The sequence below is a fragment of the Ruegeria sp. CDSB086 genome (genome assembly GCF_059611065.1).
Map to the genome: position 1 here is coordinate 57,444 of NZ_JBXWOV010000005.1, position 57,671 is coordinate 115,114.

At 55.4% G+C, this 57,671-nt stretch carries 44 protein-coding genes and 2 pseudogenes (1 of these 46 only partly in view); 27 read left to right on the plus strand and 19 right to left on the minus strand.

The features are described 5' to 3' along the window. Window positions 1-20 carry the final stretch of a DHA2 family efflux MFS transporter permease subunit gene (locus AC2FIO_RS11505; protein WP_496697718.1) on the plus strand. 1,504 nt of this gene lie to the left of the window's left edge, so only the last 20 of its 1,524 coding nucleotides appear in the window; the start codon falls outside the window, past its left edge; it ends in the stop codon at window positions 18-20. On the opposite strand, the gene AC2FIO_RS11510 is transcribed toward AC2FIO_RS11505, so the two are convergent. Together AC2FIO_RS11510 and AC2FIO_RS11515 are read right to left on the minus strand one after the other, a co-directional pair. Continuing rightward, window positions 17-379: a fluoride efflux transporter FluC gene (locus AC2FIO_RS11510; RefSeq protein ID WP_282169458.1), complete on the minus strand. Its 363-nt coding sequence runs from the start codon at window positions 377-379 to the stop codon at window positions 17-19. The two genes, AC2FIO_RS11505 and AC2FIO_RS11510, sit on opposite strands and share 4 nt — an antisense overlap. Then, the gene (locus AC2FIO_RS11515) at window positions 376-783 is read right to left on the minus strand and encodes a fluoride efflux transporter FluC (RefSeq protein WP_261307899.1); all 408 of its coding nucleotides are present in this window, start codon (window positions 781-783) and stop codon (window positions 376-378) included. The genes AC2FIO_RS11510 and AC2FIO_RS11515 overlap by 4 nt, the downstream gene beginning before the upstream one ends. Before the next feature lie 216 nt (window positions 784-999). On the opposite strand from AC2FIO_RS11515, the gene AC2FIO_RS11520 reads away from it, so the two are divergent. The 3 genes from AC2FIO_RS11520 to AC2FIO_RS11530 all read left to right on the plus strand — a co-directional run bounded on the left by AC2FIO_RS11520 (window position 1,000) and on the right by AC2FIO_RS11530 (window position 5,106). After that, on the plus strand, window positions 1,000-2,580 hold the full coding sequence (locus AC2FIO_RS11520; RefSeq protein ID WP_496697721.1) for an FMN-binding glutamate synthase family protein: 1,581 nt from the start codon (window positions 1,000-1,002) through the stop codon (window positions 2,578-2,580). 61 nt (window positions 2,581-2,641) lie between these two features. Beyond that, entirely contained in the window at window positions 2,642-3,181 is a 540-nt protein-coding gene (locus AC2FIO_RS11525; protein ID WP_282169460.1) for an RNA polymerase sigma factor, read from the plus strand. Continuing rightward, the gene (locus tag AC2FIO_RS11530) at window positions 3,178-5,106 is read left to right on the plus strand and encodes a vWA domain-containing protein (RefSeq protein WP_496697723.1); all 1,929 of its coding nucleotides are present in this window, start codon (window positions 3,178-3,180) and stop codon (window positions 5,104-5,106) included. The genes AC2FIO_RS11525 and AC2FIO_RS11530 overlap by 4 nt, the downstream gene beginning before the upstream one ends. 43 nt (window positions 5,107-5,149) lie before the next feature. On the opposite strand, the gene AC2FIO_RS11535 is transcribed toward AC2FIO_RS11530, so the two are convergent. From AC2FIO_RS11535 to AC2FIO_RS11550, 4 genes are read right to left on the minus strand one after another with little or no spacing between them, the layout of a single operon-like run. Next, the gene (locus AC2FIO_RS11535) at window positions 5,150-5,800 is read right to left on the minus strand and encodes an ABC-type transport auxiliary lipoprotein family protein (RefSeq protein ID WP_109310978.1); all 651 of its coding nucleotides are present in this window, start codon (window positions 5,798-5,800) and stop codon (window positions 5,150-5,152) included. After that, window positions 5,797-7,113: an MlaD family protein gene (locus AC2FIO_RS11540; protein ID WP_496697725.1), complete on the minus strand. Its 1,317-nt coding sequence runs from the start codon at window positions 7,111-7,113 to the stop codon at window positions 5,797-5,799. The genes AC2FIO_RS11535 and AC2FIO_RS11540 overlap by 4 nt, the downstream gene beginning before the upstream one ends. Window positions 7,114-7,118: 5 nt before the next feature. Then, window positions 7,119-7,934, minus strand: coding sequence for an ABC transporter ATP-binding protein (locus AC2FIO_RS11545; RefSeq protein WP_282119471.1), 816 nt, complete (start codon window positions 7,932-7,934; stop codon window positions 7,119-7,121). 1 nt (window position 7,935) lies between these two features. Continuing rightward, window positions 7,936-9,060: an MlaE family lipid ABC transporter permease subunit gene (locus AC2FIO_RS11550; RefSeq protein ID WP_496697728.1), complete on the minus strand. Its 1,125-nt coding sequence runs from the start codon at window positions 9,058-9,060 to the stop codon at window positions 7,936-7,938. Window positions 9,061-9,356: 296 nt separating this feature from the next. On the opposite strand from AC2FIO_RS11550, the gene AC2FIO_RS11555 reads away from it, so the two are divergent. The 3 genes from AC2FIO_RS11555 (at window position 9,357) to AC2FIO_RS11565 (ending at window position 13,583) form a co-directional block, all read left to right on the plus strand. Next, complete coding sequence (locus AC2FIO_RS11555) at window positions 9,357-10,889, plus strand: sulfatase-like hydrolase/transferase (RefSeq protein ID WP_496697730.1); 1,533 nt, start codon at window positions 9,357-9,359, stop codon at window positions 10,887-10,889. Between the two features lie 130 nt (window positions 10,890-11,019). Continuing rightward, the gene (locus AC2FIO_RS11560; protein ID WP_496697732.1) at window positions 11,020-12,885 is read left to right on the plus strand and encodes a PAS-domain containing protein; all 1,866 of its coding nucleotides are present in this window, start codon (window positions 11,020-11,022) and stop codon (window positions 12,883-12,885) included. Next, the gene (locus tag AC2FIO_RS11565) at window positions 12,885-13,583 is read left to right on the plus strand and encodes a response regulator transcription factor (protein WP_058274613.1); all 699 of its coding nucleotides are present in this window, start codon (window positions 12,885-12,887) and stop codon (window positions 13,581-13,583) included. Before AC2FIO_RS11560 ends, AC2FIO_RS11565 begins: the two co-directional genes overlap by 1 nt. A gap of 71 nt (window positions 13,584-13,654) precedes the next feature. On the opposite strand, the gene AC2FIO_RS11570 is transcribed toward AC2FIO_RS11565, so the two are convergent. The 5 genes from AC2FIO_RS11570 to AC2FIO_RS11590 are packed head-to-tail and all read right to left on the minus strand — an operon-like array spanning window position 13,655 to window position 23,217. Further along, on the minus strand, window positions 13,655-14,965 hold the full coding sequence (locus AC2FIO_RS11570; protein WP_496697734.1) for an HlyD family type I secretion periplasmic adaptor subunit: 1,311 nt from the start codon (window positions 14,963-14,965) through the stop codon (window positions 13,655-13,657). Next, a complete protein-coding gene (locus tag AC2FIO_RS11575) occupies window positions 14,949-17,096 on the minus strand; it encodes a type I secretion system permease/ATPase (RefSeq protein ID WP_496697736.1) in 2,148 nt (715 codons plus the stop codon). Before AC2FIO_RS11575 ends, AC2FIO_RS11570 begins: the two co-directional genes overlap by 17 nt. After that, window positions 17,084-18,439, minus strand: coding sequence for a TolC family protein (locus AC2FIO_RS11580; protein ID WP_496697738.1), 1,356 nt, complete (start codon window positions 18,437-18,439; stop codon window positions 17,084-17,086). Before AC2FIO_RS11580 ends, AC2FIO_RS11575 begins: the two co-directional genes overlap by 13 nt. A gap of 2 nt (window positions 18,440-18,441) precedes the next feature. Next, a complete protein-coding gene (locus AC2FIO_RS11585) occupies window positions 18,442-19,248 on the minus strand; it encodes a SapC family protein (RefSeq protein ID WP_496697740.1) in 807 nt (268 codons plus the stop codon). Between the two features lie 60 nt (window positions 19,249-19,308). Further along, entirely contained in the window at window positions 19,309-23,217 is a 3,909-nt protein-coding gene (locus tag AC2FIO_RS11590) for an Ig-like domain-containing protein (RefSeq protein ID WP_496697741.1), read from the minus strand. A 135-nt stretch (window positions 23,218-23,352) separates the two neighbouring features. On the opposite strand from AC2FIO_RS11590, the gene AC2FIO_RS11595 reads away from it, so the two are divergent. Then, complete coding sequence (locus tag AC2FIO_RS11595) at window positions 23,353-25,401, plus strand: dockerin type I domain-containing protein (protein WP_496697743.1); 2,049 nt, start codon at window positions 23,353-23,355, stop codon at window positions 25,399-25,401. Window positions 25,402-25,414: 13 nt separating this feature from the next. Here AC2FIO_RS11595 and AC2FIO_RS11600 read toward each other — a convergent pair whose 3' ends face one another. From AC2FIO_RS11600 to AC2FIO_RS11610, 3 genes are all read right to left on the minus strand, one after another. Beyond that, window positions 25,415-26,728, minus strand: a complete 1,314-nt coding sequence (locus AC2FIO_RS11600) for an HlyD family type I secretion periplasmic adaptor subunit (RefSeq protein ID WP_282169471.1) — start codon at window positions 26,726-26,728, stop codon at window positions 25,415-25,417. Next, window positions 26,728-28,425 carry a type I secretion system permease/ATPase gene (locus AC2FIO_RS11605; RefSeq protein ID WP_282169472.1) on the minus strand — a complete coding sequence of 566 codons (1,698 nt, stop codon included), beginning with the start codon at window positions 28,423-28,425 and terminating at the stop codon, window positions 26,728-26,730. Before AC2FIO_RS11605 ends, AC2FIO_RS11600 begins: the two co-directional genes overlap by 1 nt. 682 nt (window positions 28,426-29,107) lie before the next feature. Further along, complete coding sequence (locus AC2FIO_RS11610) at window positions 29,108-30,367, minus strand: aminotransferase class V-fold PLP-dependent enzyme (protein WP_496697745.1); 1,260 nt, start codon at window positions 30,365-30,367, stop codon at window positions 29,108-29,110. A 557-nt stretch (window positions 30,368-30,924) separates the two neighbouring features. Between AC2FIO_RS11610 and AC2FIO_RS11615 the strand changes: the two genes are divergently transcribed. The 14 genes and pseudogenes from AC2FIO_RS11615 (at window position 30,925) to AC2FIO_RS11680 (ending at window position 45,422) form a co-directional block, all read left to right on the plus strand. Then, entirely contained in the window at window positions 30,925-32,664 is a 1,740-nt protein-coding gene (locus tag AC2FIO_RS11615; RefSeq protein WP_496697747.1) for an ABC transporter substrate-binding protein, read from the plus strand. Window positions 32,665-32,746: 82 nt separating this feature from the next. Next, window positions 32,747-33,796, plus strand: coding sequence for an ABC transporter ATP-binding protein (locus tag AC2FIO_RS11620; RefSeq protein ID WP_496697749.1), 1,050 nt, complete (start codon window positions 32,747-32,749; stop codon window positions 33,794-33,796). Between the two features lies 1 nt (window position 33,797). Further along, entirely contained in the window at window positions 33,798-34,874 is a 1,077-nt protein-coding gene (locus tag AC2FIO_RS11625; protein ID WP_496697751.1) for an ABC transporter ATP-binding protein, read from the plus strand. Then, window positions 34,871-35,734: a carbohydrate ABC transporter permease gene (locus AC2FIO_RS11630; protein WP_282119456.1), complete on the plus strand. Its 864-nt coding sequence runs from the start codon at window positions 34,871-34,873 to the stop codon at window positions 35,732-35,734. Before AC2FIO_RS11625 ends, AC2FIO_RS11630 begins: the two co-directional genes overlap by 4 nt. Further along, window positions 35,731-36,528, plus strand: a complete 798-nt coding sequence (locus tag AC2FIO_RS11635) for a carbohydrate ABC transporter permease (protein ID WP_170415418.1) — start codon at window positions 35,731-35,733, stop codon at window positions 36,526-36,528. The genes AC2FIO_RS11630 and AC2FIO_RS11635 overlap by 4 nt, the downstream gene beginning before the upstream one ends. A gap of 8 nt (window positions 36,529-36,536) precedes the next feature. Next, a complete protein-coding gene (locus AC2FIO_RS11640; protein WP_058274638.1) occupies window positions 36,537-36,941 on the plus strand; it encodes a DUF2160 domain-containing protein in 405 nt (134 codons plus the stop codon). A 66-nt stretch (window positions 36,942-37,007) separates the two neighbouring features. Beyond that, the gene (locus AC2FIO_RS11645) at window positions 37,008-37,403 is read left to right on the plus strand and encodes a BlaI/MecI/CopY family transcriptional regulator (RefSeq protein WP_113790821.1); all 396 of its coding nucleotides are present in this window, start codon (window positions 37,008-37,010) and stop codon (window positions 37,401-37,403) included. Beyond that, window positions 37,390-38,487, plus strand: a complete 1,098-nt coding sequence (locus AC2FIO_RS11650) for a M56 family metallopeptidase (RefSeq protein ID WP_496697754.1) — start codon at window positions 37,390-37,392, stop codon at window positions 38,485-38,487. Before AC2FIO_RS11645 ends, AC2FIO_RS11650 begins: the two co-directional genes overlap by 14 nt. Before the next feature lie 441 nt (window positions 38,488-38,928). Next, window positions 38,929-39,318, plus strand: coding sequence for an adenosylmethionine decarboxylase (speD, locus tag AC2FIO_RS11655; RefSeq protein WP_496697756.1), 390 nt, complete (start codon window positions 38,929-38,931; stop codon window positions 39,316-39,318). 7 nt (window positions 39,319-39,325) lie between these two features. Continuing rightward, window positions 39,326-40,618, plus strand: a complete 1,293-nt coding sequence (locus AC2FIO_RS11660) for a GNAT family N-acetyltransferase (protein ID WP_496697758.1) — start codon at window positions 39,326-39,328, stop codon at window positions 40,616-40,618. A gap of 30 nt (window positions 40,619-40,648) precedes the next feature. Then, on the plus strand, window positions 40,649-41,029 hold the full coding sequence (locus AC2FIO_RS11665) for a hypothetical protein (protein WP_496697760.1): 381 nt from the start codon (window positions 40,649-40,651) through the stop codon (window positions 41,027-41,029). A gap of 282 nt (window positions 41,030-41,311) precedes the next feature. Further along, window positions 41,312-42,862, plus strand: coding sequence for a polyamine aminopropyltransferase (locus AC2FIO_RS11670; RefSeq protein WP_496697762.1), 1,551 nt, complete (start codon window positions 41,312-41,314; stop codon window positions 42,860-42,862). Window positions 42,863-42,930: 68 nt separating this feature from the next. Then, a pseudogene (locus AC2FIO_RS11675) lies at window positions 42,931-43,136 on the plus strand (transposase); the annotation flags it as partial. 231 nt (window positions 43,137-43,367) lie between these two features. Beyond that, entirely contained in the window at window positions 43,368-45,422 is a 2,055-nt protein-coding gene (locus AC2FIO_RS11680) for an adenylate/guanylate cyclase domain-containing protein (RefSeq protein ID WP_496697764.1), read from the plus strand. A 188-nt stretch (window positions 45,423-45,610) separates the two neighbouring features. Here AC2FIO_RS11680 and AC2FIO_RS11685 read toward each other — a convergent pair. Then, window positions 45,611-46,445 (minus strand): annotated as a pseudogene (locus AC2FIO_RS11685) (transposase family protein); the annotation flags it as partial. A 237-nt stretch (window positions 46,446-46,682) separates the two neighbouring features. Here AC2FIO_RS11685 and AC2FIO_RS11690 point away from each other — a divergent pair. The 4 genes from AC2FIO_RS11690 to AC2FIO_RS11705 all read left to right on the plus strand — a co-directional run bounded on the left by AC2FIO_RS11690 (window position 46,683) and on the right by AC2FIO_RS11705 (window position 51,250). Continuing rightward, entirely contained in the window at window positions 46,683-47,888 is a 1,206-nt protein-coding gene (locus tag AC2FIO_RS11690) for a YcaO-like family protein (RefSeq protein ID WP_496697766.1), read from the plus strand. Next, window positions 47,885-49,243: a TfuA-like protein gene (locus AC2FIO_RS11695; protein ID WP_496697768.1), complete on the plus strand. Its 1,359-nt coding sequence runs from the start codon at window positions 47,885-47,887 to the stop codon at window positions 49,241-49,243. The genes AC2FIO_RS11690 and AC2FIO_RS11695 overlap by 4 nt, the downstream gene beginning before the upstream one ends. Then, entirely contained in the window at window positions 49,230-50,525 is a 1,296-nt protein-coding gene (locus AC2FIO_RS11700; protein WP_496697769.1) for a gluzincin family metallopeptidase, read from the plus strand. Before AC2FIO_RS11695 ends, AC2FIO_RS11700 begins: the two co-directional genes overlap by 14 nt. 149 nt (window positions 50,526-50,674) lie before the next feature. Further along, window positions 50,675-51,250: a pentapeptide repeat-containing protein gene (locus AC2FIO_RS11705; protein ID WP_186437474.1), complete on the plus strand. Its 576-nt coding sequence runs from the start codon at window positions 50,675-50,677 to the stop codon at window positions 51,248-51,250. Window positions 51,251-51,305: 55 nt separating this feature from the next. Here AC2FIO_RS11705 and AC2FIO_RS11710 read toward each other — a convergent pair whose 3' ends face one another. Next, window positions 51,306-53,075, minus strand: coding sequence for a tetratricopeptide repeat protein (locus AC2FIO_RS11710; RefSeq protein ID WP_282119444.1), 1,770 nt, complete (start codon window positions 53,073-53,075; stop codon window positions 51,306-51,308). A 94-nt stretch (window positions 53,076-53,169) separates the two neighbouring features. Continuing rightward, complete coding sequence (locus AC2FIO_RS11715; protein WP_496697772.1) at window positions 53,170-53,811, minus strand: GNAT family N-acetyltransferase; 642 nt, start codon at window positions 53,809-53,811, stop codon at window positions 53,170-53,172. Window positions 53,812-54,050: 239 nt separating this feature from the next. Between AC2FIO_RS11715 and AC2FIO_RS11720 the strand changes: the two genes are divergently transcribed. Next, window positions 54,051-54,893: a fumarylacetoacetate hydrolase family protein gene (locus tag AC2FIO_RS11720; RefSeq protein ID WP_496697773.1), complete on the plus strand. Its 843-nt coding sequence runs from the start codon at window positions 54,051-54,053 to the stop codon at window positions 54,891-54,893. 55 nt (window positions 54,894-54,948) lie between these two features. On the opposite strand, the gene phnY is transcribed toward AC2FIO_RS11720, so the two are convergent. Both phnY and AC2FIO_RS11730 read right to left on the minus strand, forming a co-directional pair. Beyond that, entirely contained in the window at window positions 54,949-56,409 is a 1,461-nt protein-coding gene (phnY, locus tag AC2FIO_RS11725) for a phosphonoacetaldehyde dehydrogenase (protein ID WP_496697775.1), read from the minus strand. A gap of 174 nt (window positions 56,410-56,583) precedes the next feature. Next, on the minus strand, window positions 56,584-57,603 hold the full coding sequence (locus AC2FIO_RS11730) for a GlxA family transcriptional regulator (RefSeq protein ID WP_058274895.1): 1,020 nt from the start codon (window positions 57,601-57,603) through the stop codon (window positions 56,584-56,586). Between the last annotated feature and the right edge of the window lie 68 nt (window positions 57,604-57,671).

Sequence of the window (57,671 nt, forward strand, 5' to 3'; positions counted from 1 at the left end):
CGTCAGTGCCTGCACATTAACGCATCAGGAAAAAGCCAAATGCCAGCGCCGCCCAGCAAAGACCCAGGCTGAGCAATATATTGCCCGCCGCCAGCGCCACGGTCCGTTCGCGTCTAAGTTCCAGCGACTGATAGGCAAAGCTGGAAAACGTCGTGAAGCCGCCGCAAAAACCAAAGACCAGGCGTTTTTGTTCTTCGCCCATCTCTATTGATCCGCCAAGATAGCCGATCCACAACCCCAGCAGCAGACTACCCAGAACGTTTACAATCAGGGTCGAAAACGGCAGGTCATGAACAATTCGCAGAGCGATCCAGTGGCGCAAAACAGCCCCTAAACCACCGCCTAACCCGAACATCGCGTGCAGGAACAATTCGCTCATTCAGTCGCCCTCGGCGGATGAAAGCGCCTTCCGATAGCCTCACCCAAAATGGCGGCTGCCAGTCCCGCCGCGATTTCCAACGCGGCGGCCGAAGCCGCAACCCAGATGTTAGACAATGCCAACCGCTCCAATTCGGAAACAAAAGAGGAAAAGGTCGACAGGCCACCACAAAAGCCGACAGCGCCAAGATGCAGCACATGGGCATGGACGCGGTTTCGCACCGAATACAGCCATCCCAGTATGAAGCAGGCCACGATATTGATGCCAAAGGTCTGCGTCAGAAATCCGGCATGCGGTATGCTCACCGAGAACAACTCGCGCAGCAGCGACCCAACTGCGCCACCAATGAACACGGCTCCGAACATCAATGCCGTGGTCCGAACATGCGTTCGTTTTTGTGTCACAGCCTGCTGTCCTGCCCCTATCCCGTTTCCTCGGGCATAATAGCTGATGTTGCCCGGATCAACCGTGACCACTGTCCGCGCCGCATTTCACATCTTCGCCCGATTGCGTGAAGGCGGGCACAATCGCTTGCAATCTAACAGCGATTTGCCCCACGTTTGGCGAACACCTCGCCTGCTGCAGCAGGCTGGCAAGCACGCGACCCTGGGAGAGCACGAATGATTGTACGCAGACTCTATTACTTCATTGCATATGTGTGTCTGCCGCTGACCCTGTTGTGGGGTTTTTTCTGGCCGCCCGCCCATTGGTTGCTGGTGGTGCTCATTCCATATGCCGTGATCGGCCTTTACGACATGCTGACGACCAAACACAACGTGCTGAACAACTATCCGGTCCTGGGGCATTTCCGGTATATGCTGGAGTTCGTCAGCCCGGAAATCCGGCAGTATTTTGTGGAAACCAACGAAAGCGGCCGCCCTTTCAATAGGATCGTACGATCACTTGTCTACTCGCGGGCCAAAGGACAGGTGGATACGCAGGCCTTTGGTACGCAATACGACGTCCTGTCAGTCGGATATCATCGTGCTAACCACTCGCTTGCGCCCAAGCATGTGGATGAAAGCGAAGAACGGATCATGCTGGGTGGCCCGCAATGCACGCAGCCATACAGTGCGTCGCGGCTGAACGTCTCCGCCATGAGCTTTGGGGCGCTCAGCGCCAATGCGATCCGGGCACTGAACGGCGGCGCCAAGGACGGCGGATTTGCGCATAACACGGGTGAGGGCGGCCTGTCCCCGCACCATCTGGCCGAGGGTGGCGACATCATTTGGCAGATCGGAACAGGCTATTTCGGCTGCCGCACGCCCGAGGGTGGTTTTGACAAGGACCTGTTTGCCGAAAAGGCAAAAAAGGACGTTGTCAAAGCGATTGAAATCAAGCTGTCGCAGGGGGCCAAACCCTCGCATGGCGGGGTGCTGCCTGCCGCAAAAGTGGATCAGGAAATTGCCGAAATTCGCGGCGTGCCCGAACATCAGGACGTGATATCTCCGCCCACTCACTCTGCTTTTGAAGGTCCAACCGGTCTGATGCATTTTGTGCAGCATCTGCGGGAAATGTCTGGCGGCAAACCAATCGGGTTCAAGCTGTGTATTGGTAGACCGTCCGAGTTTATGGCGATTTGCAAGGCGATGCTGGAAACAGAAATCCTGCCGGACTTCATCACAATTGACGGTGCCGAAGGCGGTACCGGTGCTGCCCCGGTCGAATTCACCAACCGGTTGGGCATGCCGCTGAACGAGGCGCTGATTTTCGTCAACAACTGCCTGCGTGGTGTGGGTTTACGCGACAAGATCCGGATCATCTGCTCAGGCAAGGTAGCCACCGGCTACGACATGGTCGAGAAATTCGCGCTGGGGGCCGACATGTGCAACGCGGCACGCGCGATGATGTTTGCCGTGGGGTGTATTCAGGCGTTGCATTGCAACACCAACCGCTGCCCGTCCGGCGTTGCCACTCAGGACCCGATACGGGGCAGGGCGGTCAATGTTCCCCAAAAACGCCAGCGCGTACACCGCTTTCACGATGCGACCTTGGAAAGCTTCCGCGAACTTTTGGGCGCTATGGGCAAAGACAAGGTGTCCGAGCTTCACCCGGTAGATATCCGCCGCCGTACGGCAGACGAGCGGGAACGGTCTTATGCCGAACTCTATACCCTTATCGACGAGGGCGTTTTGCTGACAGACACAATACCGTCCGACTACGCGGCCGATTGGAAACTTGCCTCGGCGGATCGCTTTTAATTTTTTTGGAGATATCGCCAAGGATTGACGTTTTCGATCCGTCATACTCAGTGTGATGCGTATGAAAACATCGGATGAGGACTTGGCCAGGGCCGCCGCGGACGGGGACGCTGAGGCGTTTGCGACCCTGTTGCAGCGCCATTACGACCGGGTCTTTCGTCTGGCTTTTCGTCTGACTGGACGGGCAGATCAGGCCGAGGATCTGACACAGGATGTCTGTGCAGCGCTGCCCACCAAAATCGCGGGCTTCCGGGCGCAGGCCAAGTTCACGACCTGGCTCTACCGCGTGGTTGTCAACGCGGCCGAGGACGCCCGGCGTCGCCAGGCAAGCCACAGCCGCGCCGCCGCAGGGTGGGGTGATGTGGAGCAATTGCGCCGGGCAGAGGCGACCGAGACGGCCCAAGCAATGGATTGGTTGCAGCGCGCCATGCGGTCTCTGCCACCCGATTTGCAAGATACTCTGGCCCTGACATTAGAGGATGAAATGACACACGCCGAAGCTGCAGCAGTTCTGGGCGTGTCCGAAGGCACCGTGTCCTGGCGCATGTCCGACATTCGCAAACGTCTGCGCGCCCTGCGACAAGAGGAATTGGCACCATGACCGATGATCTTGATGACTTCAAAGCCTTGATGGATGCTGCGACGCCGGCACCAGATGCCGAACGGCGGGCGCAAAACTTAAAACGGGCTCAGAAAAATTTTGCACACAGCCAAGGATCGCATGCTGCGGTGCGTCCGACTGTTAAGCGAGGCCCAATGGCCCGCATGACAGAAGGAGCGAAATCCATGTTGAATGCTTTGTCCCATCGCGGCGCCCTGACCGCGACAACCGCCGTTGCCGCCGTTGCGCTGATTATGTTCTTGCCGCAATCCCGCGACTTCGTTGTGCAGCCCTTATCGCGCAGCGAAAGCCCTGCGCCCGCACCCGAAGCAGATTCTGCCGCACTGGAAGAACCCGTCGTTGAGGCCCCGGTCGTAGGTGAAGAGTATGCCGCGCCCGTGCGATCCAAAGCGGCCGCCCCTCAGCAAGGCGTTTCGGGCTTGGTTGCTGAAAACACTGCGCGACTTGGCATCACTTCGGGCGATGCCGCTCATATGATGGTTGAACCAGAGGTGGGAATTCTGCCCTTCCCGGATACCGAGGCGTTTTCAAACGCTGAAGCCAATCCTCTGAAAGTCACCAGTGAAGAGCCTGTTTCCACCTTTTCAATTGACGTTGATACGGCCTCCTATTCGATCGTCCGGTCCTCTCTTATGCGCGGTCAGCTTCCACCCAAGGATGCCGTCCGTGTCGAAGAGATGGTAAATTATTTTCCTTACTCGTATCCCGCACCAGAAGGGGACGCGCCGTTCCGGCCGACGATCACAGTAACACCGACGCCTTGGAATGAGGGTACTCAGCTTGTGCATGTCGGTATCCAAGGGGCATTGCCGCAGATTGAGGACCGACCGCCGCTTAATCTGGTCTTTCTGATCGATACGTCGGGATCGATGCATGATGCCAACAAACTACCTCTGTTAAAACAATCGTTCCGTTTAATGCTGTCAGAGTTGCGAGATGAGGACGAGGTCTCGATCGTGACCTATGCCGGAAGCGCGGGGCAGGTTCTGGAACCCACCGCGGCCGTGGAACGTGACAAAATCCTCGGCGCGCTCGACCAGTTGGAGGCAGGCGGTTCGACCGCAGGTCAGGCCGGGTTGCAACAGGCATATCAGGTAGCCGAAAGCATGAGCGCCGACGGTGAGGTCACGCGCGTTATCTTGGCAACGGATGGCGACTTCAATGTTGGCTTGTCTGATCCTGATGCGCTGAAAGACTTCATAGCAAATAAACGTGACAGCGGTACGTTCCTGAGTGTTTTGGGTTTTGGCCGGGGTAATTTGGACGATGCCACGATGCAGGCACTTGCCCAGAACGGAAACGGACAGGCCGCGTATATCGACACGCTGAGCGAGGCGCAAAAAGTCCTGGTCGACCAGTTGACGGGCGCATTGTTCCCAATCGCAAACGACGTCAAAATCCAGGTTGAGTTCAACCCGTCACAAATCGCCGAATATCGCCTTATCGGATACGAGACGCGCGCGTTGCGTCGGGAAGATTTCACCAATGACAAAGTGGACGCCGGCGATATCGGCGCAGGCCACTCGGTTACGGCGATTTACGAGGTCACGCCTGTTGGTTCAGACGCGATCCTGAACGATCCGTTGCGTTATAATGCCCAAGTGGTACGTGACGGTTCGGATGAGATCGGGTTTTTCAAACTGCGTTATAAAACGCCGGGGTCCGACCAGAGCCGGTTGATCGAACAGCCCATTGCGGCGACGCAGGACGAGGTTTCAGACGATGTCCGCTTTTCCTATGCCATCGCCGGGTTCGGGCAGTTATTGGGCGGTGCAGAATATCTGGGGAACTGGTCCTACGACGATGCGATCGGATTGGCAAACGCAGCCCGCGGTGAAGATCCCTTTGGGTACAGGGCCGAAGCTGCCACGCTCATGCGGCTTGCGCAAACGTTGTCACGGTAACAGCGGGCAATGGGGCGCTGCGTTGGGCAGCGCCCGTGTCCCGTCAATACGATCTTTGGTTGTTGGCCGCATGTGTGTTGATCCGGCGCACGCTCCACTCTACGGCGTCGCGCATGGTCCTGCCCAAAGCATCGTCAAAGGCTTTCACAAGGTCAGGCGTCGCATCGCTGGCAGAGGCAACAACTTCCCGAAATGAACTAGACGCGATGATCTTGTCTTCGAATTCATCAATGATCTTAATGTTCATGCGCACTTCGACGCGGATGGTTTTTGTCCCCTCAACATCGCTGACGACGAACCCCTGAAATTCGCGTAGGTCCGGAACGATGACATAATCGGCCCGCAGGCCCACGGTTGAGCGACCAACAGCGGCCACCTTGCCACTGTTTTCATAGCTTTCGACCAACAGCGCCTGTACGATAAGCGGTGCACGGTCGACCCATCTGGCGCGCGGTAGGTATTGCACCTGCAATGGGGTCGGCTGAATAGCGATCTGATCGGTATTGACCGCCGCCGTTGCTGTCGGTTCCTGTACAACGATTTGTTTTTGGACGCGCGGCAACGAAGACGAAAAGGTGCTTTTCGGCGTCAAAAGATACAGGTCGTTTGGCTTGGATGCCTGCCTCAGCGTGCCCAACCCGGTGCACGCGCCCAGCGACCCCAACGCCAGAACCAAAAGAAACAGCCTGATCATTGGCGAAACTCCGAAGCTTGGGTTCCCAGTAAGAAGCGTGCCGGGTCACGTTCGACCTTGTCCACCAGCCGATCCAGGCTGATTACCAATCGTTGCGACTCTTCTACGAAACGTGTGAATTGCGGCAGGCCGACGCGGAGGAAGTCGGACAATTGCCGTCGGTTGTCCTGAACGATGCCGTCGATGGTGCCCAGCAATTCGGACGCCGATCGCGATGCATTGAGGATATCGGCCGAAATTTCGTCCAACTTGCTTGTGACATTAGACACTGTTGAGGCGACCTGATTGGCCGCATTGCGGATATCGTCCATGACTGCGCCGACGTCTTTGTTGATGACCTCATTGGCCGAGTCAAAAGCGCGTTCCGCAGAAGCCAATGTGGTGTTTGCTGTATCCATCGCTGCCGTGATCGACCCCAGTGTTTTGTTTGCATTCACAAAGGTCTCGGTCGCGGTCGCCAAGGCAACGCTGCCTTCGTCGGACAGGCCGGTCAGGCGTTCTGCCAATGTTGAGGCCCGATCGATAAATGGTTTCACGTCGTCCTGTATTATGCGATCGGCGGTTTCGATTGTAGTCTTGGTGCTGTTCAGTGTTTCTGTCGCGGACTCGGATGCAGTTTTTACGCTTTTGAGTGTGTCTGTCCCTGTCGTCAGAGTGGTTTCGGCTGTGTCGGCCAATTTATCAAGCCGCGTTGTAAAGTTGCCCAGTTGCTTGGCTGCGCCGCCAAGGTCGGTGGACAAACTTTCGAAATCTGTCAGCGTTTTGTCCAACCGGCCGGATGCAGAAGCCAGATTGTCCAAAATTTTGCTGACGGATTGGCGGTTCTTGTCGTCAACGACCGAATTCAGACTCTCTAGCAGGGTAACCGCCTCATCCAAAACTTTCGGGGCACCTTCGAACAAGGATTGAATCGCGCTGCGCTTGCTTTTGATTACGCTGTTTTCCGGCAAGGGTTTGTCGCCGCTTTTGCCACCCGTCAGCTCAACATAACTGACGCCAGTTACGCCCAGAGATTGTAGCTGCGCGATGGTATCTTCAGTAACGGGTATGTCGGCATCTACTTCAAGCTTAACGCGCACCTTTGACGGATCGTCCTCGTCCAGGTTCAACGAAATCACCTGACCAACGGGCAAGCCGTTGAAGCTTACGCCGCCAGCGGAGGAGAGGCCCGATACGTTTTCGAACAGAACGTCGTAATATGCGTATTGGCGCGACACCTCGAATTTCGCGAGCCATAGGAAAAACCCAAAGGCACCAAGGATGCCCGCGATTGTGAACGCGCCAATCAGGATATAGTTTGCCCGGGTTTCCATAGCCTTTACCTGTCCTGCCCCTTCTCTTGCGCCGCGCGGGCCCGGGGGCCGGTGAAATACTCTTGAACCCAAGGATGGTCGACTTTGGTCATTTCTTCAATCGGACCTTCAACCAGAACCCGTTTTTCTGCGAGCACTGCGACCCTATCGCAAATGGCATAAAGACTATCGAGGTCATGTGTGACCATAAAGACGGTCAAGCCTAAAGCATGCTGCAATTCACCGATCAACTCGTCATACGCAGCCGCGCCGATTGGGTCGAGACCGGCGGTTGGCTCGTCCAGAAATACGATCTCGGGGTCCAAAGCCAAGGCACGGGCAAGGGCGGCGCGTTTGCGCATCCCACCGGACAATTCAGAGGGTAACTTGCCGCAACTTAGTTGCGGCAATCCGACAAGGCTGATCTTCAGGTTACCAAGCGCGCACATCAGGTTTTCGCTCAGCCCTGTATGTTCGCGCAGTGGGGCCATCACGTTCTGCAAGACCGTCAGCGAGGAAAACAATGCTCCATCCTGAAAGGCAACGCCCCAGCGACGCTCAATCCGGCGGCGTTCCTGTTCCGGGCCATTCAATACGTCGACACCCAGCACCTCAATGCTGCCCGCCGCGGGTCTGTTCAGGCCCACAATCGTGCGCAGCAGAACCGATTTGCCAGTTCCCGATCCGCCGACGATCCCCAGAACTTCACCACGCCACACATCCAGATTCAGGTTCTGATGTACAACTTGAGGTCCGAACTGGTTTGTAAGATTGCGAACGCGGATCACCGCTTCGCGCTGAGCGCCGGTATTAGATGTCTGTTCCAGCGTCGTGCCGTCCATCTCAGACCTCCATCACCGAAAAGAAGATCGAGAACAAAGCATCCAAAGCGATCACCAGAAAGATGGATTGCACAACCGAAGCCGTGGTTCGTTGCCCGACGGATTGGGCAGACCCCTTGACCTGCATTGCCTGCCAGCAAGCAATAACGCCGATGACCAAGGCGAAGAAGGGGGCCTTGATCATGCCGATGGCGAATTGCCAAATACCTGTGTTTTCTTTCAGGCGCGTGACGAACATGCCAGGGCTGACCCCAAGGTCGATCCAACTCATCAATCCGCCGCCGATCAGGGCGGCAAGGTCGGCGATGAAGCCAAGGATCGGCAGCATGATCAACAGGGCAACAACACGTGGGATCACCAACACCTCGATTGGGTCCAAACCCAATGTGCGCATTGCGTCGATCTCTTCCTGAACCTTCATCGAGCCAATCGAGGCGGTAAAAGCCGAGCCTGAACGCCCAGCAACGATGATCGCTGTCAGCAAAATGCCGAGCTCACGCAAAACTGAGATCGAAATCAGTTCGACCACGAAAATCTCGGCGCCGAACTGCTTTAGCTGGGTCGCGCCCTGAAAGGCCAGTACGACGCCGATCAGGAACCCCATAAGGGCAACGATCGGGATGGCCTTGAGGCCGGTCTCTTCCATTTGCGAGACCAAGGCCGCTTTGCGCAGACGGCGCGGCATTAGAATTGTACGGACAAGACGATGCAGCGTCAGACCCAGGAAGCCCAGCAGGGATAGCATGCCTTTTCCGGCCTGGGCGGTGCGTTCCCCGACACTTGCGACCCAGTCGGTAAAACTGCGCTTTTCAGTTGCCACACCGGGGTCGTCGGGAATGTTTTCCGCCACGGTTTCCAAAAGCGCGGAATGGGCGGGCTTTAACCCTTCATAATGAACGTTTGCGCCACTTGCCTTTGCGCGCCGCGCAACATCGGCAATCAGCCATGCGCCACCGGTATCCAGTGCCCCGACCTTCGAAAGATCGACAGTTAGTTCGTTACCGTCTGCTCGAAACCCTTCAAACGCCTTTTCGACCATGTCCAGGGATTGAGTCACCAGATCACCCGAAACCCGCAGGTAAACGCCGTTGGCGTCACGGTCCGACTGTATCACTGGCTGCGTCATGAGCGTATGTGATGGCAAAGGACATTGACCTGCAACGGATTTTTGCGAACTACGTTGTATTTCTTACCGCTCAATAGCGTCTAAGTGACATCTCCAGACACCAAAGTCATGGTTGTGGTTGGTTTTGCGCTCAACTGGGCCGACCGGTGCAAGATCATTTCAAATTAATCTGTTGCTTCTGTTGCAAGGGCGCGCGGGGCGAAAATCCGATGGGTTGTGACTCAGGTGTTGCGGGGTTCTGCGAACCAAGACAGAGTTCGCTCTGGCGCCACTGACGTGGAATCAGGGAGAGCGAAATGCGGCACGCTAAGAATGTTTTGTTCATCATCATAGATCAATTGCGCGCCGACTGTCTGAACGGCGCTTTAGCGGCCCATGTCGATCTGCCAAACCTGCGTGCATTCATGGACGAGGCGGTGACGTTTGACCGGCATTTTTCGGTGACCAACCCCTGTGGCCCTTCGCGTGTGTCAATCCTGACCGGGCAATATGCAATGAACCACCGGTCGGTTCGCAATGGAACCCCGTTGCGGCACGACACCCCTAACATCGCGACCGAAATGCGCAAAGCCGGCTATCTGCCCATGCTGTTTGGATACACGGATACATCCGCCGACCCTAGGGTGCATGATCACAACGATCCGATCCTGAAATCCTATGAACACCCAATGGCTGGGTTTCATGAGGTCCTCGAAATGCGGTTGGAGGAATCCTATCCTTGGCGCGGACACCTGATGCAAAAGGGCTATGCGTTCGAAGACTACTGGGACGTTCACAAGCCGGTCGCGCCGGATGGGGGTGATCCCCGATTGAATGACCCTGCGATGTATCGGGCGGAAGACAGTGATACTGCGTTCCTGACGGACGTGTTCTTGAACAGTATGGCGCCTTATGTTGGCAAAGACTGGTTTGCCCATCTGACCTATATTCGACCACACCCGCCATTGGTCGCCCCGGCACCCTACAACGATATGTATGACCCAGCGACCCTGCCTCGGCCCGAAGGGTTCTCCAATTCGTTGGATGAGCGGGCGATGCACCCGTTTATTGGCCCGACAATTGACAATACGTCTGCCGGTGATTTTGTTCTGGGCTTTGACGGGGTTGAGCCGACGCTTGAAAACACCCAATCGCTACGCGCCGTTTACTTGGGCCTTGCGACCGAGGTTGACCATCACATCGGGCGTGTCGTCCAGTTCCTGAAGGATAGCGGCCAATACGACAACACGATGGTTGTCATCACTGCGGACCACGGAGAGATGCTGGGCGACCGACACAGCTGGGGCAAGATGGCGGTCTTTGACGCCGCCTATAAAACGCCATTGATGATTAGGGACCCCAACAATCAATCGCATGCCGGGTCGGTGATCTCGGTACCGACGGAATCCATCGACATAACGCCGACGATATTGGATTGGATCGGCCAGCCGATCCCAAATTCCATGGACGGTCGATCGTTGCTGCCGCTGATGCAAGGGCAAATCCCCGAAGATTGGCGCAGCTATTCCTTCAGCGAGTTGGATTTTGCCGAACCAGAGCAACCTACGATCTGGCAGCAGGTTTTGGGGACGGGCAATAGCGATTCATGTCTGGGCATCCTGAGGGATGAGCGATTCACTCTGGTCGAATTCGCCGCAGACCTTCCGCCCATTCTGTTTGATCGGCAGGATGGTGGAGAATTGCGGAACAAAGCAAATGATCCCGAATGTATGTCGGTCTTGATGCGCCTATCCAGACAAATGTTGCGCCATCGGATGCAAAATATGGATCATACGCTGTCCCTGGATTCCATTACGGCGGATGGTCCCAAGACCAAATCCAGGTATTGAACGCAAAATATATGCGACCAGTTTTTCCAACCTGTCGCGCTGTTGCCCTCTACACCTGTAACAGATCCGGTGTTACGCATGTGTCGCGGGGAGGATGGGTTTGGAAATATCCGAGCAACAGATAAAATCTATGACGACAGCTGGTCTGAACCTGATCGGCCAGGCCCTGTCGATCTATGACAGTCAGCTTCGGCTGGTGGTCAGCAATCGACCGTTTCAAACAATGTTCGATCTGCCGGACCATCTTGTCCAGCCCGGCGCGTTGTTCAGTGATACGATCCGGCACCTCGCATCCAGTGGCGAGTATGGATATGTCGATGACGTCGAAGAGGCCGTCGATCTGCGTGTCAATCAGGCTTTGACATTCGAATCTCATTACATCGAACGTATTCGTGCCAACGGTCAGGTTATCTCGGTCGAAGGGGCCCCACTACCCAAAGGCGGGTGGGTGGCGGTCTATACCGACATTACAAATACAAAACAGGCCGAAGCCCTGCTGCGTGCCCGATCCGAGGAACTATCTGGCCAGTTGCTCGACCGGGCTGAAGAATTGTCAGCAACGAACAGAAAACTGGCGGCGACAAATTCGGCGCTGGAAGAAGCCAAGCGCCAGTTGACCGAAATTGAAGCGCGCACCCGTATGACGACCGAAATGATGCCGGCCCATATTGCGCATCTAGATGCCGATGGCCGCTATGATTACTCCAACCGGCGGCTCAACTCGGTCATGCCCGGTCGCCCTTCCGAGATTTTGGGTATGCATATTTCGCAGGCGTTGGGCAATGCTGCCTTTACTCGCGTCGAGACGCATTTACAAAAGGCCTACGCTGGCGAGACCTCTGTTTTTGAGTTTACCGAAGACCAGGATTCCAGACGGATTCGCGTATCCTTCACGCCTGATGGCGAGGGTGGCGTTTACATCATGTCCGTCGACATCACCGAAGAGACACAGGCGCGCGTCGCGCTGCAGCAAACCCGTCGCCGCGCGATGGCTGCACAGATGACAAGCGGGTTGGCGCATGATTTCTCGAACCTATTGACCATTATTCTGGGCATGCAGTCTCAACTGGAAAAAATGGATTTGTCGGAAGAGGCTTTGGAACTGATCGACGCGACCAAGCAGACAGCACGCAGGGGCGGACAATTGCTGAATCGCATTGCGGATATGACTGGTAACCGGACACCTCAGCCAAAAGCGACAGACATGCGCGGGCTGCTGGAAGATCTGCGCATTCTGGCCTCTCCATCTTTGCCGCGCGGGGTCGGCCTGTCGTTGGTGAATACATTGCCTGACAAAGCTCTTATGCTGGATCCCGGAATGGTTCAGGACGCCTTGCTGAACCTGGTTTTGAATGCGCGCGACGCTTGTGGTGAAACCGGTCAGATTACAATCAGCGCCCACACAATCGGTGAGATATGGACGGAAATAGCAGTGTCGGATACGGGCCCCGGGTTTTCGAAAGATGCGTTGGATAAGGCGCTGAACCCATTTTTCACAACCAAAGGCGACAAAGGGTCAGGCCTTGGTTTGCCGATGGTCTACGACACCGTCAAGTTGGCCGGGGGCGACCTGAGTCTGCGCAACACTCCGTCAGGTGCGTCGGTTATTTTGCGATTGCCGTACCGTGCGGCCCCGCCGGTACAGGAGGGGTTGGTTCTGTTGGTCGAAGACAGCAACGATCTGCGCAGTCAGTTCCGCGATATGTTGGTCGACATCGGGTTTGCAGTGATTGAGGCGACGTCTTGTGACGAAGCCATCGCTCTGGCAAAAGATGTCAAAGACATTGCTTTGGTACTGTCCGATATTCGCCTTGAAGGGCAGGAGACGGGTTTGGATCTTTTGGCAAAACTGGAGCCCGCCTTGCCCCGTATCCTTATGACATCCTTGCCTTATTCCGATCCGTTGTATCGCGAGGCGCTGAAACGTGCGCCGGTGCTGCGGAAACCCTTTACCCGGGCGCAACTGTCCGCCCTGATCCGTGACGAGGCTGCCTGATGACTCAACCGCTGGTGACCATCGTCGATGATGAGCCCGAGATCCGGCGCATTCTGACCGACGCGCTTGAAGAAGCAGGTTTTCGCACCCAGAGCTTTGCGCGCGCGCGGGAATTCGAAGCGTCGCTCAAACGGGTCACGCCGGACGTATGTCTGGTTGACTTGTCATTGCCGGATACGGACGGGTTAGCACTGGTCCATAGGTTGGCGCTGGAGCAGGGGGCTTCGGTCATTATCATATCCGGTCGTGCTCAGGTTCAGGATCGTGTCACCGGTTTGGAGCTGGGGGCGGATGACTATATTACCAAGCCATTCGACCCTGCCGAAGTTGTGGCGCGCATTCGGGCGCGGTTGCGGTCTCCCAAGGCGCAGACCACACAGTCTGACGTGGCGCGTTTCAACGGTTGGACGGCTTATTTTGATCGCTACATCCTAGAAGACGGATCCGGCGCCGAGACCCCGTTCAGTCATGCAGAGGGAGAAGTTCTGAGGCTGTTTCTGGAAAGTCCCAAGCGATTGATCAGCCGCACTCAGATGCAAGATGCCCTGGGTGGCGCTGCCGGCGACAGTTTCGATCGTGCGATGGATGTCAGAATTTCCAGGTTGCGGACCAAACTGGGCGAAGACCCCAAAAACCCTCGCCTGATCAAGACTATCTATGGTGCCGGATATATATTTTTGGGTGATGTTGAATGGTAAGCAATGGTCTAAACGACGTCCTGCCGCGTTAATACTTGGGGCACCAGTTTGTCGTTTGACGCTGCACTTTTTTATTCGCGCAGAGCGCGATCCTTAATCTTGATTACGGGTTGCAAAAGGTAGTCCATAACCGTTTTCTTGCCTGATAAGATATCCACTTCGGCGATCATCCCGGGGATGATCTCGACGGCAACGCCGCTTGCGTCCAGAATAGCGTGACGTGTCTGGATTTCGATGACGAATACCTCTTCATCATTACGTTCCGGCCTTGTCACCGTGTTCGCGCCTATGCGGGTGATCTCACCATCCAGCGCGCCGTAACGCGCAAAGTCATAGGCCGTAATTTTTACCTTAACAGGCTGGCCTGCGTGCAAAAACGCGATATTTTCTGGGCGAACATAGGCCTCGACCAGAAGCCTGTCGTCTAGTGGAACAATCTCGATCAGCTCTTCGCCGCTGCGTGCCAAACCGCCAATCGTTGTCCGGTGAATGCGATTTACGATCCCCCGCACCGGTGATCTGATCTGAGCGCGATCCGCGCGGTCTTGCAAGGCCGGCAAGGACGGCCGAAGTGCTGCGAGTTCGGCTGTTGAGACTGCAAGGTCGGTCAGAGCTGCGCTCTGGAACCTGCTATGTGCCGCTTGAATACGATCGTCGATTTCTTCCAATCCGGTTTTCAACCTTTTGGTCACTGCAACTGCACGGACCTTGCGACCCTCCCATTCGGCGGAACTGCGGCGCAGCGACAAAAGCGTTGTCGCAGGTTCCATCCGTTTTTCCACCAAGGGGGTTATGATGGCGCGTTCTTCGGCCAGAATCCCAAGCGTTTCTTCGGCTGTTACCTGGTCTACCAATCCTTCCTCATACTCGCGGTGTCGCTGCTCACGCTGCCGCTCCAGAATGGCGATTTCAGCAGCCAGTTCCGCTTGACGGCCCTGATACAAAGCAGTTTCCGATCTTACGACTTCTGGCGCACCTTCAATTAGCTCTTCTGAGAAGGTAAGCTGGGTGCCGTCAATCTCTGCCTTCAATCGTTGGGCACGAGCCATTAATCCATACGCGCGCTGTTGTTCCTGGCTCAACTGACTGTCGATTTGCGTTGTGTCGAACTCCATCAACAGTGTTCCCTTGTCGACAACCAACCCTTCCGCGACGTGCAAGGATTGCAATACTCCGGGTTCTGTTGCCTCGATTAGTTGAACGTCTGCCGACGGCACAATCCGCCCGTCCACGCGAGTCACGTCGTCCAGTTCCGTCATATAGGCCCAAAGCCCGGCGGAGACGAGACAGGCAAGGATAACAAGCAACAGGAGAGACCCCCCCAACGGAGATTTTCCCCGCATTTCTCTTGCCATCATGGCAAGGTCAGGATGCCGCGACATTCAGATGCCTCCCTGTTGAGCGCGCGCGCTGGGTCAGCATGCTTTTTGGACCGTCTGCGCCGACCCGGCCGCGTTCGATAACAATGACCCTGTCGACCAGATCAAGCAGGCTGCTCCGATGTGTGACGATAACCATTGTGGCGTCATTGGTTTCTTGCTTCAGACGCTTGATAACTTCGGCTTCGGTCTTCACGTCCATTGCACTGGTAGGTTCATCCAACAGCAACACTGGTGGGCGTCCAATCAACGCGCGGGCAAGCGCGATGGCTTGACGCTGGCCGCCCGATATTCCTTCGCCACGTTCTGCCAGTTGTTGGTCATAGCCGTTGGGGCAATGCGCGATAAAATCTTCAACCCCGGCCACCTGGCCCGCTCTGATCAAATCTTGATCCCTGGCCCGGATCGCACCGCTGGCAATGTTTTCGCGAATTGAGCCGGAAAAAAGCCAAACGTCCTGCAAAACCGAACCGACATTGCGACGTAGGTCGCCAGGGTCAATCTGACGGATATCGACCCCATCCAGCAATACCGAACCGGTTCTCGGCTCGAATAAACCGAGCATCAAACGCGCGATTGTGCTTTTCCCAGATCCGATCGCGCCCAGAATGGCAACTTTTTCACCCGGTTCTATGTCGAATGAGACACCTGAAAGGGCATCATCGGCTTGTTCGGGATAGGCAAAATGCACATCTTTGAAAGAAATGCGGCCTTTAACATGTGGTCGACTAATCCAGTTGCGCCCTTCGGGCCGCTCATTTTCCGCCTGCATCAAAGCGTTCAGATTTCGATACGCGCTGCGCGCCTGGTTCACACGTGTGAGTGTCTGGGCAAGCTGCCCCAATGGCGCCAGCGCGCGTCCAGTCAGCATTACAGACGCGATTAACGCACCCATACTTGCCTGCCCTTCAGTGATCAGGAACACGCCGAAGAAAACAATCAGGACCTGCGCCGCCTGTTGCGTGAAGCCCGTCAGATTCAATGCGAATTGGGTTACTGTCCGGCTGCGGATTCCATGCGAGGACTGCCTCTCGATAGCATCTTCCCATCGCGCCCGCATTTGTTTTGCCGCTGCGGTTGTTTTGATGGTTTCAAGACCGGAAACCGTCTCGACCAGTACGGATTGTTTTGACTGACCGTCCGCAAAGCTTTTTTCGGCCAAACGCGATAATATTGGTTGTACTACCAGGCCCGCAATCAAAACAATCGGAACGGCAAGGGCAGGTATCAGCGCCAGGGGTCCACCAACGAGGTGAATGACCAATATAAAGAGGGCGATGAAGGGCAGATCCACGAGGGCGACCAGAGTTGCCGATGTAAAAAACTCGCGCAGAGTTTCAAATTCGCGGATTGTGCTGGCCATAGCACCGGTCGATCCGGTCCGCGATTTCATTTTGATGTTCAAAACCTGGTCAAAAACGCGCCGCCCCATAAACAAATCGGCCTTTTGCCCGGCCCGATCAATAAAGCCAGCGCGCAAGAGTTTGAGGGCGAAATCGAAAGCAAGGGCAAGACCAACCCCTGCGGTCAGTGCGATAAGGGATTCCGTCGCCTCATTCGGAAGAACCCTGTCATAGACGACCATGATGAAAACGGATGTGGAAAGGCCCAGGAAATTAGCTACCGCCGCAGCAAGCACCACTTGCGCATAAGACCAGCGGTTTGCCAACATGGCCGACCAAAACCAATGCCCGGATGCGGTCTTGTTTCGGCCCTGCGTTTCCTCGTTGTGGCTGCGCCGAAACAAAAGTGCGTACCCGGTGTAGCGATTTCCTATAACTTTCTCTTCAACCTCTCCGATGCCTTCACCCATCTCAGGGTCGAAAATCAGAAGATGGCCGCTCTTGGTACGCCCGTGAAACACAACTGCTTTTTCGTCCTCCAACAGAAAAATTGCTGGGACTAGTGAGTCATCGAAATCCACAACTCTTCGCGACCCAAACCCAGCCTGCAACCCGGCATGGCGCGCCACCGCAATCGCCTCGCGTTGGGTCAAATGGCCTGTGGTGCCGGATTGCGCTGCGTGAAGTGCCCCGACCGTAAGTGAGCGATCAAGATGCGCGGCGACGTGCAGCAGGCAGGTTTCTAACGGAGAAAGCTCTTGTTTAGGTGTTAAAGGTTTCAACGCGGCCATGAATCTACGCCTGTGTTTGCAATTGAAATACCGAGATAATCCAGGATGTCCCCTGTCAGACTGAGGGCGGCGTAGTTTGTAAGGAAGAAGCTTTGTTCCGCCAAAATCAGCCTTTGCTGCGCGTTCACATAGTCTCGCTGGGCATCCAATATCTCGATCAAGCTGCGTCGGCCGATGGTGAATTGAGCCCGCGTAGCTTCCACGCTTTCGGCGTTAGCCTGGGCAGCTAAACGAGCCGCCTGCAGGCGAACCGCTCCCGCGTCCTGATCTGACCGGATGAACTCTAACTCGCGGCGGATTTCTCGAATTAACGTCTCACGGGCGAATTCGGCCTCTTTTACCTGAGCTTGGGCTGCAGCTATGGCGGCCTTACGTTGACCGGTGCTGTCCAGTTCATAGTTAACGGACAGGTCGACACCGAAATTAGCATCATTGCTGTCATCGCGATCAGCAAAAGCCGCGATCTCTACACCTGGCTGCCGCCGCGCAATGGCTGCGGTCTGCTCGGCCTTTGCGGCGATCAAAGCGGCATTCGCACGTCGTACTTTTGGGCTGTCCAAAACGATTTTCGAATCCGTTCTGGCCAATTTGGGCGCAGCGACTGGAGCGGTAAGTGCCCCCGGTGGGCGTCCGAAGACTTCCTGGTATTGTGCCTCGGCCCTGTCTGTCCGGGCTTCTGCATCGGCAAGCTGCGTTCGCGCGTCTGCCATACGCGAGCGTGCGGTCAAAACGTCGGCATTTGAGCCCACGCCCTGCGTGCTGCGTTCCGTGATCTGGCGCACGATCTCGGCGTGCACCTCAACGTTCTGGGTTGAGATTTCCAGGATCTTGCGCCGATCAAGGACCACAACATACGCTTCGATCGCGGCGAGGGCCAACGCCGCTGCGGTTTGCAGCTGACCGCCTCGGCTTTCGAGGACGCGAGCCTGAGCCGCAGCCAGTTCGCCCGACGCAGCACCTCCGTCAAAGACGAGTTGCGAAACGCGCAGATACGGGGTGAAGTCTGCAATATCGGAATTCACACGCTGTGATCGCGCATTAATGCCCATTGATACGCGAGGAAGGAAAGCACCCTTGGCCGCATTTTCGTCAGCGTCTGCGATTTCCAGTCGTGTCGCGCTTTGCGCGAGGTTTGGGTTAGTTTCGACAGCCGCCCGCACCTTTTGACCAAATTCGCTTTGCGTCAGACGTGGAAGGGGCCGCTGCGCGCCAGCCCCAACAGAACCTGCTGACAGTGAAACCTCTACGCCCGTAAGGTCAGGCGGAGGTGCGCAAGCCGCCATTAAAGGAATACACAGACAGGCAAGATACTTTAGGCCAGAGTTGCAGCAGATCAGAGGCATATTCACACCTCACCGGTCACTAAAAGTTCGTCATTATGCGCGTGTGCCATGGCGGTAAGGAAACGCGAAATGTCTGAATTTTCGGTGTATTGCTTTTGAAGTTTTGGTTTTGCCAGCTGCTCCTGTGCCTGCGACAGCCAAGAAATGTGTGATAGTGATACTTGGTGAGCGTGCAGCAATTGAATTGCACCGACATCAAACAACGCAAGCTTCTCTGTCTGCGAAAGAGCCTTCAGGCGTCGGACATCCAGGACCAGGTACCCCGTCGGCAAGGCGACGTTTTCGTAGCTGGTCATTTTTTCAAAAAGACCCATCTCTTGAATGACTTTACACACGGACCGAATGTCCTTTGCCGAAGCCTCTCGTGCTTGGATAAACCTGAGGACGTTTAAAAGTTCAGCGGTCAACTCACCAGCGTCGGTAAAGAACGGTTCGTCCTCCGGAGTGTCAGTGACCAGGCCAGAAGATTCATCGACCTGAAGTTGTGGCTCACAATCCGTTTTACTCGGCAAACCCGCTTGAAAGGGCGGGCACCGTAACGCGGACGGAATGTAGGTGGCCAACCATCGGCCTTCGTCGGACACAAAAGGGGTTGGCGCGTCCGTGTTAAATGACAAAAGCGCTACAGGTTCAATTTCCCCCTCGGATTCGCGAAACAATACCGGGTACGTGGCCGCGACGAGCAGAATTTCTTTCTCGACAATCGAGCAAGCCTGCTGGGTTTCCGCAAAGTGGTAAGATGAAAAACGCTTCCAGTATTTGCCACTGTGCCGCTCATATGTGACTGGGAACAGGCCGTTCTCTGCCATGTTTGATCCTTTGGTGTATGGAGTGGCTGCCGGTTGAAAAGCCGGCAGTCCGTGTTTTGATCAAGCCGTTGCTCCGGTCGGGTCGGCGATCAGGATATTGTCCGCGCTCAATCCGCTAAGGTCGTCCAACCCCGAAAAATGCGCCATGGTTTCAACGGTGGCTGCAGTCGGGGATGAATAGTCGACCCTGACCAGAACGCTGTCGTCTCCATCTGTCGCGAGTACGTAGATCTCGTCACCGGCTTGAAGTCCCGTCAAACTTTCGACGGCAGTTTCAATTGTGTTGATCGACAGGTCGGCCAGAGCTGTGGTCAAGCCGATGACGCCCGTGTTGGCACCAACTGCGCTGCCTACATTTAATGTCTCAACGTCCGTGCCATCGCCACGCAAAGTAGAGTGATCTAGGCCACTGAACATCAACGCATCTGACACATCCGCTGCCGCGCCGAGTGAAAAGCCGGTGATCGTGTCCACTCCGTTAGCCGCAGGGGCGGCTTCGAACACAACGACGTCGCGACCCGCGTCCGAGACATTGATGGCGTCGTCACCGCCCTGACCACGAACAAAGCTGTCCACATCGCTGGCGACCAAAGTGTCATTTCCATCAGTGCCGACTATGACGGTCGTCGGACCCCCATCCGGGGTGGTAAGCGACAGTTCAACCGGTTTGCTGGGGTCCTGAACGGTCATGGTGAACGTTACCAGAGGTTGGTTCAGATCCGTAAAGCTGGTCGCAACACCTGCAAAGTTGACCACGGAGCCCCCAACTGGGTTGGACAGATACAGACCGAAAGCCCCGTTCCCAATATCGGATCCTGCGTCGAAGGTCACAACTGAAGGATCAAATCCCAACTCGATCGTCATAGCTAGCCCGCTGGAAACGTCGCGGTCAGCGTCTGCGAAGATTTGGTACGTGATAGTTGAACCGCTCCGACCCGCTTCTGCAATGACATATGCGCCCGGTACATGCGCCGTCGTCTCACCGGTTGCCGGTAAAGGATCAGGGCCGCCGGAAACCGTGGCCTGCGCCTGAAAGTTCAGGTCATCACCTGCTGAAATACCTGTGAAATCCGACGCCGGAACTGCAAGCGACCAGGTTCCATCAGCTGCGACAGTAGCGGTGCCGACAGAGTTACTATTGAGTGTTACATTCACCGCTTGGCCAGCGGCGAGGCCAACGGATGTTCCAGATACAACAACGCCAGAACTCTGCGCGTCGCCGAGTGAAATTGAGTTGTTCGCCCCTATAGAATTCAGGTCTAACAGCGGCCGGAAATCCGTAGCGAGTGTTGTGGTCGCCGGACTGGCGCTATTGCCGGCCTGATCACTGACCGTTGCAGAAATGGGGAAATTTGTACTGTCCGCCAATCCGGAAAGATCCGCCGCAGGGACAGTGACCGACCAAGTGCCACCAGTGGCGACACCGGTATATGATTGGCCATCCAGCATGACGGTGACTATTTGCCCTTCTTCCGCCGATGTCGCCCCGGAAATGGACAGATCGTTGCCCTTTTCGGAGACGTCCAAAACAGATCCTACAGCCAATGGGTTGATCGTCACAGTTGGTGCTGTGAAGTCTGTTCCAAACCCATCACTCGCGCTGGCGCTGTTTCCAGCCGTGTCTGAAACCGTCGCATTCACACTGTAAATTTCGTCGTCTTGCAGGGCATTTAAGCCGGCCGCCGGCGAAACCAACGTCCAGGTGCCGCCACTGACCGTAGTGGTATTGCTCAGGTCTACAATGCCATCTGCCCTGACGATTTCCACGGTGATGGTGGTGCCGTCCGGGGCATCCGATGCACCTGAGACCGTCAGATCCGTGCCGCGTTCCGCCAAGTTCATGACCGGGCCGTCGGACAAATTGGTGATGGTGATGGAATGAGGTGAGAAATCAGTGTCAAAACTGCCGCTTGCCTGCAGCGCTGGGTTTCCGGCGGCATCTGTCACGTCTGCAGTCACCGGGATTGTTGCGCCATCGGACAATGCCGTCAAATCTGCCGCGGGTACAGTCGCGCTCCAGACGCCACCAGATACGGTGCCAGTATAATCCTGGCCGTTTAACGATACGGTTACGGTCTGTCCGTCCTCTGCATCAGTTGATCCGGTGATTGTCAGGTCCGTATCACGCTCAGCGGCATTCAGGACGGCACCATCAGAGTATCCATCGATGGTCAAGGTTGGGGCGGTGACATCCTTGGATACGGGTGCATTCGCCTGGTTGGCTGCGAGCCCGTCCGCATTGGATACATTTGCGGTGATGGTGAATGTGCCCCCGTCTGCCAATGCTCCAAGGTCGGCCGCTGGGATGGTCACCGACCAGCTGTTGCTGGACACTGCGCCGATGTAACTCTGGCCGTCCAGCACGACTGTTACTTGCTGGCCGTCTTCTACGTTCCCGGTAATTCCCGAAATTGTTAAATCCGAACCGACTTCTGCCGCGTTCACAGCGGATCCAACTGATAGCGGCGATATGGAAATTGCAGGGCCAGTCAGATCTACCGGAACGGAGGTCATTGCCGGAACCGAAGTGTTTCCTGCTTCATCGCTGACAACGACCCTTATCGACACAGGAGTACCTGAGGGCAGATTTGCGAGATCAGCGGATGGAATAGTGACGCTCCAACTACCGTCAGAGGCGGTTGTCAAATAGGTTTGCCCGCCGAATTCGACCATAACTGTCCGGCCATCAGCTGCTGTTGTCGATCCGCTCAGCTCCATATCGTTCTGAACGTCGACCAATTCGATTTTGTCGACGGGGAGAGGATCCAAGGTAACGGTCGGCGCCGTAAAGTCTGTCTCAATGCTGTCACTGATCTGTGCTGCCGGGTTCCCCGCCATATCTGAAACATCTGCGGTCAACACGATGGTTTCGCCATCCGGCAACGCGGCAAGATCGCTGGCAGGAACAGTGACGGCCCATTGACCGTCGGTCACAGTGCTAGAGTATGTTCCGCCGTTCAGAGTAACCGTCACGGTCTGACCGTTTTCCGCGTTTGTCGTCCCGGAAACGGTCAAATCCGTTGCGCTTTCCGCCGCATTTATGACCGCACCGTCCGACAATCCGGAAATTGTCAGAGTAGGGGGTACTGTATCGATGTTGTAAGATACGGTCTCTACCGAAAGTTCTCGCCCGCCGCTGTCCAAGTGAAGAACCGTGACGTTCTGAACACCTTGTGGCAGACTGGCCGCTTCGACGGCTGTCAGCGAAATGCTCCAACTTCCATCGGGATTGAGTGGCACGGACTTGACCAAAGACCCGATCGTAAGTTCCACTGTTTCGGTTCCATCCGGGACCCTGATATTCGCCTCTGTGCTGCTGAGCGCCGTGGATTGTGCTTGTGCGAGGTTCAAAACCTGAGGCGGTGCAGGCGGCGCGGGTTGAAAATCACCATCGTCTCCACCACCGCCGCCGCCGGCCCCCGCCGCGGCGGCCCCCGCCAGGCCCAATCCGCCCAATGCAGCCCCGACGCCACTGATGCCGCCGCCAGCCGCAGCGGCACCACCTGCTTCGGCAGCCAGACTAAATTGCGCAATTTCACTCACGGTATTTTCGGCGATCATGATCGCGCCACTGTCCAGAACCTGAACGTTTTCCGCAGCGACAATCATTGTACTGCCATCTATCATCTTCAGCAGAACATCCCCGTTTTTCAGGAGCTTCACTGACTGAACGCCGGGAATCGTTTCTGCAAACTGATAGGCATAAAGCTCTTCTATCGTTGCCTGCGCCAAGGCGGGTAGCGCCATGAGAGTCGAGCCAAGTCCCCCGGCGATACCGCGTCCAATCCAGCGTCGCATCTTGCCATCAATCCACCGGCGAATGTGGTCCTTGCGACCATTGTCTGATCCGGGGTCTGCAGTTTTGGCTTTGGGATCATGTTCTTTGGTCATCTTACCCTCACATGTGATGTCTGTGTCCGCCTGGATGGGCCAGGTTTTGTTCATCAGTCTTTCGCGTTTGTGACTCATGCGGTCGGACCAGGAAAAATTGTGTTAAACTCAAACCGAACTCCTCATTTTCACCACAATTCCGCTTTGGTATCGGGCCGGGCATCGGATCATCCTGCAGTCATTGCCAAGTTTGGCGTGGGGTGATGTAGTATGATGCTTCAGTTCGAAAGCGTGGTTGCAACAGGGAGCGCAGCGCTCGATTCAGGTATCCGTGATACGGCTTTAAAAACGCTTAACGGGGCCACGTATCTGTACAGTTTGACCGGCCCCGGAGGCGGTGTTGCGGTCTGGAAGCTTGTTGATGGCGCTGTGCCGCAACTGGTCGATACCGAGTATTTCAGTGGTTCGATCACGTTTCAGGTGGGCAGCATCGGAACACCGGTCTCATTTGGTGGTGGTAATCAGCTCGTTTTGGATATCGACACTGCAAATGGGCTTCTGGGATATGATTTGAACGCGGATGGGACCGTTGGATCCTTGCGGGAAACCGGGACATTGACTGGCGGCGGTGACATTTCAGCCCTGGTGAAACTGTCGACCGGGTCCGGCGATCTGCTGATGATGGCGCATGAAGATACCGGGCGGATTGTCACCTATACCGTGAACGGGGACGGCACGTTGACGTCCTCGGGCGTGATCGTGGCACGATCTGATTCGATGCAGTCATTGAGCGTTGGCGCAGACAACTTTGTTATTGCGGCCGACGGGGCCAGCAACACTGTCTCGACCTACAGGGTTGATGGGGGAACTGCAGCCATAGCAGTGGTAGACAACAGCGAGGTCCTGACGACTTTGGGAATTGCTGCGCCCACGGCGGTCGAAGTGATACAGGCATATGGCAAGTCCTGGGTGGTGGTCGCGGGGGCTGAAAGCAACTCTCTCAGTGTGATGGAATTGGCCGCCGATGGCCGTCTAATCCCAACCGATCATGTCCTGGATTCGCTGCACACACGGTTCGAGTCGGTTCAGGATCTTTCAGTGGTTGAGGTCAATGGGCATGTGTTTGTTGTCGCGGGCGGTGGCGATGATGGAATAACCTTGTTCGCCATGACGCCCGGCGGACAATTGGTGCATTTGGACAGTTTTGCCGATACGCTCCAAAGCGGTTTGCAGAATGTGGAGTCGTTCAGCGTCGCGCAGGTCGGTGATGAGTTGCAGATTCTGGTCGCGTCGCAACAGGATGCGGGGCTGACCCAACTTACGGTGGATGTCGCGGATCTGGGCGTCGTGCGTAGTGGCCTGGAAACCGTTAACGGGACCGTCGGTAACGATATACTCAGCGGCAATATCCTTCCGACGACCCTTATTGGTGGGGCCGGGGATGACATATTGATTGCGGGTTCGGCCGCGACCACAATGACGGGCGGGTCCGGTGCCGACATCTTTGTCATGCAATACGGAGCGGAAACCACCACAATCACGGACTTTCAGGCCGGTATCGACCGGTTGGACACATTCGACTATCCGCTGCTCAGAACGCCCGAACAGTTGACTTTTACCGTGACGGCACAAGGCGCTCGGATTGAATACTTCAATGAGACAATATTCGTGAACTCCGCCTCTGGTGGTCCGCTGACCAGCGCTCAGGTGTTTGGCGCGGGTTTTGGCGGCCCCAATCACATTCCCGTCGATTTCGGCGATTTCGGGGGGCTCGATCCGGGCAGTTCCGATGGGGTTTTGGGGGATGTTTCAATTAACTCAGAAACCGCCAACCCCAGCCTCAGCGACGCAGAAATCAGCTTCACCCCAAATGGCGGAGCTACAATCACTGTACGTGCAGACAGCAATGGACGGTTCGATTTGAATTTACCGTCCGGCACTTTTGAGGGCGAGTTTGACGTCATCAAGACCTATTCCACTGCGAGCAAGGACATCAACGCATTGGACGCGCTGCAGGTTTTGCGAATTTCGGTCGGACTGGACCCGACATGGGGACCGGCCTCGCCGGAGAATTTGATAGCGGCAGATTTCAACCGAGATGGTTCGGTGAATGCGCTCGATGCATTGTCGATTCTGCAAGTAGCAGTCGGACAGCCGACAGCCGTTCCCCCGGGATGGGTTTTCATCGACAGTGACGCGGACCTTTCAGGGATCACGCGCACCGATGTTTCTTATGATACCGGGGCCAATGTAGTGGCTGTGGATGGCTTGATTGCCACCGACATGACCTCGGTCCTGCTGGGCAACCTCGAAGCGCCTTAGTGCGGCCGGGCGGTCACTCTCGGAACGCCCGGTTGAAGTAATCTGCCAACGGTTTCACCAGATAGGACAGGGGCGTACGTTCATCCGTCTTGATCAATGTTTCCACTGGCATGCCGGGCAGCAATTCCTGCCCGTTCAGACGATCGACTTGCCCGTCCTGTGGTACGACCTCGGCGCGATAGAATGTCTGGCCAGTGTTTTCGTCTGTAAATGTATCTGCCGAGACATTGATCACCTGTCCGTCAATTTCAGGCGTTTCACGTTGATTGAACGCGGGAAACCGCAACAAAACCGGCTGGCCAACATGCAACTGGTCTACGTGAATTGCATCGACGCGTGCGGCCACGACCAGGGGCGTATCCTGCGGCACCAGATACATCATCGGTTCCGCAGGTTGGATCACAGACTGCAGGGCAAAAACCTGGCTGCCGTATACCGTTCCTGAAACAGGGGCGCGGATATCCAGTCGTGACAAACGAGTGTCCAGCGACAGGCGGCGCTCGGCCAGTTCTGAAATCTGGGATTGAATATCTCGCAGTGTCGAGATGGCTTCTTCTCGCCGTGTCGCCTCAAGCTCAAGGATTGCAATTTCGGTCGCAGATATCTCACCTCTCAGGCGCGCAGCGGCAGCTTCCAACCGGCCAATATCGCCGGTAAGGCTGGCTTCTTCGCGCTGAAGGGCGGAAACACGGCTTGCCTGAGTGAGGCCGCGCTGAAGCAAGCTTTGTTGATCATCCAGCTCGGCCTGAATCAATTCGACCTGACGCCGCAGTGAAACAAGCTGCGCTTCGGTACCGCCGATTTCGCTTTCGATTTGAACGGTCTGTTTGCTCAGCTGCTCTGTTTGCTGGTTCAGTGTGTTCAAGCGCGCCTCGAACAGGCGTTGCTGACCTGCGATCAGATCAGGGTCAATATTTTCCTGTTGCAGAATCTCGGCCAGCCGGGCGGCCAGAGCTTCGGCATTTGTGCCATCGCGCTCGACTTCCAAACGGGCCCGGCGGGCCAATAGTTCGAACAGCTGGGCTTCGACAATGGTTTTCTCAGACGACAGAAAAGTGTCGTCCAGTCGCAACAGCAATTCGCCACTGTCCACGGCATTGCCATCGCGCACATAGATCTCACCAACAACGCCGCCGTCGGGGTGTTCAATAACCTGACGGTTGCTTTCGACCTCGATAATGCCTTGCGAGATGATAGCCCCGGCCAATCGCGTGTTGACGGCCCAAACACCCAAGCCGCCAACAAGGATGCCAAGGGCTGCAAAACCAACCAGGGCAGGGATCGTAATGCGCCACACCGGCCGCGGGTTATTTGTTTTGTCCTGCATCAGTTGCCTGCCTTGCTGAGGTTGCGCTGGATCGATCCGGCGTTTTGTACGACTGCGCCCAGAACTTCATCCCGTGGACCAGATTTGACAACCTGTCCGCGCTCGACCACCGCAAGATCATCACATTCCGAGATCGCCTGCGGACGGTGCGTCATAATGATTGCGGACTTTCCTGCGGCCTTGAGTTCGCGAACGGCGGCGTTCAGCGCCTCGGTCCCATCGGCATCCAGCGCCGAGTTCGGTTCGTCAAGGATCAGCAACACGGGGTCTCCGTACAGCGCGCGCGACAATGCGATCCGCTGTTTTTGACCACCCGACAGCTGACTGTCATTGCCTTCCAGAATGGTGTCGTAGCCTTTTTCCAGCGTCAGAATCAGCTCATGCGCATTGGCCTTCTTGGCAGCTGCTACAACGGCTTCAGGGTTTGGGTCTTCGGACATGCGTGCGATGTTTTCGGCAACAGTTCCGTTGAACAACGTAACTTCTTGCGGAAGGTACCCGATATGCTGACCCAGATCTGTCGGGTCGTATTGATCCAGCGTTGCACCGCCCAACCGGATCTCGCCCGCAGCAGGATGCCAAATACCCAAAAGCGCCTTGGCCAAGGTGGATTTTCCGGACCCGCTTTTACCGATGACGCCAAGCGCCCGCCCGGGCTCGAGGTTCAACGACACGTTTCGCAGGGTTGGCGTATCCGCGCCGGGTGGGATGACCGTCAGACCTTTGGCTGTTAGCCGCGCCTGGGGCACAGGCAGCTTGGTGCGCTGTGCTTCGGGCGGCGTGGCATCCAGAAACCGGCTCAACGAGGTCCACGCAGTTCGGGCACGTTCAACGACAGCCCATTGCCCAACGACCTGTTCAACGGGAGCCAAAGCGCGGCCCAATAGGATTGATCCCGCGATCATCGCGCCGGGGGTCAGTTCGTTACGAAGAACCAGCAATGCCCCAAGTGCCAGCATTGCAGATTGTAAAAACAGCCGCAGCGATTTGGTCACGGACGAAAAACTGCCGGTCCAGTCACTGGCAGCGATTGTCTGCTGCAGGGCGTTTGAGCGTTGTCGCTGCCATCTACGCGTGATGTCCTGTTGCATGCCTTGCGAGCGGACGACTTCGGCGGCTTGCCGGGCATGTTCCGAAAAGCTGTTGGCTTTTGCGGACGCGGATTGAGCCAGAGCAACTTTGCGACGGGTCAGTATCTGGTTCAACAACGCGATCACAACCAAAAGCGAACCGCCACCAACGGCAAGCCAGCCCAGAAGGGGATGAAATAGAAAGATCGCCGCAATGAAGATCGGCGTCCAGGGGATATCCATCACAGCCAACAGAACCGGAGAGGAACACAGGTTTTGGATGGATTCCAGATCGCGCAATGCGGTTGCTGGCGCTGCCCGGGCGCGTGGGTGCAGCGATCGGCGTAGGGTCGCGTCAAACACGCGTTCGTCCAATTGCGATTGAAAACGCGCGCCAAAACGCGCCACGATCCGACCCCGCGCAAAATCGAGCATGGCCATAAGGCCGTACAATAAAGCGACCAGCAGGAACAGTGCCGCCAAGGTCTCGACCGCTCGGGATCCAAGGACGCGGTCATAGACCTGCAACATGAACAAGGGTCCGGTCAGCATCAGCAAGTTGACAAAAATACTGAACAGAAACGCCAGCGCCAGGAATGTGATCCCCTGGTTGCGCGCTGATTGCATTTCATGTCTTGGCTGGGTGGCCCTGCGGTTCTCAATATTCACGAACGAAGCTTCTCGTTTTTGTTGCTCGGGTTTCGAATGGGCTAGCATTCGCGCGCATCCTAGACTGATGTCTCAACAGTGGAAATGCATGCCGTCGCGGATTGTCCATATGCCGCCGACCGAGTTCGTAATCGACGTATTGAATATAGCGCATTGGCATCAAACTCGCCTGTTGATTGAAACTGTATTCTCTTGATCTTCACGTAGCGCAATCGAGGCAGAGTCCACATGGCAAACATCTCAAGCCCTGCGAACCGCGCGCTTGTCATTGTCGCGTTTGATGACGTCGATGCGGCGATACCGCAATGGTTTCAACAAGCTGGACAACTGAACTGCACCTGATCGGGAAAACGGACAATGTTCTGCGTCACGGGACGCACGACGGTGCCAAATTGGGTGCGCTGAACACAGGGGTGGTACTTCGGTCGAAAATGTGGACAAGGCGATCAGGGCGGGGCGTGAAGGGGCCGAAACTATAGTGCGACATTGGGGAGGGCGGGGCTGGCGTCAGGCTATTTGCGATCCTTTGCCCAAACCTTCGACGGATCGTGGGATGACTTGGGCAAAGTTCACCTGACCGATGATGTAACCGGGCAACTGGATTACAGTTTTGAAGCCGAAGAGTGTGTTCGCCAGCCCGTCAGCGGTTTTCGCCCAATACCTTGATCGCCCCCAGAAGGCGGGCGATTTCCTGCTCCGTGTTGTAGTGACAGAAGGAAATGCGAATGCAATCTGACAGGTCCAACGGCGTAAGAACGTTGCCGGAATAGTGATCGGCCTTTCGCGTATGGGTCCGAATGCCCTGTTGATTCAATACCTCGACTACGTCTTCGGATGCATACCCCTCGACCACGATTGACACCAGTCCTTCGCGTGCCGGGTTATCGGCGCCCGCCAAAATGGTCACGTGGTCCATATCACGCAGTCCTGGCAGATTGCCTGTGCCGTTGATTGCAGTATTGGTCAGGTGTGTTTCATAGGCGTGAATGGCGCGACCTGCAGCCTCGATCCGCTTGCGCGGTTCGGTCTCATCCGAGACTTCGCTACCGAGCCAGTCAAAATATGCCACTACGTCCGAAACAGTTGCGTAAGATCCCGCGTCACGGGTCCCGAACTCCCACCCGGTTGCGGGTGCGTCGATCAACATGTCATGCGGCAAAGCGCTGAGTTTGTCAGAAACCCAGGCGATGCCATATCCGTGACGCGAAAACACTTTATAGGGCGAGATCGCGTAGCCATCGACATTATAGCCATCCAGATCCAGTTGCCCGTGGGCAGCATGCTGAATGCCGTCGACGATGATCAAACAATCCGGTGCCACAAAACGGATCGCCGCGGAAATTGCAGCTACGTCCATACCCATGCCTGTCACGGGGGACGCATGCAGGATCGTTGCCACTGCGACATCTGGCGTCATCAGCGCGGTATAGTCATCGGCCGTAACCAATCCGGTGTCGTTGCCGTGGGGCACATTCACATACTCCAGCCCTGCGATTTCAGCCCAGCGGCAGGCTGCGCTTCGGGTGGCCGGGTGCTCGATGGATGACCCTATCACTTTTGACCCTTTGGGGGCGACCAGGCACGCGGTGCGGATCATGCGAAATAGCAGCTCGGTTCCGCTTTCACCTGCGAAGAACTGCCCGGAAGATGCGTTCATGAACACGGCCAGGTCGTCCTTTGCCTTGTTAATAACGCCTTGGGTTCCCTGACCTGCCGGATTTATGCGCCCGGGATTGTCTGGGATTGCTGCATAAAAAGCTGAGGTTTCAGCGACGGATTTCAATGTCAGTGCTCCGCCCGCATTCTCGAAAAAGATGCGTTCGCCCTGAAACGGGCAAGTGCCGACATGGGCGAACCGGTCGCGGATGGCGTCGATGAGGGCAGGGTTGTCTTGGATCATAGATTTGTCCTGTGCATAGTCAGAGCGCGGTTCACGATCGTGCGGCGGAGCTTGGCCACCGCGATAAGGCTTTGTTCGGAAAACCGTCGACAGAGTCATCGAAAATTCCGCGAACTGAATTGATCAGGCCGTATGCTGCCATCCTGTCAAGCGACAACGCGACATGATTGCGCTGCACCGGCGTTTTTTGTCGCTATCGAACTATTCTTTCATAAAAATATTGCGCGTATTATCGGGAGATCCAGATGAGAATGGCGCCTTCTGTTGGCTCGTGTGTGTGGTGAAGCAGGCGATATGTATCGTGAACGGTTTCATATCCTCGACAAAGGTTTTTGTCAGCTTTAGCATACTTACCGCAGGGTGTTTTTCACGATGATCGGGCACTATCCTGCCGTTGGGTGATACGCTGGTTTTCTAAAAATATATAATATAATCAAAAAGTTGATCAGAGTTTATCTATTTACTAAAAATTTAGTTTGACAGGTGCGCAGAAAATCGCTGATGCTGTCTGCTATCCGGTTTGCGCCGGAAAACCATAACTTTTTGGGAGGAAAGAGATGCGGAGACATCTACTTTCCGCAGTGGCGGCTGTGGCCGTCATTGCGGGGCACGGTCCCGTTTGGGCCGACGAAGCCGCAGCACAACGTTGGATCGACGATGAATTCCAGCCATCGACCTTGTCGAAAGACGAACAGATGTCGGAAATGCAGTGGTTCATCGAAGCTGCACAGCCTTACTCTGGCATGGAAATCAACGTCCTGTCCGAAGGCATCCCGACACACTCTTACGAATCCGAGGTCCTGACCAAGGCGTTCGAGGAAATCACCGGCATCAAGGTCAACCACCAAATCCTTGGTGAAGGCGAAGTGGTTCAGGCGGTTCAGACCCAGTTGCAGACCGGCCGGAACCTGTATGACGGCTATGTCAACGACAGTGACCTGATCGGCACGCATTCGCGTTTGCAGCTGGCCTATCCGCTGACCGACATGATGGGTGGCGACTGGGCCGGTACGACCTCACCGACGCTGGATCTGGATGACTTCATGGGCATTCAGTTCACCACCGGTCCGGACGGCAAGCTGTATCAGCTGCCGGATCAGCAGTTCGCAAACCTCTATTGGTTCCGCAAGGATTGGTTCGATGATGAGGCCAACAAAGCCGCGTTCAAAGAGAAGTATGGCTATGACCTGGGCGTTCCGGTCAACTGGTCAGCTTACGAGGACATCGCAGATTTCTTCACCAACGACGTAAAAGAAGTCGACGGCACCACGATCTACGGTCACATGGATTACGGCAAGCGTGCGCCCGACCTGGGCTGGCGTATGACTGATGCATGGCTGTCGATGGCTGGTGCAGGTGATAAAGGCGAGCCAAACGGTATCCCCGTCGACGAATGGGGCATCCGCATGGAAGCAGGCACCTGTAACCCTGTCGGCGCTTCGGTGTCACGCGGTGGTGCTGCGAACGGTCCGGCTGCGGTCTATGCGATCCGTAAGTGGGATGAATGGCTGCGGAACTATGCACCTCCGGGTGCGGCGTCTTATGACTTCTATCAGTCGCTGCCGGCGCTCAGCCAGGGCAACGTGGCTCAGCAGATCTTCTGGTACACAGCCTTTACCGCCGACATGGTGAAGCCGAAGTCCGAAGGCAACAACACTGTAGATGACGAAGGCACGCCGCTTTGGCGGATGGCACCCAGCCCGCACGGCCCCTATTGGGAAGATGGCCAGAAGGTCGGGTATCAGGACGTGGGTTCCTGGACCTTCCTGAAGTCGACCCCTGCGGATCGTGCTCAGGCGGCTTGGCTCTATGCCCAGTTCGTGACGTCCAAGACTGTCGATGTGAAGAAGTCTCATGTGGGTCTGACCTTCATCCGCGACAGCTCGGTCAACCACGAGTCGTTCACCGAACGCGCACCCAAGCTGGGTGGTCTGGTCGAGTTCTACCGCTCGCCTGACCGTGTGGCATGGTCGCCGACCGGCATCAACGTGCCGGACTATCCGAAGCTGGCCCAGATCTGGTGGCAGCAGATCGGTGACGTGAACTCGGGTGCCTTCACCCCGCAAGAGGCGATGGACCGTCTGGCCGAAGAGATGGACATCACCATGGCCCGCATGCAGGCCGCGGATGAAAGCGCCGGTGTCTACGGTGGCTGTGGTCCCCGCTTGAACGAACCGCAGGATGCGTCGTTCTGGTTGGAAAAAGCAGGCTCGCCCAAAGCCAAGCTTGAGAACGAAAAGCCGCAGGGCCAAACCGTCAACTACGACGAACTGGTTCAACGCTGGCAGTCTCAGTAAGCCATTGAAACCCGGGGATGCCGTTTCAGGCATCCCCACCTCAAGACCAGTGCGACGCACTGAAGAACCGGAACCCACGGACATGATCGAACTACAAGATGCCACCAAACGCGTTGGCAACGTTATCCATATCAAGCCCACGACCCTGACGCTGCAAACCGGCCATTTCAATGTGCTGCTGGGCGCGACGGGATCGGGCAAAACCTCTCTGATCAAGATGATGGCCGGGCTGGACCCGATCGCCTCGGGCAAGGTGCTGATGGACGGGCAGGACGTCACAAGGCTGAACACGCAAAAGCGACAGATCAGCCTCGTGCACCAGTTCTTCGTGAACTATCCGCATATGAGTGTTTTTGACAACATCGCCTCGCCTTTGCGTGTGGCTGGAATGGCGAAATCCGAGATTGAAGGACGCGTGGAAGAGGCCGCCGACTTGCTGCAGCTGCGCCCGATGTTGCATCGCCGACCGCATGAGCTGTCAGGCGGCCAACAACAACGTACCGCGTTGGCCCGAGCCATCGCAAAAGAAAGCCGAGCCGTGTTCCTCGATGAACCGTTGGCCAACCTGGATTACAAGCTGCGCGAAGAACTGCGCGAGCAGCTACCCGACCTGTTTGCCGGTCGTGGGGCGGTGGTGGTTTACGCCACCTCGGAACCCGAAGAGGCGCTGCTTTTGGGTGGATATACCGCCCTTATGGAAGACGGTCGCGTTACGCAATTCGGCCCGACTGCTGATATCTATCGCAACCCTGAGAATATTGCCGCTGCGCGCGTGTTCTCAGACCCGCCGATCAATGTGGCCCGTGTCACCGTGTCAGCTACGCAGGCACAGCTTGCAGGCGGCGGCGGCTGGGCGGTTTCGGATTTGGCGGACGGCGAGTACATGGTTGCAGTACGACCGCACCGAGTGACTCCCACCCGCACCTCGGATGCCGATGTGGAACTGACAGGTCGTGTGATTGTCACAGAGCTATCGGGTTCCGATTCCAGCGCGCATTTCCAGCACGGGGATGATGCTTGGGTCTCTTTGGCGGCTGGCGTGCACCCTTATCGGGTGGGCGAAGATCACCGATTTTATATGAACCCGGCCCATTGCCGGTATTTCGGCCAAGACGGCAAAAGGGTGGCCTGACATGGCACGGATCAAGCTTTCAAACCTCAAACACAGCTACATGCCGACGCCGGCAGGTCCGGAAGACTATGCGCTGAAGGAAATCGACGTGACATGGCGCGATGGTGGGGCATATGCACTGCTGGGACCGTCGGGTTGCGGCAAGTCCACGTTGTTGAACATCATCTCGGGCTTGTTGATGCCGTCCGAGGGCCAGATCCTGTTCGATGATCGCGACGTGACAGCTCTGCCGCCTGACCAGCGTAATATCGCGCAAGTATTCCAGTTCCCGGTGATCTACGACACGATGACAGTAGGCGAGAACCTGGCGTTTCCGCTCAAAAACCGAGGTGTTGATACGGCGACGATCAAACGACGCGTCGATGAGATTGCCGAGATGCTGGATGTCACTGAGTTGCTCAAGACCCGAGCGTCAGGACTCAGCCCAGACAATAAGCAGAAAATTTCGATGGGCAGAGGTCTGGTCCGCGACGACGTGAATGCGGTTATGTTCGACGAGCCGCTGACTGTGATCGATCCCCACCTGAAGTGGAAGCTGCGGTCCAAGCTGAAAGAACTGCATCAGCGCGTGCGGGCCACGATGATCTACGTGACCCACGACCAGACTGAGGCGCTGACCTTTGCAGACGAGGTGGTCGTGATGCAGGAAGGCGAAGTGGTTCAGATCGGCACGCCTGTCGAGCTGTTCGAACGTCCTCAGCACACGTTTGTTGGTCACTTCATCGGCTCACCCGGCATGAACGTGCTGCCCTGTGAAGCCAGGGGCGACCGCGCCGTTTTTGAAGGCCACGAAGTGATGTTGGAAGGTCCGATCCATGGTGATGGCGGTCGAACCGATCTGGGCATCCGCCCCGAATATGTGGGGTTCGGTGACACCGGTATCCCGGCACATGTAACCAAGGTCTCGGATATTGGCCGTCACTACGTGGTCAGCGCCATGGTTGGTAATACGGCCCTGAAAGCAGTAACTGAACACAGTGTTCCGGAACCGGGATCACAAGTCTTCCTGCAATTCAAACCTGAACAATCGCGCATCTACCGCGACGGCTGGATCGCAAGCGAGGAGCGGACACAATGAGAACGGAAAACCAAAGGGCATGGTTCTTTGTCTTGCCGGTTCTGGCACTGGTCGCCTTCAATGCGCTGGTGCCGATGATGACGGTGGTCAACTATTCAGTGCAGGAGACCTTCGGCAACAACCAGTTCTTCTGGGAGGGACTGGGCTGGTTCGAACAAATCCTGCGGTCCGACCGGTTCCAAGCCGCACTTGGACGGCAGTTCCTGTTCACTTTCCTGATCCTGCTGATTGAGGTGCCCCTGGGCATCATTGTGGCCCTGTCGATGCCGCGCAAAGGGTTCTGGGTTCCAGTTTGTCTGGTTCTCATGGCTCTGCCGATGCTGATCCCGTGGAATGTAGTCGGGTCGATGTGGAATATCTTTACCCTGCCCAAGATCGGCTTGCTGGGCTATTTCCTAAATGACGTTTTAGGCATCAACTATGACATGACCCAGCAACCGCTGTCGGCATGGATCACAGTCGTCATCATGGATGTCTGGCACTGGACTTCATTGGTCGTACTACTCTGCTATGCAGGCCTCGTATCGATCCCGGACGCCTATTACCAGGCCGCCAAAATTGACGGCGCCAGCCCGTGGTCGGTATTCCGCTATATCCAGCTGCCCAAGATGAAAACAGTCCTGACAATCGCGGTACTGCTGCGGTTCATGGACAGTTTCAACATCTATACCGAGCCCTTCGTTCTGACCGGCGGCGGCCCCGGCAATTCAACCACCTTGCTGTCGATCGACCTTGTGAAGATCGCGCTGGGACAATTTGACCTTGGCCCTGCAGCCGCGATGAGCCTAATCTACTTCGCCATCACGCTGCTGGTGTCTTGGGTTTTCTACACTCTGATGACAAAGGATGACGCGCAATGAAGAAGCGGTCCCTTATCCCGATCCTCTATATCGCGTTCCTCATGCTGCCGATCTATTGGCTGGTGGCGATGTCCTTCAAGACGACAAACGAGATCCTGTCGGGCTTTTCCCTATTCCCACAGACTTTTACACTGGAAAACTACGTCACGATCTTCACGGACCCGACGTGGTATTGGGGCTACATCAATTCGATAGCTTACGTGACGATCAACACAGTGCTGTCGGTGTGTGTTGCCTTGCCAGCCGCTTATGCGTTCTCGCGTTATCGGTTCCTTGGCGACAAGCAGTTATTCTTCTGGCTGCTGACCAACCGTATGGCGCCGGCTGCGGTGTTCGCGCTGCCCTTCTTCCAGCTATATTCGTCCATCGGTCTGTTCGACACATATCTGGCCGTGGCACTTGCCCATACACTGTTCAACGTGCCGTTGGCTGTTTGGATTCTGGAAGGTTTCATGCGCGGCATTCCCAAAGAACTGGATGAGACAGCCTATGTGGATGGCTATTCGTTCCCACGTTTCTTCGTGACGATTTTCCTGCCGAACATCAAAGCGGGTGTTGGTGTCGCGGCCTTCTTCTGCTTCATGTTTTCGTGGGTCGAGATGCTGTTGGCCAAGACCCTGACTGCGGTAGAGGCTAAACCCATCGCGGCCGTGATGACGCGTACTGCCTCCAGCGCCGGGTACGAGCTGGGTCTGCTGGCCGCTGCCGGAACCCTGACCATCATCCCCGGAGCCATCGTCATTTGGTTTGTCCGCAACTACATCGCGCGCGGTTTTGCGATGGGTCGTGTATGAGGTTCGATATGCGTAAACTTCTTCTCATCCTCCCCTTCCTACCCACGACGGCCTTGGCTCAGGCTCAGACCGGATGGGGCAACGTTGGCCAGCAAGAGGAAAAGGGATTTTCCTGGACCGACCCTTTGTGGCCCGATTTTTGGATGGCCTGGACGCCTGCGACACTTGCAGTTTTCGTTGGGATATTCTCAGCCATCGCGCTTATTGGCGTTCTAGAAGGCTTCAAATATCGCGACGGGATCGAGCGGCGCGGCGTATTGGGTCTGACCACCACGCTCGGCGATCGTCTCTTCATCACGCTTCTCGGGGCTGCCTACATCTTTCTGGCCTGGCTCGGATTGGTTGGGCAACCGGTTTGGACGCCGCTGTTTTTGTCCATCGGTTGGGGCATCTTCGTCTTCTGGAAAGTTTAGGCTTTGCGAAACAGTGAAAGGATGCTTGTCTGTCAGGCATACTAAAAAATGGCGACACCGAGACTGATGCGAAAGAAAAAAACTACAAACTTGCTGACCGAAGTGGAACTTGAGTTCATGAATGAACTCTGGGCGCTGGGTCAGGGCTCAGTCCGAGATGTTCTTGATCGTTTGGCGCCAGATCGAAATCTGGCCTACACATCCGGCGCAACAATTTTGCGCATTCTCGATGAAAAGGGATTTGTAGAAAGCGAAAAGAACGGCAAATCGTTGATTTATAGGCCACTTCTGGAAAAAGACAGGTATCAGTCGCGTTCGCTGCAAAATCTCTCCCGAACGTTATTCGACGACACCCCCGCAACTTTGGTTGCAAGGTTGGTCGACGATGCGGGGCTGACAGAAGATGATCTGGAGGAAATTCGAGCACTGGTAGAGAGGAGACTGCAAAATGACGGCGGTTAAACCGGTTCTCGACGCTTTTCTCGAGTTAAATGTTGTACTTGGATTGTCGGCACTTATCTGGCTGGCGGTGCGCGTCGTGTTCGCGCGATCGTCTATGCGATATGGGTTTGTTGCACAACTTCGATCGCTCAAAGCACTTTGTATTTGTGTTGTGCTGAGCCCGGTGCTGGCAATGGGTGTCTCGGCCTTTATCGGTTTTCTGTGGCCTGGACGCGCAGTCGCACTGGGGGATCTGGCCGTGGCTGCCTACTTGCGTGGTGATATTGCCATGCCGGCTGCGCAGTTCGAAACCCTGCTGAACACGCGCGAACGTTGGCTTGATCACGTTCTTTCTGGTTCGTCTGTCCTTGTAACATGCATTTTGATTGCATTCGCTCTGGTGTCGACTTTCTTGACAATTCGTGTGCTTCGCGATGCATGGGCAATTCGCAAAACCGTGAGATCCAGCTTTCTTTGGCGGCGGTCGTCGAAGGTAGACATTCGTTTGTCGGACCGGATAACCGTACCCTTCGCTGTGCGCGGCCTACGTCGCCGCCACGTCGTCTTACCCAGCCATTTGCTAAATACACCGCGTGAATTGCGGTTCGCTCTGGCACACGAATTTCAACACATCCGTGCCATGGATGTGGAGTGGGAGCTGGGCTTTGAGCTGATGCGCCCGCTACTGTTCTGGAACCCGGCATATCTGGTGATTAAGCACCAGTTTGACCGACTGCGCGAGTTGGCCTGTGACCAATCCGTTGTCTCGCGTAAGGGGATAGACGCCAAAGACTATACGGCCTGTTTGCTGGATTACTGTTCGCGATCTCTTACAATGAACTGCCCACGCATTCTTCATGTGGCCTTGGTGAACGGGACAAAAGCAAAGCATGTGTTGCGTTTGCGTGTGATTGCCTTGACCGAAGCGTCGACGGCAAGTCCTCCTCTGCCTGCCGTATTTCTTGGGATGACCCTAGCATTGGCAACCATTCTTGCCATCAGCTCGGCGTCAGTACGCCAAACTCAGGATTGGAGCCACGATCGCTTGATGCTGTCGACAGTTGTTAATCTGGAACGGCTTGAGGCTCGCACTCAGGGGAATTGATATGCGGTGATGCTCTTCGGCCAGGGTTGGAGAGACGGATTGCCGTTTCATGCGCACGATGTTCAGCGCCGGGAAATTTTGGCCCGAGGCTGGGGCATGTTGAGTTCCTGATTTTGCGTTAAAACGGGGCAGGGGTGCCCGTTTTAACGCAACCAGGCAGAGCTATGTCGTTTCACCAACGTACAACCGCTTGCGCAACCGGCATGGTGTTGCCTTGCGGGCCCGAACCCAGTGCGAGTTGCACGCTTCCCAAAGAATGGATCGGAAATAAAACGAGAGTCTGACGCAAATACTCAGACTCTTGATTGATCCCCTATAGGTTGTGTATTTTTTGCCACAGCGTGGCAGTCTAAAGCGGACAACCCTGCAGTCAGATTGACTGCAGAGATCAATAAAATTGAAGTGGATCAATAATTTATGGTTTGAGGCTTTGAGTTTTTTATGAGCGCTGTTTTGCCCTCTTTAGGTGTACATCTTTTAGCGGATTTCTTCGATTCAACTGCACTTTATGATCCTGCCCCAGCTGAAGAAGCTCTGACACGCGCGGCTATTGCAGCCAAAGCGCATGTCCTTGACGTCGAAACTCATGATTTCGGACAACGTGCAGGGTTTACCGGGGTGGCTTTGTTGGCTGAGTCCCATATCTCGATCCACACTTGGCCCGAGCATGGTTATGCCGCCATTGATATCTTCATGTGCGGCGACGCCGAGCCGCAGCGCAGCCTGGATGTACTGAAATCCTATTTCCGCCCGCAGCGCATTGAGGTGCAATCCATCAAACGGGGCCTGATCGGACAAAACGTGCCGCGGCTGGCTATCGCCGGCAGTTGAAGGGCGAATGAGAGAGCTGCGCAGATGCCCGGTCACGATATCTCTAATCCTGTGCGCGATTTGCGTCTACGTGCTGTTCGGTCCGGTGCGTTATTCGGGGCCTGTGCAAAGCTTGCCCGACCATCTGTTGTTCGTGATCCGGCATGGCGATCTGAGCCATCTGACACTCAACTGTGTGATGATTTTCATCGGCGGTTGTCTGACCGAACCTCGCTTGGGCAGTACCGGGACCTCAGGCCTTGTGATCCTGAGCGTCGTTGCCGGCACAGTGGCAGAGTTCGTTCTGGTCGGGCCGGGGTTCGTAGGGTTATCAAGCGTTTCCTATGCCCTTGTTGCCTTTGGTCTTGTTGCCGCGGGACCGCCAAGCCAACGTGTTTGGGCGCTTGCGCTGATATGCATTCTGCTCGTCGCCGAGTTTTTGTACCTGCGGTCTCAGATCGCGGTTTTCACCCACATTACATCCGCGTTGGTCGGGGGAGGTCTTGCCTTGTTTAATGCGTTGTTCGGCTCGAAGGGGCCGACCCTCACGCCTATGGAATGGCGACATGTATCGCCTGCCATTCAGATCATCGCCCAGACCGATGAAGATGACGCGGCCGAGGCTGAAGACAAATTTGTTAACGAGGGCACCCAAAACATGTTTGTCCTGCAAGATCGGGGCAACGTGTTGGGTTTGATCGGCTACAGTATTGACGAAGATGTACCTGATGTTGCGTGGCTGTCCTGGACCTACCTGGATCAGGCCCAAACCGGCAAAGGGTTTGGCGGGCAGATGTTGAACGACATGCTGGGTAAGCTTGCGCAGCTACAGATCCGTAAGATTTTCATCGAAACCAGTGACTACGAAGAGTTCGGCAAGAAAATCTATGCCGCCGCGCATAAGCTGTATGAAGAATTCGGGGCTGCGGTCGAGTTGACCGTTCCTGGGTATCACAGCCCGCGAGAGGCGAAAATCATCTATGGATTGGATAATCCGGATGCGCCCGAACTACCGCCCGCCCATCCTGCCTCAACCATAGGTCTGTCTGTCGTGGACCTGCAAAAGGCCGCGGAAACCGACGATGTAGCGGGACTACGCTGGAGCGAATCCGGTACCAGGTTGAGCGGCCTGGATCAGCAGCTTTCGCTGGCTCGCACGCAGAAATATCGCATGGCCGTTCTGACTATCCCCTCTGATCTGTCCGACGCACATGCAGCCGAATTACAGGGGCAGGGGATGAAGAAATGCGGCGCGCTCAAAGAGTTCTACGGCAAGGACCTGCACCAGGATTGGTGGTCCTATGACCTTGATGAAACCTGAAAACACAGTCTTAACTCGATAGGAGAAATTATGTTTGGAAATCTGAAAACAATCGTCATTTTGGGCGTTGTGGGCTTCATAGGATATTCGGTGTTCCTGGCCCCGAAGTCCGAACAGACCGCCGATCTTGGGCAGGTTCTGGACCGGACCGAATTTGCGATCAACGAGTATCAGGAATATCTGACAGCTAACAGCATCGCCGAAGCCTCGGACGATCAAGTGGAAGAGTTCACGGAGTATCTCACCCAGATCATGAACTCGGAACCGCGCTTTTATGACGAGCCGCTGGGTCTTGAAATTCTATCCGACGCCAAGTTCTCGGGTTATGCAGACGCTAATGCAAACGGCGCACGAGACTCGGATGAAGGTGAGATTTTACCATCGAGATTGACGAGGCCAACAGACGCCTGATCGCCACTGACACTACTGGTGAGTCCGCTGGCTTGCGTTTCTCGGGCGCCGGCTTCCTGGCCGGTGCGCTGATTGGCAACCTGCTCAGCCGACAGCGTTCGGCCGGTATCAGCGCCTCAAGCTTCAACAACCGGAACGTGACGCCGCGCGCCAGCTATTCAGCTCCGCGCAGCGCTCGCGCTGGTGGTCTGCGCGCCGGTAAATAAGGCACCGCGTCCGCAACATACTCCACTCAGGCCCGGCGCTAATCGCGTCGGGCTTTCCAGTTATTCGGAATTCAATATGACCGACACTCTGACACCGCGTTACACAGAGCTGCCACGCCGGCAGGCGATGGTTCTGCTTGGCGCGATCCTTGTTGTTGCCCTGTGCGGCATTGTCTACGAACTGATCATTGGAACGGTGTCCAGCTACCTGCTGGGCAACTCGGTCTATCAGTTTTCACTGACCATCGGGTTTTTCATGTTTGCTATGGGGGTCGGGTCATATGTCTCACGCTTTTTCCACGGCAACCTGATCCAAACGTTTATCTGGGTTGAACTGATTCTGGCCTTGGTCGGCGGCCTGTGCAGCGTGTCATTGTTCATGCTCTTTCCCTATGCGCCGTGGTTCTACACGGTGGGAATGTTTACCTTTATCTCGACCATCGGGTTTCTCGTCGGTTTGGAAATTCCGCTTTTGATGCGGGTCTTGTCCGAAAGCAGTACCGCGCGGGAATCCATCGCCGACGTGCTATCACTTGACTATATCGGAGCACTTTTCGGATCTGTTTTGTTTCCAATCCTGTTGCTTCCATCGCTTGGACTGATTTCATCCTCATTCGCCATTGGCCTGACCAATGCCATGGTCGCTTTGCTGAGCGTCCTTTGCCTACGCGACCAGCTGGATTCACCCAAACGGATGCTGGTCAGCGCAATCGCGACCATCGTTTTGCTGTTCGCGCTGACTTTGCTGGCCGGGCGCATCACTGCGTTTGCGCAGGACCATCTGTATTTTGACCGTATCGTCTGGCGTAAGCAGTCGCAGTATCAGTCACTGGTCGTCACCAACACCTGGCAGAAAAATGACGTGCGCCTTTACATCGACGGCCACCTGCAGTTCGCCGAAGCGGATGAGTATCGCTATCACGAGGCGCTGGTCCATCCAGTTCTGTCATGGGGGGAAAACGCCCCCAAGTCCGTATTGGTTCTGGGCGGAGGCGACGGGCTGGCCGTGCGAGAGATCCTGAAACACCCCAGCGTATCGCGCATCGACCTTGTTGATCTCGATCCGGCGATGACCGACCTGGGGCGCAATCTGGCCCCCATCGCGCGCCTGAACGAAAACAGCATGGAGGCCTCGATTCTGAACGTCTACAACACCGATGCATTCAACTATGTCAAATCCACCGATCAAACCTATGATCGGATCATTATAGATTTTCCCGACCCCCATAACGAAGCGCTGTCAAAGCTCTATTCGATCGAGTTCTATGCCATGGTGAACAGCATTTTGAGCGACGATGGTGCTTTGGTCACTCAAAGCAGCTCTCCCTTCTTTTCACCGCATACCTATTGGACGATTTCCGAGACCCTTTCCGAGATTTTCCCGCAGGTGGTGAACTATCAGGTTTCGATCCCGTCATTCGGAGTTTGGGGTTACAACCTTGTGGCCAATGATCCGACGGCGACACTGGGCGAGGTTCCAGAGAGTGCGCGCTTTCTGACATCCGGTGTCTTTGAGGCCGCCCAAGTGTTTTCCGATGACCTTCTTCCCAAGCGAGAACTGGCGATTAATTCCATCTTTGACCCAGGAATCTATCACGAATACTCGCGTGACGTTTCTGGCTATTGAGCTAGGTTTGCGACCGATCGATTTCCGTCTAGCTGTATGGTTCGCCGTGGCTGAAACAGGCGGCGAGCATGCCTGATCTATTCTGGTTGAGCGACGTACAGTTGGCACGCCTTGCGCCCTTTTTTCCAAAGCCTCATGGGAAGCCCCGTGTTGACGACAGGCATGTGTTGAGTGGTATTATTTCATTAACCGCAACGGGTTAAATTGACGAGATGCGCCCAAAGACTTTGGTCCGCGCAAGATCCTCTTTAACCGTTGGAAGCTGTGGAGCGATTAAGGCATCTTTGCCTAGATGCTGGTCGGCCCGGCAGCGAATGGCGACACGCTACGAAAGATGCCAAAAGCCTTTCTCTTCGCAATCGCTTTTGCTGCACTCGTTATTTACGGGTTAGATATCCTGAAACTAACAGTTGCGTGAGATTTCGCGTCTGGGTCTAAGAAAACTTTGCTCTCCTAGCTGTCTCAATTCAATACTGAAACACGTGGCTTTTTGGCGGAGAGTTTATTGCGATTTAGTGTAGGCATTGCTGTGTCAATTCTGGTGGCTGTGTCTATCGGAGTGTCGACGTTTATTGTTCATTCCCTGTGGTGGACAACAGCGCGCGACAATAGCCGCATGCTTGCAGCAGAAATAAACGGCCAGATCGCAAACACTGTCCGTATCGAGGTGGGCGTGACACTCAGGTCGGCCGAAGCCGCCTGGGCGGCCGTTCGTACGATCTTTGTTCAGAACGTCATCGCGACGCGACAGGCCGACAAGCGGGAGTTTGTTTTTCTGTCACAATTGCAGGCACAGCCGAATATCTCATGGATGTTCTTCGGTTGGCCTGACGGGAATTTTTTCGCGTCACATCGCCTGGGTGACGGTGGGCTTGAGATGATTGAAATCGATGAGGGAATCCGCGACCGAATGCTGCGGAAAGACCGCTACATCTTCATTCCCGGTGACATACAGTTCGAAGAGCGGACCTTTACCGAAACATCTTATGATCCGCGCGAACATGCCTGGTTTAAAAACTTCATGGGCCTCAATTCCTCTGGGTGGATCGAAGCGCGCGACCTTCCGGATAGTGACAGAACCGTTTACGCCTTTGCCGGTCCGATAGACGTCAATAGAGCGCGACAAGGCGTTCTGGCAGTTGCGATCGAAACGGATCGTTTGTCACGGTTTCTTGCCACGCTTGCGCCCGGCGAATTTGGCGCGGCGTTTATCTTGAACGCCGATGGAAAGGTTATCGCGGTCCCCGATGCCGAAGCGGATGAGGTCACTCCGGCGCGCATGGGCGAGGGCAAGCTTTATGAAGTCGCCATGATCTCGGGCGAAAGGCTGTTGGCTGACCCACAAGCAAATGCCTCTGGTACATTGACGAAACGTGTCGTCATTGACGGCGTGCCTTATGCGGTGGCGCTGACGCCCCTGGGGTTTTACGGCTGGCGCGTTGCCACAGTCATACCAGAAGCGGCCTTTCTTTCGGGCATCGACGAGACGCTGATCAATCTGATTTACGTTTTGATCATTGTGGTGGTTGTTGCAACCGGATTAGCGATCTGGCTGATCCGCAAAGTCGTGGCAAATCCGTTGGCCCGCATCGCCGAAGACCTTGGTAAGATTGAGCGCTTTGACGTCGAACAAATTGAGCGCAGACCGTCCAAACTGTCTGAGCTTGCCAATCTTTCTGCGGCCACTGCTAGCATGGCAGCAGGTTTGTCGGCATTCCGAAAATACGTACCTACGGATCTTGTGCGCATGCTGCTTGCTGAAGGTATCAAGATACAGCCAGGCGGAGAGATGAAGCAGATCTCTGTTTTGTTCTGCGATGTCACGGGCTTCACTGGGCTGTCCGAAAAACTTGGCCCCAAGATTGCCCAACTGATGGAGCCCTTCTTCAGCGCAGCCTCGACGGCTATCGCTCACAATGGTGGGACGATCGACAAATTCATGGGAGATGCTGTGATGGCGTTTTGGGGGGCGCCGCGCAAGGATGTAAACCACGCTGAAAACGCATGCCACGCAGCATTGGACCTTGTCGCTGCAGTGGAAGCGTCCGGAATTCAAGATGATGCCGGCAATCCGTTACGTGTCAGGATTGGACTGAACAGTGGCGAGGCTTTGGTCGGAAATATCGGATCAGAGCAGCGGTTGAACTACACCGCGATTGGCGATGTCGTGAACGTTGCCAGCCGGTTGGAAGGAGCCAACAAAGATTATGGCACGCTGATCCTCATTGGGCCAGAAACGAGACAAAGGGCAGCCGACACAATCGTGGTGCGCGAGCTGGACACGCTAACCGTATTTGGGCGCGTTGAAGAGCTTGTGGTCTACGAACTGATAGCGATGGCAGATGGGCGTGGCAGATCATTTGCCTGGATAGAGACTTATGAACAAGGCCTTGCGCACTACCGGGCAGGGCGGTTTGAAGAGGCTCTTGCCGCATTTGAGGTTGCAGACCGAAAACGAAATGGAGATCCCGCCTCAGTCGCAATGATGGCCCGTGCCCAAAGCCTGTTAGACAAGCCTCCACCAGAAGACTGGCGCGCAATTACCAGTACCAAAAAATAGTAGTAGCCACATCCGCCTAAATTACGTTCAGGCCCCTTTTTGATTTTCGTTTTGTGGTGTGGTTCACGGCGCGCAAATGACCGGTGAATATGTTTGATCTTTTCTGGCAGGCCGACGCCCTGATTAGCACCACCCGAGTGGTCCAGTTTGAACGTGAGTGAAGGATTGGCCTTGGGTTCCATCGGAACGATGAACTCCGCGCCGTTGTCCGACCTGATGTAGGCCGGAGTGTGGCGCAAGATGAACAGGTCCATCAATGCACCAATGACTTCTGTCGAGTTCAGCTTCCGTATCGCCAGGAACGCTTCCCCGTCATCGGTCCGATGAAGAACGAAGTCATGCGACCAGACATGATTACGATGTTCGGGTCGGAGTCGAACACACGACCCGTCCACTGTGCGGTAGGGCATTGCGAAGCAAAGTCCTGAGAAGATTCAGCCGGAGACGTCCCATCTTTGTCTCATTGGTACTTTGAGGCCCTTACGTTGCCACAGGCGCTCGGCACGCTTGTCGTTGATCTGCTAGCCCGCGTCACTCAGAAGGGTTGCGATATGGCTATACCAGTATTGACCAGAATGGCGCATCAGCTCGATCGTGTAGGTAGCCAGCCGGTCTTCGCCAGCACGTCCAACTGGCAACCGCCTCTGCGCGGGCCGATGCTGACCCAAAACAGGGCAGACCCGCCGCTTGGACACCCGCATCTTGTTACGAATGTGATCAATGCAAGCCCGGAGACGTGAAGGACTCAGTAGTTTCCCTGTGCTGCTTCAGACCGGATCAGCCTGCCCAACGTGAGATGTGACACGGCACAATGCAGCCGATCATTCTCCTGCTGAAGCCGCTTTAGCTCCTTAAGTTGGTCGGTTGCCATACCGTCATACTGCTTACACCAGCGATAGAAGGTCTGTTTGTAGTCCGCACTTATCGGGTGGTGTCTACGCGCGGCATCCCTTGGCCGCAAAACGCCTCACCCTTCCATAGTTTGGTGACAATCACTTCCGGTTTGTATCGTTTGACTATCAGATTTGACCCTCGGGTACCTAACTATAGGGGCGGAACAATTTAGTGGTGGAGGATCAACATCATTTAATCGCATAATCAATCTTATGTTAATTTACTTTTCTTGTAGTTGTCTCCTTATTACAAAACCGACGCCAGAAACCATCATGGTTGACCCACACGAATTCATCTACCATCCTATTTGCGTATAGCTTGTTTTATTGTGCGAACCTGCACGTTTGTTTTGGCAAGGTCGATGAAATGACCGATAGTTCACAAAAGACCTACGTGCATGACACTCATCGTCTGCGCGACCCCGCGCACACCCTGAGCATTGTGCAACCATTTCTTCGGGAAATGGGTATAACTCGGATCGCGAATCTGACCGGTCTGGATCGGATTGGTTTGCCTACCGTCATGGTTGCTCGTCCCAATTCCCGATCTGTTGCGGTGTCACTTGGTAAGGGACTGTCGTTGCAGGCAGCGCAAGCTTCAGGCGTTATGGAAGCGATCGAATCCTGGCATGCCGAACGTGTGCGACTTCCGCAACGGCTTGCCAGACTTACCGATTTGGCTGATGAAGCGACCGTAGTGGATGTGGAGCGATTGCCTAAGGTCACCGGCGCGCAATTTGATCCCAATAGCAACATGCTGTGGGTCGAAGGCCGGGATTTGAAAAGCCAACGGGCCTGCTGGGTTCCGCTTGAGATGGTGGACACTGACTACACCACGGCTCCACTCGCTGGACAACGCGCCTTTCCCAGAACAACAAACGGTTTGGCTTCGGGCAACAATGTCGCCGAAGCGAGTTGTCATGCGATTTGCGAATTGATTGAGCGGGATGCAACGACGCTGTGGTCTCATCAAACCACGACCGTGCGTATTGATCTCGGCACTGTCGACGACCCAAGATGTCAGGCGGCCATTGAAAAAGTCACCGGCGCAAATCTGGAGATCGGGGTGTGGAACACCACGTCGGATATCGGAATTGCCAGTTTTCGCTGCGTGATCTGTGAGGCCAGCGGGCAGCCTGGTCACATCGGCATCGGCGATGGATGCCACCCGGATCGAGCAATCGCGTTGCTGCGCGCGGTGACAGAAGCTGCTCAGACCCGGCTGACCTATATCTCGGGCGCGCGCGATGATCTGGATCCGGCAGAATTCACTGACCAGGCGCAAACGGATCGGTGTAGATATGTGCGGGATCTGATCGATCGTGCCACTCCGACAGAGAATTTTCAGGACTGCCCGACGCATTCAACCAAGACATTCGAGGATGACCTGGCTTTGCTGTTGAACAGGTTAGAGGCCGTCGGGATTTCTCAGGTTGTGATCGTGGACTTGTCTCGGCCTGAATATGATCTATCGGTTGTTCGGGCGGTCATACCGGGCTTGGAGGCGCCACATGACGACGCGGATTATGTACCAGGACTAAGAGCGCTGCAGATCAGGCAGGAAACCGCATGACCGTCGTTGTATTTGTGGGCCCTACCCTGCCAGCGCACGAAGTCACCGCACGGTTGAATGCTGCGATCCTACCCCCTGTTCAGCAGGGTGATGTTTATCGCGCAGCCAAGGATCAACCGCACGCCATTGGAATCATAGATGGGTTTTTTGAAGGTGTGCCGTCAGTCTGGCATAAGGAAATCTTGTGGGCGATGGAACAAGGGATCCCGGTATTTGGCAGCGCCAGCATGGGCGCCCTGCGAGCAGCGGAACTTGCCGATTTTGGAATGATCGGTGTTGGCGGGATCTTTAAGGACTACCTCAGCGGCGTTTTGCACGATGACGATGAGGTCGCGGTTCTGCACAGCCCGGCAGAACTGGGGTTTCAACCGCTCAGTACACCGATGGTATCGATCCGGGCCACAGTCAAACAGGCGCAGGCTCAGGGGATTTTACCTTCTGAAAGCGTCGCGACTATCCTAGAGCATGCGAAATCCAGACACTATCGGCGCCGCATTTGGCAGAACATCGGCAAAGAGTTAAGCGACTTGCCCGGAATAGAGGCCTTTTTAGATTGGCTACCCGACGGCCAAATTGATGCCAAGGCAGATGACGCCCGCGCGATGCTGGCCCTTATGGCGGATTGCCTGTCGCGGGGCACCCTACCCCCAATTCCCGTAACGCGGACCGAACCAACATTGGTGTGGAAACAGTTGCGCAACCGCATCGACGCCAACGAAGCAAAGAACCACGCGGTGATCGACGAGTTGAGGTTAGACCCGGAACTGTACGCCGAATTGCGCAACCGCGCAGTGCTGAGCGTGATGGCACAGGAAGAGGCCGCCGAGCAGGATCGGCAACCTGATCGTGACGCCCTGATCCGGCAGATGACGGACCACAGGGCCATGGCTGGATTGTCTCATAAAACGCATTTGATGGAATGGCTGACCGCCAATGATCTGAACCTTGCGGAATACGAGGACATACTGGCGGATGCCGCTCGGATCGATGCGGCGGTCGCCGCGCGTTTGACGCAGTTGGAAGGGCCATTGCTGGCCGAACTGAAACGAAACGGAAAGTACACCGATCTACGGGAACGGGCGGTCGCCAAGGAAAAAGCTAAGATTGTGAATGGGCACCCCTCGGGCGCAGATCGTCTGCGTATGGTCGTGTGGTATTTTGAAACGCGCCTTGACCAGGACGTGCCGGATAACCTGGACAGCTACGCAACCTCGCTTGGCCTATCCGGGCGCGCGGAACTTGGTGAGTTGATCGAAGCAGAGTATTTGTTTTGCCACAGGAGTGCCTGTGCGGATGTCCCAAAAAGCAAGGCGACCTCCGCCCGACACGAGGGGTCGATTGATGAACACACATGAGACTGTAAGCGACGAAGAACCCGGCACACGGTTCCTGCTGTATCCGCAATCACCTTTTCTGGAACCGGGCGCGCAACCGGAGCTTGTCGAAATTTCGGCTCCGCAGGGCAGCATCGGACCGGGCCCATCCGGCCCACGCATGTACACTGTAAACCCTGTCGGCAAAACCACACCTTACGGCGCCATTGTTCCCGGGCCAAATGGACCGGGTATGTATCTGCCTCCTTGGGACGGATACATCCAACCGCCCGCGATGCCTGATGAGTTAGGGAACTTCTTTCATATTGCCCCGTCGGACCCCTCATTTGAGGCGGCGCATTTGTTCGGGTCAGCTCACTTTACAATGGATGTTTGGCAAGGGTATTTTGACCGGCCGATCCCATGGCATTTCTCACGCGATTTCAACCGGCTGGAGCTGTCCCTGCTACCCAGTCTGGACAACGCACATATTGGTTGGGGCTTTCTGGAAACGGGCGGCACACACGAACATGGAGACGAGTACCGCCCATATAGCCTGAACTTTGACGTTGTCTCCCATGAAATTGGACATGCCATTATCTATAGCGTCATTGGTATGCCGTCAGACGGAGATGCGTCGGGCGAATATTACGGATTTCACGAGTCCGCTGCCGATATGGTCGCCCTTCTTGCGTCGCTGCATTTTGGTTCTGTTGTTGACGCGTTGTTGAAAAACACGCGGGGCAACCTGTACACATTCAATCGCCTGAACCGGTTTGCCGAACTGGGGGAAAACGCTCAGATCCGAATTGCCGCCAACACACGGTCCATGTCAGAGTTTGCGGCCGGATGGACTAGCGAACACGATCTGTCCGAACCATTGACCGGAGCGATGTTCGACATTTTCGTAGATATTTATCACGAACGCCTGCTGCTGCATGGGCTGATCTCACCTGAAGAAGAACACCTGTCCGATCAACTGGAAGACTCTCCGGATTACAGCGAGGTTATGCAGGGTGTGTTCGATGCCCGTTATGCCGAAAACCCGGAAGGTTTCCGGATCGCTTTGCTTGAAGCGCGCGATTTTTTGGGAACCTATCTGGCCGACACATGGGAGCGGCTGGATGCCGATATGCTCAGCTATTTCGGTGTTGAAAAGGCCCTGCTGGCGGTCGATCAGGAAATCACTGGCGGTGCGTTTCGCAACATCATCGAAGGCAACTTCCGCATGCGTGATATTGGTCTGACATCTGCCGGTCCACGTCTTCCCGACCCCGAGGAAGACAGCCACTCGGCCTCGGTTCGTACGCAGGTGCCAGTGTAACTTGTAAAATCCTTTATTTTTAAGCGGTTTTATGGCATGCAATCGGAAGAAGATTATTGGAACGCATTTGCTCGAATATTATTCGAGTTTATTTTGAGGGGGAGATGAGGGTTCTGGCTTCGTCGATCCCATAATTGGGAGAGAGAGATATGCCTGAATCCTTGCTCAGTTTTTCAGAAGTGTTGATATATGGCCGTGAGCTCGAAGATTTAGAATACAAACGTATCCCGTCCAAAGGAAAGGGCGCCAACAAGCATCTCGACGATCAATTTGGGGTGGAAAAAGGGGAGAAAGGTCCTCGGTTCGCCAAGATTTATGGCTTTGCCTTTGAGGGCACCTATTACGATATGCCGGAGCCGGTGATTTTTCTGGTTCATGGTAAAGGTGAGCTGGTCGCTGATCCCAATAAGCCTGCAGACGACGCATCCCGAGCGCCGCAAGACCCGAGTATTGGCGGCGTCGCAGCGGCCGACTATCAGGTCGCCGATGGCATCCGCGTCTGGCGGTACGACAAATCTGACCAGACCATGCGTATGGACGTGATGACCGGCCAGTTCGAACAAGTCCTGTTGGACATCTATTTCGGCTTTGATAGCCCAGCTATTAGCGGTGCCAAAGTCAGCGGCGCGAAAGTAAGTGGGGCCAAGGTCAGCGGTGCCAAAGTCAGTGGCGCGAAGGTGAGCGGCGCCAAGGTCAGCGGCGCAAAGGTACGCGGCGGCGACTAAATCCAGTTTTTGAAAGTAAGCTCAGGGGCACCGGAACGCGGTGCCCCTTTGCATTTTAGAACCCCGCCTTTTTCAGACCTTCCACAAAGTGCTGCGTGTCTTCCTCTAGCCGATCCGGTTGAACGGTTGTCCACCGGGCCAGCGAAAAGTTCGGATGCGCCTCGCGATGTTTTTCCCGGATCAGACGGGCCATGTCCGTTTGACCAAGCTGAGCATAACTGGCGGCCAGCATACGCTGCCCTTCAGTCGGATTATTCATCTTGTTGACCGTCTCAATTACATCCTCATAGCGTCTAAGGTTGTAATACGCTCCGCCCAAGTGCCAAAGGTATTGATCCGGGAAATAGGGATTTAGACGCATTGCCTGCTGAAGATGCGTTATGGCCGTTTCGTTATCGCCCGAATGGGCCAGAGCATCGGCAAAGTCAGAATGCATATCTGCGTCATTTGGGTTTAACGCCAGCGCCCTCTGATAGGATTGGATGGCTGCGTCATGCTCTTTGCGGTACAGGTGCACATAGCCCAATTCGCCGAAACCACGCGCGTCGGTCGGGTCCAGCTCAATCGCGCGCTGCGCCAACATCAGCGCCTTTTCCAGGGATTGTGATGGCTCTTCGGCCCAGGAATAACGCCAGTCGATATTTAGAGTTCGCGACAGCGCTGCTGCAGCACGGGCATATCCTTCGTCCCGTTCAAGGGCTGATTGATAGAAATTCTGTGCCTTGCGGTTGTCGTTTCGGGTATATTTGAAGATGTGGTGCTGACCTTGAAGGACCGAACCATAGGCCTCAAGATCGTTTGGAATCGCCTGAATCATGCGCTGTTTTTCATGCGACTCGATCATCACCGCAGTGGCCGCCACAATGCATTCCGTGACCTCATCAAGAATGTCGAAAATATCGTCAATCTTGCGATCGAACCGTTCGCCCCAGATCGTGCGCTCGGTGTTGGCATCAATCAACTCGGCGGAAATCCTGATCCGACTGGCTGAGCGACGTACACTGCCGCGCGCGACATAACGGACATTCAGTTTTTGCGCGGCCTCTTTCGGAGGCATCGATTGTGTCCTGAAGAAAAACGACGAGTTTCGGGCAATGATAAAAAGGTTCCGGAACTTGGACAGATTCATGATGATGTCGTCCGTCAGACCTTCGGCGATCCAGCTGTCGGACTCATCGCCGCCAGAGCTACTGAAGGGCAGAACGGCCACCGACGGCGTATCCGGCCGTTCGAATATGTCCCCTTTCAAATCCGGGCGCATCGTGCCAGCCATTGTTGCGCCGGCCACTTCGCTGCGGACGCAGTAGGTCGAGACAGGATTCATGATGTTCTTGAGCTGTTTTGGCCCCAGAAACTCGTACCCATATCGCAGGCGATTGCAGACCTGATCATACACGGCAGAGCTGACATAGACCCGCTCAGGCTCGGCTATCTCTTGCAACCGGGCCGCGATATTGACGTTGTCGCCGTGAATGCCACGTTCGTCTATCAGTATCTCACCAAGGTGAATCCCGGCCCGGAACTTGATTCGCTGATCCTGCGCGCGGGTTTTGTTCTGATCGCTTGCGATTTGATGCAATTCGACCCCGAATTCTACTGCGCTGGTGGCAGTTTCGAACAGGGCCAAAATCCCGTCCCCACGTACCTCAACCACTCGGCCGTTGTACTTTGCGCACGATGCCTCAAGCAAAGAAATCAATGCTTTCAATTCATTATAGGTATCCAGCTCATTCTCGCTCATGAGCCGGGAGTATCCTACGACATCAGCGAACAATACAGCGCCAAGCCGTTGAGTAATTGGAATGTCAGAAATTGTCGTACTCACAAGTGTTACTCTTTTTTCGGATTCGTAGCGGACCCGTAACCAACATATATCAAAAAACGTTTTTGACGACCGAAGCAGTTTTGATCGGAACTGATCACACCTCTGCGATCCGAGGTGGCCATGACCAGTCGGCGCAATCATTCGGCCCCAAAGTCACGATCGTATTCGCATCCAGTTCCTGTGCCAAAACGTTTCGGCGAACCATCCACTCGGATTTCAGAATGCCCACAACAACCATATCTTGAAACTCACCTTCAGCGAACCACGCTTGACGCATTGTCCCTTCAATCTGGAATCCTATCTTCGCAACAAGATCACGGCTGTGATGATTGTCCTCACGATAATAAGACGTTATGCGGTTCAGCCCCAACTGTCGAAATGCCAGATCCAGCACCAAAGCAGATGCCCGGAGCCCGACGCCGGATCTGCGCATTGCCTTGTTGACGAAAACTGCAACCACTGCATCGCGATTGATGTTCGAGATAGACTCGAGTCCGGCCAGCCCAACGGCCTCACCTGAGGAGGACTCGACGATAAACCAACATTTGCGGCTGGCATCGGAAGACGTAAATGAATCTCTCCAAAATTCTTCGGCATGCGATGTATTGAGGGGCACGCGCGTTGTACGATCGAAACGCGCAAGGTCTTCAACGTCCTGAAACCAACTCAGAACGGAATCCAGATCTGCCCTTTCCATCGGACGCAACCTGAACGTGTTTTGTGAATTGTTGCTCACGATAAATAGTACCTTTGAAAGAAATCAGTAAAATCTGCTCGGACACTAGCACAAAAAATTCAAAATTACGAAATGAGATTACAGTATCTCTGTCCTCTGTTTAATTCACCACAAGAATTGAGTTTTTGGTGCAGGGGGTCGATAAGTGTGCTGTCCGGTCAAATACAACGGAATTTCCCATCCGCACCCCTGTTGGCTAATGATGGCCGCGGACGCTCTGAGCAAAGGGAACACTATCAATGAAATTACTGCGGTTCGGTCCCAAGGGCGCGGAAAAGCCCGGTCTTCTGGATGCCAAAGGCGCAATTCGTGATTTGTCGGGTGTGATTGATGATCTCACAGGCGAGTTGCTTGGCGATGAAACCCTAGACCGATTGCGCAGGTTGGATACCGCAAGCCTGCCTCTAGTGGATGGTCAACCGCGGATTGGCGCTTGCGTCGGTCAGGTCGGCAAGTTCGTCTGCATAGGTCTGAACTACGCCGATCATGCGGCCGAAAGTGGGATGGAGCTGCCGCAGGAACCGGTAATCTTTTTTAAGGCAACTTCGGCCATTATTGGCCCCAACGACGCGGTCGAAATCCCTCGTGGCTCGGTCAAAACCGATTGGGAGGTGGAACTGGGTGTGGTGATCGGGAAAGAGGCCAAATACCTCTCGGAAGCCGAAGCCTTGAACCATGTCGCCGGTTATTGCGTCATCAACGACATATCAGAACGCGATTTCCAACTGCACCGTTCGGGCCAGTGGGTCAAAGGCAAATCCGCCGACACGTTCGGTCCTATAGGTCCATGGCTTGTGACACGGGATGAGGTACCCAATCCGCTGGACCTGCAGATGTATCTTGAGGTGAACGGGCAACGGTTTCAGAATGGATCGACCCGAACGATGCATTTCGGCGTGGCGACAGCAATCTCTCATCTGTCGCAGTTCATGTCGCTACAGCCGGGAGATGTGATTTCGACAGGCACCCCTCCGGGTGTGGGCATGGGCCAAAATCCGCCGACCTATTTAAAACCCGGCGACAGGATGGAGTTGGGCATCAAAGGCTTGGGTGTGCAACGGCAGAACGTTGTGCAGGGCTGAGCCTCCTGTTTGTGCAATTGTCACAATTTCCCGCAACAGAAAGAGGGCTAAAAAGTCACTCGGGCCAGGGCAGTGAATAAGTTTTGACGTTGGTGAAAAATTTCATCGCCTCGATCACGCCTTCCTTGACGCCGTTGCCGCTGTCCTTGATGCCGCCAAAAGGAGACATTTCGATCCGGTAGCCGGGCTGTTCCCAGATGTTGCAGGTGCCAACGTTCAAACCGTTGATGTAGGTAATCGCCCGGTTCAGATCATTTGTACAGACACCCGCAGATAAACCAAATGCGGTGCCGTTTGAGATCTGCATGACTTGCGCATCATCATCTGGAACACGAACGATCGGCACGATTGGACCAAATGTTTCTTCCATCACCAACTCGCTGCCGTGGGGCACCTTGTCGACGACGATCGGCGGCAACAGTGCACCGTCGCGGCCGGGGTGATAGAGGATTTCTGCGCCCTCTTGCGCAGCCTTCAGCACGCGGTTTTCGAACAACTCGGCGGCTTGTGCGTGGATAACGCAACCCAATTGCGTTTCTGAGTCCTGAGGGTCACCAAACCGGATCGCTTTTGCCTTTTCCAGAACAAGTGGCACAAATCTATCTGCCACGCTTTCCTGAACCAGAATGCGTTTGATCGCGGTACAGCGTTGCCCCGAATTCCCTGTGGCCCCGGCCACAGCTATACTGGCGGCCTTGTCCAGATCGGCGTCATTCAGATCATTCAGCACGATCAGAGGATCGTTGCCGCCCAACTCCAGTGCCTGCCGTTTGTAACCCGCCTTGGACGCGATCAACTTGCCTACCGGCACACCGCCCGTGAAGGTGACTATGTCAATGTGTTCATTGGTGATCATCTCATCGCCGATATCTTTTGGCCAGCCAGTCACGACCTGAAACATTTCGGGCGGCAGCCCTGCCTCGTACAGTATGTCCGCCAGCGTCAGGGCCGTCAGTGGGGTCAGCTCGGTCGGTTTGCAGACCATGCTGTTATTGGTGGCAATGGACGGTGCAATCTTGTGGCTGACCATGTTCAGAGGGTGATTGAACGGTGTAATTGCGCTGATGGTTCTGACCGGCTCGCGTTTGGTGAAAATCTTGCGCGCCTTGCCGTTGTGGGTCAGATCGCACGAGAAAACCTCACCATCGTCCATCAGGGCCTCGGAGGCAGCGAACTGAAAAACGTCCTGCGCGCGCCTGGTTTCATAGATCGAGTGCTGATGGCAGATGCCAAGCTCAAACGTCAGCCATTTTGCGAGGTTTTCGCGATTTTCACCAATCAACGCGCCGGTGCGCCGCAAAATCTCGCTGCGTTCGTAACGCGTCAATTTGGGCGTGTAATTTGCGGCGATCTCAAAAGCTTTGCGTACATGTTCAGAAGTGCCGGCAGGGACGGTACCGACAACCTCACTCGTGTAGGGGTAGTGGACCGGGATTTTAGCATCGGTAAAGACAATCTCGCCGCCAATACGCATGCCTTCGTTGCGGATACCGGATGTGTTCATGATAATGTCCATGATAAGGGGGCCAACGCTATGCTGGCAAAAAGCGGTGCTTCAAAATTGCGCAATGGCAGGCGCAGCGAAGTGTCGATCACGCAATTGAAGATGAAGGGAACGCCCCGCTCGGTCAATCCACTGTGGCAGTCCAGAGCTGGAATGCACCTCGGTATCCAAGTCTCACCAACGGTCTTAGTTGCCACTTTCGTGCGACCACGATCTGCGGAAGTTATGCGGCGAAACATTGTACCGGCCTCGGAAATGAACTGAAAGCCTGTCCGTGCTGGAAAACCCGGATGCAAAGGCAATCTCGGATACGCTGAGGTCGGTTTCATTCAAAAGGGCGAAGGCACGATCTAGCCTGAGGTTGTTGTAATACTGGCCGGGCGACATCTTTGTGTGCTGCTGGAACAGCCGTTCCATATGGCGTCTGGACAGAGACGCCTGATCCGCTACCGCCTCAAGACTGAGCGGCGATTCAATGTTGTCCCGCATTATTTGGACAGCTTCGACCAGCTTGGCGTTGCGCGTCCCCAAAAGGGCCGAGACTGGCGAAACTTGATTGCTGCCACTTTCTCCGACGCGTCGGTGCAAGCACATCTCGGACACGTTGATGGCCAGGGCGTTGCCGAACAATTCCTCGATCACTTCCAGCATCATATCGGTGCTGGCGTGCCCTCCCCCGCAAGTGCGCAGCTTGCCGTCAATCTCGTACAGACTCTGGGTTGGCGTCATTGTCGGAAAATACTCGCAAAACCCGGGGCGGTTTTCCCAATGAACGGTGAACTTCTTGTCGCCGATCAAGCCGGCCTTGGCCAAGGCAAAAGCCCCGGTGCAGATACCACCGAAATCGCATCCATGTGCCTTTTGCCGGCGAATCCAATTCAGAATCCGGGTGTCAAACGAGGCCATCGGCTCAGTGCCGGAACACACGAAGGTATAGGCCCCCTGCTCTAGATCATGCATGGGTTGGTCGGCTTGAATGCAGATTCCGTTCGAACACGTGACCGGCGCGCCATCTGCAGACAAGACGTACCATTCGAACAATTGCTTTCGGGCCAGTTGGTTTGAAATACGCAAGGGTTCAATCGCTGCGCTAAACGCCAACATTGTGGTATTAGGCAGCAACAGGAAATGAAAGGCCTTAGGCGGCCCATCATAGGGAACGTCGACGGAAATCGCCCCCTTGGGCAGGAAACGTTGGCTGTCCACTACACCCCTCCTTCGCGTTCGAATACCGCAACGTTGCTGGCCTGTTGGAACGTTCGAGCAACTTAAAG

Coding starts and splice junctions, on each gene's coding strand:
- AC2FIO_RS11670 (WP_496697762.1), top strand. CDS start 41,312: ATGACCGACACTCTGACACCGCGTTACACAGAGCTGCCACGCCGGCAG.
- AC2FIO_RS11650 (WP_496697754.1), top strand. CDS start 37,390: ATGACGGCGGTTAAACCGGTTCTCGACGCTTTTCTCGAGTTAAATGTT.
- AC2FIO_RS11590 (WP_496697741.1), bottom strand. CDS start 23,217: ATGAGTCACAAACGCGAAAGACTGATGAACAAAACCTGGCCCATCCAG.
- AC2FIO_RS11635 (WP_170415418.1), top strand. CDS start 35,731: ATGAAGAAGCGGTCCCTTATCCCGATCCTCTATATCGCGTTCCTCATG.
- AC2FIO_RS11615 (WP_496697747.1), top strand. CDS start 30,925: ATGCGGAGACATCTACTTTCCGCAGTGGCGGCTGTGGCCGTCATTGCG.
- AC2FIO_RS11595 (WP_496697743.1), top strand. CDS start 23,353: ATGCTTCAGTTCGAAAGCGTGGTTGCAACAGGGAGCGCAGCGCTCGAT.
- AC2FIO_RS11585 (WP_496697740.1), bottom strand. CDS start 19,248: ATGGCAGAGAACGGCCTGTTCCCAGTCACATATGAGCGGCACAGTGGC.
- AC2FIO_RS11630 (WP_282119456.1), top strand. CDS start 34,871: ATGAGAACGGAAAACCAAAGGGCATGGTTCTTTGTCTTGCCGGTTCTG.
- AC2FIO_RS11535 (WP_109310978.1), bottom strand. CDS start 5,800: ATGATCAGGCTGTTTCTTTTGGTTCTGGCGTTGGGGTCGCTGGGCGCG.
- AC2FIO_RS11530 (WP_496697723.1), top strand. CDS start 3,178: ATGACCGATGATCTTGATGACTTCAAAGCCTTGATGGATGCTGCGACG.
- AC2FIO_RS11540 (WP_496697725.1), bottom strand. CDS start 7,113: ATGGAAACCCGGGCAAACTATATCCTGATTGGCGCGTTCACAATCGCG.
- AC2FIO_RS11605 (WP_282169472.1), bottom strand. CDS start 28,425: ATGCAATCAGCGCGCAACCAGGGGATCACATTCCTGGCGCTGGCGTTT.
- AC2FIO_RS11520 (WP_496697721.1), top strand. CDS start 1,000: ATGATTGTACGCAGACTCTATTACTTCATTGCATATGTGTGTCTGCCG.
- AC2FIO_RS11695 (WP_496697768.1), top strand. CDS start 47,885: ATGACCGTCGTTGTATTTGTGGGCCCTACCCTGCCAGCGCACGAAGTC.
- phnY (WP_496697775.1), bottom strand. CDS start 56,409: ATGGACATTATCATGAACACATCCGGTATCCGCAACGAAGGCATGCGT.
- AC2FIO_RS11665 (WP_496697760.1), top strand. CDS start 40,649: ATGTTTGGAAATCTGAAAACAATCGTCATTTTGGGCGTTGTGGGCTTC.
- AC2FIO_RS11690 (WP_496697766.1), top strand. CDS start 46,683: ATGACCGATAGTTCACAAAAGACCTACGTGCATGACACTCATCGTCTG.
- AC2FIO_RS11575 (WP_496697736.1), bottom strand. CDS start 17,096: ATGGCCGCGTTGAAACCTTTAACACCTAAACAAGAGCTTTCTCCGTTA.
- AC2FIO_RS11705 (WP_186437474.1), top strand. CDS start 50,675: ATGCCTGAATCCTTGCTCAGTTTTTCAGAAGTGTTGATATATGGCCGT.
- AC2FIO_RS11600 (WP_282169471.1), bottom strand. CDS start 26,728: ATGCAGGACAAAACAAATAACCCGCGGCCGGTGTGGCGCATTACGATC.
- AC2FIO_RS11610 (WP_496697745.1), bottom strand. CDS start 30,367: ATGATCCAAGACAACCCTGCCCTCATCGACGCCATCCGCGACCGGTTC.
- AC2FIO_RS11550 (WP_496697728.1), bottom strand. CDS start 9,060: ATGACGCAGCCAGTGATACAGTCGGACCGTGACGCCAACGGCGTTTAC.
- AC2FIO_RS11625 (WP_496697751.1), top strand. CDS start 33,798: ATGGCACGGATCAAGCTTTCAAACCTCAAACACAGCTACATGCCGACG.
- AC2FIO_RS11555 (WP_496697730.1), top strand. CDS start 9,357: ATGCGGCACGCTAAGAATGTTTTGTTCATCATCATAGATCAATTGCGC.
- AC2FIO_RS11720 (WP_496697773.1), top strand. CDS start 54,051: ATGAAATTACTGCGGTTCGGTCCCAAGGGCGCGGAAAAGCCCGGTCTT.
- AC2FIO_RS11640 (WP_058274638.1), top strand. CDS start 36,537: ATGCGTAAACTTCTTCTCATCCTCCCCTTCCTACCCACGACGGCCTTG.
- AC2FIO_RS11565 (WP_058274613.1), top strand. CDS start 12,885: ATGACTCAACCGCTGGTGACCATCGTCGATGATGAGCCCGAGATCCGG.
- AC2FIO_RS11560 (WP_496697732.1), top strand. CDS start 11,020: ATGACGACAGCTGGTCTGAACCTGATCGGCCAGGCCCTGTCGATCTAT.
- AC2FIO_RS11545 (WP_282119471.1), bottom strand. CDS start 7,934: ATGGACGGCACGACGCTGGAACAGACATCTAATACCGGCGCTCAGCGC.
- AC2FIO_RS11660 (WP_496697758.1), top strand. CDS start 39,326: ATGAGAGAGCTGCGCAGATGCCCGGTCACGATATCTCTAATCCTGTGC.
- AC2FIO_RS11510 (WP_282169458.1), bottom strand. CDS start 379: ATGAGCGAATTGTTCCTGCACGCGATGTTCGGGTTAGGCGGTGGTTTA.
- AC2FIO_RS11645 (WP_113790821.1), top strand. CDS start 37,008: ATGCGAAAGAAAAAAACTACAAACTTGCTGACCGAAGTGGAACTTGAG.
- AC2FIO_RS11620 (WP_496697749.1), top strand. CDS start 32,747: ATGATCGAACTACAAGATGCCACCAAACGCGTTGGCAACGTTATCCAT.
- AC2FIO_RS11580 (WP_496697738.1), bottom strand. CDS start 18,439: ATGCCTCTGATCTGCTGCAACTCTGGCCTAAAGTATCTTGCCTGTCTG.
- speD (WP_496697756.1), top strand. CDS start 38,929: ATGAGCGCTGTTTTGCCCTCTTTAGGTGTACATCTTTTAGCGGATTTC.
- AC2FIO_RS11570 (WP_496697734.1), bottom strand. CDS start 14,965: ATGTCGCGGCATCCTGACCTTGCCATGATGGCAAGAGAAATGCGGGGA.
- AC2FIO_RS11525 (WP_282169460.1), top strand. CDS start 2,642: ATGAAAACATCGGATGAGGACTTGGCCAGGGCCGCCGCGGACGGGGAC.
- AC2FIO_RS11700 (WP_496697769.1), top strand. CDS start 49,230: ATGAACACACATGAGACTGTAAGCGACGAAGAACCCGGCACACGGTTC.